This is a genomic window from bacterium (genome assembly GCA_016124905.1).
In the GTDB taxonomy this organism is placed as follows: Bacteria; Pseudomonadota; Alphaproteobacteria; order Rickettsiales; family RI-342; genus RI-342.
In genome coordinates this window covers 56,710-113,144 of the sequence record WGMV01000002.1, presented here as the reverse complement: position 1 = coordinate 113,144, position 56,435 = coordinate 56,710, and the positions used below count along the sequence as shown (strand labels likewise).

58 protein-coding genes, 2 tRNA genes and 1 pseudogene (2 of these 61 only partly in view) are annotated in these 56,435 nt (G+C 51.4%); 33 read left to right on the top strand and 28 right to left on the bottom strand.

Annotated elements, in window-relative coordinates; all coding sequences use genetic code 11:
- The 3 genes in view from GC177_00615 to GC177_00605 are tightly spaced (at most 31 nt apart) and all read left to right on the top strand, a layout consistent with a single transcriptional unit that may run on beyond the window.
- Window positions 1-744, top strand: the 3' portion of a protein-coding gene (locus GC177_00615) for a hypothetical protein (GenBank protein MBI1274459.1). 195 nt of this gene lie to the left of the window's left edge; the window shows 744 of its 939 coding nt (coding positions 196-939); its start codon lies beyond the left edge, outside the window; it ends in the stop codon at window positions 742-744.
- Between the two features lie 31 nt (window positions 745-775).
- On the top strand, window positions 776-2,542 hold the full coding sequence (locus GC177_00610) for a site-specific DNA-methyltransferase (GenBank protein ID MBI1274458.1): 1,767 nt from the start codon (window positions 776-778) through the stop codon (window positions 2,540-2,542).
- Between the two features lie 4 nt (window positions 2,543-2,546).
- On the top strand, window positions 2,547-5,168 hold the full coding sequence (locus GC177_00605; protein ID MBI1274457.1) for a restriction endonuclease subunit R: 2,622 nt from the start codon (window positions 2,547-2,549) through the stop codon (window positions 5,166-5,168).
- 11 nt (window positions 5,169-5,179) lie between these two features.
- Here the strand turns inward: GC177_00605 and GC177_00600 are convergent, their stop codons facing one another.
- The 5 genes from GC177_00600 to GC177_00580 all read right to left on the bottom strand — a co-directional run bounded on the left by GC177_00600 (window position 5,180) and on the right by GC177_00580 (window position 9,588).
- Window positions 5,180-5,803, bottom strand: a complete 624-nt coding sequence (locus GC177_00600; protein MBI1274456.1) for a DNA-binding protein — start codon at window positions 5,801-5,803, stop codon at window positions 5,180-5,182.
- Window positions 5,778-6,968 carry a helix-turn-helix domain-containing protein gene (locus GC177_00595; GenBank protein MBI1274455.1) on the bottom strand — a complete coding sequence of 397 codons (1,191 nt, stop codon included), beginning with the start codon at window positions 6,966-6,968 and terminating at the stop codon, window positions 5,778-5,780. The genes GC177_00600 and GC177_00595 overlap by 26 nt, the downstream gene beginning before the upstream one ends.
- The gene (locus GC177_00590) at window positions 6,952-8,328 is read right to left on the bottom strand and encodes a hypothetical protein (protein ID MBI1274454.1); all 1,377 of its coding nucleotides are present in this window, start codon (window positions 8,326-8,328) and stop codon (window positions 6,952-6,954) included. Before GC177_00590 ends, GC177_00595 begins: the two co-directional genes overlap by 17 nt.
- Entirely contained in the window at window positions 8,325-8,900 is a 576-nt protein-coding gene (locus GC177_00585) for a hypothetical protein (protein ID MBI1274453.1), read from the bottom strand. The genes GC177_00590 and GC177_00585 overlap by 4 nt, the downstream gene beginning before the upstream one ends.
- A 178-nt stretch (window positions 8,901-9,078) precedes the next feature.
- The gene (locus GC177_00580) at window positions 9,079-9,588 is read right to left on the bottom strand and encodes an antirestriction protein ArdA (protein MBI1274452.1); all 510 of its coding nucleotides are present in this window, start codon (window positions 9,586-9,588) and stop codon (window positions 9,079-9,081) included.
- A gap of 454 nt (window positions 9,589-10,042) precedes the next feature.
- Here GC177_00580 and GC177_00575 point away from each other — a divergent pair, with 454 nt between their 5' ends.
- Entirely contained in the window at window positions 10,043-10,621 is a 579-nt protein-coding gene (locus GC177_00575; protein MBI1274451.1) for a hypothetical protein, read from the top strand.
- On the opposite strand, the gene GC177_00570 is transcribed toward GC177_00575, so the two are convergent.
- Complete coding sequence (locus GC177_00570; protein ID MBI1274450.1) at window positions 10,618-11,286, bottom strand: hypothetical protein; 669 nt, start codon at window positions 11,284-11,286, stop codon at window positions 10,618-10,620. The genes GC177_00575 and GC177_00570 overlap by 4 nt on opposite strands.
- Window positions 11,287-11,470: 184 nt before the next feature.
- Between GC177_00570 and GC177_00565 the strand changes: the two genes are divergently transcribed.
- Window positions 11,471-11,797 (top strand): type II toxin-antitoxin system RelE/ParE family toxin, encoded by a 327-nt coding sequence (locus GC177_00565; GenBank protein ID MBI1274449.1) that lies wholly within the window; start codon window positions 11,471-11,473, stop codon window positions 11,795-11,797.
- Between the two features lie 3 nt (window positions 11,798-11,800).
- Window positions 11,801-12,127 carry a transcriptional regulator gene (locus tag GC177_00560; GenBank protein ID MBI1274448.1) on the top strand — a complete coding sequence of 109 codons (327 nt, stop codon included), beginning with the start codon at window positions 11,801-11,803 and terminating at the stop codon, window positions 12,125-12,127.
- A gap of 632 nt (window positions 12,128-12,759) precedes the next feature.
- Here the strand turns inward: GC177_00560 and GC177_00555 are convergent.
- A complete protein-coding gene (locus GC177_00555; protein ID MBI1274447.1) occupies window positions 12,760-12,957 on the bottom strand; it encodes a hypothetical protein in 198 nt (65 codons plus the stop codon).
- Window positions 12,958-13,180: 223 nt separating this feature from the next.
- On the opposite strand from GC177_00555, the gene GC177_00550 reads away from it, so the two are divergent.
- Both GC177_00550 and GC177_00545 read left to right on the top strand, forming a co-directional pair.
- Complete coding sequence (locus GC177_00550) at window positions 13,181-13,399, top strand: hypothetical protein (GenBank protein ID MBI1274446.1); 219 nt, start codon at window positions 13,181-13,183, stop codon at window positions 13,397-13,399.
- A complete protein-coding gene (locus GC177_00545) occupies window positions 13,396-13,827 on the top strand; it encodes a hypothetical protein (protein MBI1274445.1) in 432 nt (143 codons plus the stop codon). The genes GC177_00550 and GC177_00545 overlap by 4 nt, the downstream gene beginning before the upstream one ends.
- Here the strand turns inward: GC177_00545 and GC177_00540 are convergent, their stop codons facing one another.
- Window positions 13,828-18,486 carry a hypothetical protein gene (locus GC177_00540; protein MBI1274444.1) on the bottom strand — a complete coding sequence of 1,553 codons (4,659 nt, stop codon included), beginning with the start codon at window positions 18,484-18,486 and terminating at the stop codon, window positions 13,828-13,830. It abuts the gene before it with no gap.
- Window positions 18,483-18,911, bottom strand: coding sequence for a hypothetical protein (locus GC177_00535; protein ID MBI1274443.1), 429 nt, complete (start codon window positions 18,909-18,911; stop codon window positions 18,483-18,485). The genes GC177_00540 and GC177_00535 overlap by 4 nt, the downstream gene beginning before the upstream one ends.
- Before the next feature lie 661 nt (window positions 18,912-19,572).
- Between GC177_00535 and GC177_00530 the strand changes: the two genes are divergently transcribed.
- The gene (locus tag GC177_00530; GenBank protein MBI1274442.1) at window positions 19,573-19,944 is read left to right on the top strand and encodes a hypothetical protein; all 372 of its coding nucleotides are present in this window, start codon (window positions 19,573-19,575) and stop codon (window positions 19,942-19,944) included.
- Entirely contained in the window at window positions 19,944-20,264 is a 321-nt protein-coding gene (locus tag GC177_00525) for a hypothetical protein (protein ID MBI1274441.1), read from the top strand. The genes GC177_00530 and GC177_00525 overlap by 1 nt, the downstream gene beginning before the upstream one ends.
- On the opposite strand, the gene GC177_00520 is transcribed toward GC177_00525, so the two are convergent.
- Genes GC177_00520 through GC177_00510 form a run of 3 tightly spaced genes read right to left on the bottom strand, consistent with a single transcriptional unit; the run spans window position 20,240 to window position 23,157 of the window.
- Entirely contained in the window at window positions 20,240-21,844 is a 1,605-nt protein-coding gene (locus tag GC177_00520) for a TraM recognition domain-containing protein (GenBank protein MBI1274440.1), read from the bottom strand. The two genes, GC177_00525 and GC177_00520, sit on opposite strands and share 25 nt — an antisense overlap.
- A gap of 12 nt (window positions 21,845-21,856) precedes the next feature.
- A complete protein-coding gene (locus GC177_00515; GenBank protein MBI1274439.1) occupies window positions 21,857-22,657 on the bottom strand; it encodes a hypothetical protein in 801 nt (266 codons plus the stop codon).
- Complete coding sequence (locus GC177_00510; GenBank protein ID MBI1274438.1) at window positions 22,654-23,157, bottom strand: hypothetical protein; 504 nt, start codon at window positions 23,155-23,157, stop codon at window positions 22,654-22,656. The genes GC177_00515 and GC177_00510 overlap by 4 nt, the downstream gene beginning before the upstream one ends.
- A 122-nt stretch (window positions 23,158-23,279) precedes the next feature.
- Here GC177_00510 and GC177_00505 point away from each other — a divergent pair, with 122 nt between their 5' ends.
- The 5 genes and pseudogenes from GC177_00505 (at window position 23,280) to GC177_00485 (ending at window position 26,765) form a co-directional block, all read left to right on the top strand.
- Entirely contained in the window at window positions 23,280-24,272 is a 993-nt protein-coding gene (locus tag GC177_00505) for a hypothetical protein (protein MBI1274437.1), read from the top strand.
- Window positions 24,269-24,694, top strand: coding sequence for a hypothetical protein (locus GC177_00500; protein MBI1274436.1), 426 nt, complete (start codon window positions 24,269-24,271; stop codon window positions 24,692-24,694). The genes GC177_00505 and GC177_00500 overlap by 4 nt, the downstream gene beginning before the upstream one ends.
- Before the next feature lie 253 nt (window positions 24,695-24,947).
- A complete protein-coding gene (locus GC177_00495; protein ID MBI1274435.1) occupies window positions 24,948-25,385 on the top strand; it encodes a hypothetical protein in 438 nt (145 codons plus the stop codon).
- Window positions 25,386-25,504: 119 nt separating this feature from the next.
- Window positions 25,505-25,744, top strand: coding sequence for a hypothetical protein (locus GC177_00490; GenBank protein MBI1274434.1), 240 nt, complete (start codon window positions 25,505-25,507; stop codon window positions 25,742-25,744).
- Between the two features lie 433 nt (window positions 25,745-26,177).
- A pseudogene (locus tag GC177_00485) lies at window positions 26,178-26,765 on the top strand (recombinase).
- A 484-nt stretch (window positions 26,766-27,249) separates the two neighbouring features.
- On the opposite strand, the gene GC177_00480 reads toward GC177_00485, so the two are convergent.
- A tRNA-Leu gene (locus tag GC177_00480) sits at window positions 27,250-27,335 on the bottom strand.
- 134 nt (window positions 27,336-27,469) lie between these two features.
- Between GC177_00480 and GC177_00475 the strand changes: the two genes are divergently transcribed.
- The 8 genes from GC177_00475 to GC177_00440 all read left to right on the top strand — a co-directional run bounded on the left by GC177_00475 (window position 27,470) and on the right by GC177_00440 (window position 35,597).
- Entirely contained in the window at window positions 27,470-28,087 is a 618-nt protein-coding gene (locus GC177_00475) for an outer membrane beta-barrel protein (GenBank protein ID MBI1274433.1), read from the top strand.
- A 111-nt stretch (window positions 28,088-28,198) separates the two neighbouring features.
- Window positions 28,199-29,827, top strand: a complete 1,629-nt coding sequence (locus GC177_00470) for an AMP-binding protein (GenBank protein ID MBI1274432.1) — start codon at window positions 28,199-28,201, stop codon at window positions 29,825-29,827.
- A 2-nt stretch (window positions 29,828-29,829) separates the two neighbouring features.
- Window positions 29,830-30,870 carry an NADP(H)-dependent aldo-keto reductase gene (locus GC177_00465; protein MBI1274431.1) on the top strand — a complete coding sequence of 347 codons (1,041 nt, stop codon included), beginning with the start codon at window positions 29,830-29,832 and terminating at the stop codon, window positions 30,868-30,870.
- Between the two features lie 49 nt (window positions 30,871-30,919).
- Window positions 30,920-32,185 (top strand): Re/Si-specific NAD(P)(+) transhydrogenase subunit alpha, encoded by a 1,266-nt coding sequence (locus GC177_00460; GenBank protein MBI1274430.1) that lies wholly within the window; start codon window positions 30,920-30,922, stop codon window positions 32,183-32,185.
- A gap of 2 nt (window positions 32,186-32,187) precedes the next feature.
- Window positions 32,188-32,619 (top strand): NAD(P) transhydrogenase subunit alpha, encoded by a 432-nt coding sequence (locus GC177_00455; GenBank protein MBI1274429.1) that lies wholly within the window; start codon window positions 32,188-32,190, stop codon window positions 32,617-32,619.
- Window position 32,620: 1 nt separating this feature from the next.
- The gene (locus GC177_00450) at window positions 32,621-34,015 is read left to right on the top strand and encodes an NAD synthetase (protein ID MBI1274428.1); all 1,395 of its coding nucleotides are present in this window, start codon (window positions 32,621-32,623) and stop codon (window positions 34,013-34,015) included.
- Window positions 34,016-34,027: 12 nt separating this feature from the next.
- Window positions 34,028-34,990: a DNA (cytosine-5-)-methyltransferase gene (gene dcm / locus GC177_00445; GenBank protein MBI1274427.1), complete on the top strand. Its 963-nt coding sequence runs from the start codon at window positions 34,028-34,030 to the stop codon at window positions 34,988-34,990.
- A 76-nt stretch (window positions 34,991-35,066) separates the two neighbouring features.
- A complete protein-coding gene (locus tag GC177_00440; protein ID MBI1274426.1) occupies window positions 35,067-35,597 on the top strand; it encodes an HNH endonuclease in 531 nt (176 codons plus the stop codon).
- 59 nt (window positions 35,598-35,656) lie between these two features.
- Here GC177_00440 and rpsU read toward each other — a convergent pair whose 3' ends face one another.
- On the bottom strand, window positions 35,657-35,923 hold the full coding sequence (rpsU, locus tag GC177_00435; GenBank protein ID MBI1274425.1) for a 30S ribosomal protein S21: 267 nt from the start codon (window positions 35,921-35,923) through the stop codon (window positions 35,657-35,659).
- Here rpsU and GC177_00430 point away from each other — a divergent pair.
- Window positions 35,918-36,586: a COQ9 family protein gene (locus GC177_00430; protein MBI1274424.1), complete on the top strand. Its 669-nt coding sequence runs from the start codon at window positions 35,918-35,920 to the stop codon at window positions 36,584-36,586. The genes rpsU and GC177_00430 overlap by 6 nt on opposite strands.
- A 106-nt stretch (window positions 36,587-36,692) precedes the next feature.
- Here GC177_00430 and GC177_00425 read toward each other — a convergent pair whose 3' ends face one another.
- The 5 genes from GC177_00425 to GC177_00405 all read right to left on the bottom strand — a co-directional run bounded on the left by GC177_00425 (window position 36,693) and on the right by GC177_00405 (window position 41,414).
- The gene (locus GC177_00425) at window positions 36,693-37,748 is read right to left on the bottom strand and encodes a 5-(carboxyamino)imidazole ribonucleotide synthase (GenBank protein MBI1274423.1); all 1,056 of its coding nucleotides are present in this window, start codon (window positions 37,746-37,748) and stop codon (window positions 36,693-36,695) included.
- A gap of 1 nt (window position 37,749) precedes the next feature.
- Window positions 37,750-38,232, bottom strand: a complete 483-nt coding sequence (gene purE / locus GC177_00420) for a 5-(carboxyamino)imidazole ribonucleotide mutase (protein ID MBI1274422.1) — start codon at window positions 38,230-38,232, stop codon at window positions 37,750-37,752.
- A 50-nt stretch (window positions 38,233-38,282) separates the two neighbouring features.
- Window positions 38,283-38,486 (bottom strand): DUF465 domain-containing protein, encoded by a 204-nt coding sequence (locus GC177_00415; GenBank protein ID MBI1274421.1) that lies wholly within the window; start codon window positions 38,484-38,486, stop codon window positions 38,283-38,285.
- Window positions 38,487-38,649: 163 nt separating this feature from the next.
- Window positions 38,650-39,915, bottom strand: a complete 1,266-nt coding sequence (locus GC177_00410) for an MFS transporter (protein ID MBI1274420.1) — start codon at window positions 39,913-39,915, stop codon at window positions 38,650-38,652.
- The gene (locus tag GC177_00405; GenBank protein ID MBI1274419.1) at window positions 39,912-41,414 is read right to left on the bottom strand and encodes a DUF853 family protein; all 1,503 of its coding nucleotides are present in this window, start codon (window positions 41,412-41,414) and stop codon (window positions 39,912-39,914) included. Before GC177_00405 ends, GC177_00410 begins: the two co-directional genes overlap by 4 nt.
- A 230-nt stretch (window positions 41,415-41,644) precedes the next feature.
- Between GC177_00405 and GC177_00400 the strand changes: the two genes are divergently transcribed.
- Entirely contained in the window at window positions 41,645-42,046 is a 402-nt protein-coding gene (locus GC177_00400; GenBank protein ID MBI1274418.1) for a hypothetical protein, read from the top strand.
- Between the two features lie 204 nt (window positions 42,047-42,250).
- Here GC177_00400 and GC177_00395 read toward each other — a convergent pair whose 3' ends face one another.
- The 6 genes from GC177_00395 to GC177_00370 form a co-directional block, all read right to left on the bottom strand.
- Window positions 42,251-42,889, bottom strand: coding sequence for a helix-turn-helix domain-containing protein (locus GC177_00395; protein MBI1274417.1), 639 nt, complete (start codon window positions 42,887-42,889; stop codon window positions 42,251-42,253).
- Between the two features lie 3 nt (window positions 42,890-42,892).
- Window positions 42,893-43,072, bottom strand: a complete 180-nt coding sequence (locus tag GC177_00390) for a hypothetical protein (protein ID MBI1274416.1) — start codon at window positions 43,070-43,072, stop codon at window positions 42,893-42,895.
- A gap of 125 nt (window positions 43,073-43,197) precedes the next feature.
- The gene (locus GC177_00385; protein MBI1274415.1) at window positions 43,198-43,755 is read right to left on the bottom strand and encodes a periplasmic heavy metal sensor; all 558 of its coding nucleotides are present in this window, start codon (window positions 43,753-43,755) and stop codon (window positions 43,198-43,200) included.
- A complete protein-coding gene (locus GC177_00380) occupies window positions 43,752-44,081 on the bottom strand; it encodes a hypothetical protein (GenBank protein MBI1274414.1) in 330 nt (109 codons plus the stop codon). Before GC177_00380 ends, GC177_00385 begins: the two co-directional genes overlap by 4 nt.
- The gene (locus GC177_00375; GenBank protein MBI1274413.1) at window positions 44,068-44,745 is read right to left on the bottom strand and encodes a sigma-70 family RNA polymerase sigma factor; all 678 of its coding nucleotides are present in this window, start codon (window positions 44,743-44,745) and stop codon (window positions 44,068-44,070) included. Before GC177_00375 ends, GC177_00380 begins: the two co-directional genes overlap by 14 nt.
- A 64-nt stretch (window positions 44,746-44,809) precedes the next feature.
- Window positions 44,810-45,286, bottom strand: coding sequence for a periplasmic heavy metal sensor (locus GC177_00370; GenBank protein ID MBI1274412.1), 477 nt, complete (start codon window positions 45,284-45,286; stop codon window positions 44,810-44,812).
- A 1,357-nt stretch (window positions 45,287-46,643) separates the two neighbouring features.
- On the opposite strand from GC177_00370, the gene GC177_00365 reads away from it, so the two are divergent.
- From GC177_00365 to GC177_00355, 3 genes are read left to right on the top strand one after another with little or no spacing between them, the layout of a single operon-like run.
- The gene (locus GC177_00365) at window positions 46,644-47,831 is read left to right on the top strand and encodes a PAS domain-containing protein (protein MBI1274411.1); all 1,188 of its coding nucleotides are present in this window, start codon (window positions 46,644-46,646) and stop codon (window positions 47,829-47,831) included.
- Window positions 47,828-48,280, top strand: coding sequence for a response regulator (locus GC177_00360; GenBank protein ID MBI1274410.1), 453 nt, complete (start codon window positions 47,828-47,830; stop codon window positions 48,278-48,280). The genes GC177_00365 and GC177_00360 overlap by 4 nt, the downstream gene beginning before the upstream one ends.
- The gene (locus tag GC177_00355; GenBank protein MBI1274409.1) at window positions 48,273-49,877 is read left to right on the top strand and encodes a response regulator; all 1,605 of its coding nucleotides are present in this window, start codon (window positions 48,273-48,275) and stop codon (window positions 49,875-49,877) included. The genes GC177_00360 and GC177_00355 overlap by 8 nt, the downstream gene beginning before the upstream one ends.
- Window positions 49,878-50,439: 562 nt before the next feature.
- Here the strand turns inward: GC177_00355 and GC177_00350 are convergent.
- Window positions 50,440-50,994, bottom strand: coding sequence for a DUF924 family protein (locus GC177_00350; protein MBI1274408.1), 555 nt, complete (start codon window positions 50,992-50,994; stop codon window positions 50,440-50,442).
- A gap of 293 nt (window positions 50,995-51,287) precedes the next feature.
- Complete coding sequence (locus GC177_00345; GenBank protein ID MBI1274407.1) at window positions 51,288-51,470, bottom strand: hypothetical protein; 183 nt, start codon at window positions 51,468-51,470, stop codon at window positions 51,288-51,290.
- Between the two features lie 162 nt (window positions 51,471-51,632).
- On the opposite strand from GC177_00345, the gene GC177_00340 reads away from it, so the two are divergent.
- The 5 genes from GC177_00340 to GC177_00320 all read left to right on the top strand — a co-directional run bounded on the left by GC177_00340 (window position 51,633) and on the right by GC177_00320 (window position 55,941).
- Window positions 51,633-51,709: transfer RNA gene (locus GC177_00340), tRNA-Arg, on the top strand.
- A gap of 19 nt (window positions 51,710-51,728) precedes the next feature.
- Window positions 51,729-52,511: a multidrug ABC transporter permease gene (locus GC177_00335; protein ID MBI1274406.1), complete on the top strand. Its 783-nt coding sequence runs from the start codon at window positions 51,729-51,731 to the stop codon at window positions 52,509-52,511.
- Between the two features lie 122 nt (window positions 52,512-52,633).
- On the top strand, window positions 52,634-53,821 hold the full coding sequence (locus GC177_00330; protein ID MBI1274405.1) for an acetylornithine/succinylornithine family transaminase: 1,188 nt from the start codon (window positions 52,634-52,636) through the stop codon (window positions 53,819-53,821).
- Window positions 53,822-53,853: 32 nt separating this feature from the next.
- The gene (gene argF / locus GC177_00325; GenBank protein MBI1274404.1) at window positions 53,854-54,783 is read left to right on the top strand and encodes an ornithine carbamoyltransferase; all 930 of its coding nucleotides are present in this window, start codon (window positions 53,854-53,856) and stop codon (window positions 54,781-54,783) included.
- A 177-nt stretch (window positions 54,784-54,960) separates the two neighbouring features.
- Window positions 54,961-55,941, top strand: coding sequence for a molecular chaperone Hsp33 (locus GC177_00320; GenBank protein MBI1274403.1), 981 nt, complete (start codon window positions 54,961-54,963; stop codon window positions 55,939-55,941).
- A gap of 56 nt (window positions 55,942-55,997) precedes the next feature.
- Here the strand turns inward: GC177_00320 and GC177_00315 are convergent, their stop codons facing one another.
- Window positions 55,998-56,435: the 3' portion of a hypothetical protein gene (locus GC177_00315; protein MBI1274402.1), read on the bottom strand. It continues 456 nt past the right edge of the window; only the last 438 of its 894 coding nucleotides appear in the window; its start codon lies beyond the right edge, outside the window; it ends in the stop codon at window positions 55,998-56,000.

The following is a 56,435-nucleotide window of genomic DNA, read 5'->3' as shown; positions in this document are numbered from 1 at the left end:
TTTAAAACCATAGCTGCAAAATGGCTTAGCAATGGCCCCTTCTGGAATGACAATCGATGCTCTCACCAAGATGATTATTTTGAGTTTTTATCCTCTGATGTAACTGAACAAGGGCTGGGCGAAGCCGCTCGCCGGAAGATTATAGGAACTGATGTGTCTGCATTCAGTTTAATGGGTTCTGGTAAAAACTGCGAAGAAACGCCTCTGAAAATTCAACACGGCTTAACCGGCTCGGTGTACGGGCAGTATGATATTCATAACATTTGGGATATTCCTGCGCTTGAATCTTCTGTTAGGGGCAGCTCTCCAATACCGCAAAATTGGAATGAGCTTTTTTTCCATATAAGGGAACGGTTTGAAGATGATGTGTGTTTTTCTGATGATGCCATAAACGATCTTCTCTCCAGGCCATTTCAGGTGGCTACCATGAATAGGATTATTGAGCTGTTAAGTTTTTTGACAATGATCGTTAAAGAGCGTGACCAGAATGGCGCATGGACTCATCGTGGGCAACAGCTATATAAAACGTACTTTGTAGGAAGCAATCCGCAGTTTGTTAATGAAGCTGATCCTTATGGAAATTTATGGTTTGATGATCCTGAGGATGCCTCAAGAAGAATTCACTGCACTTGGCACGGTCGCATGTCATCCATGCTGGGAAGGGTACACTTTGAATGGCCACTTCCGGCTCACCAGAAAAAAGTGAAAGTTGTTTATATTGGGGAAAAGGTCAATAAGACCTAGCCAAAGCGGATAAGATTAATAAGGATAAAATATGCCTACACTAGATTTTAAAGGAAAACAGTTCGTATATGCGCACCATCTGACGGTTCCATTCCGGCAGTTGACGGTAGACGCAAAAAAATCTTTGCCCGCAAAAGGAGCAAAGCCCAATCTCGATGACAATCTAATTATTCATGGTGACAACCTCCATGCCTTGAAGGCTCTACTTCCAAAATACGCTGGGAAAATCAAATGTATTTATATTGATCCACCCTATAACACTGGAAATGAGGGATGGTGTTATAACGATAACGTAAATGCTCCCCTAATTAAAGAATGGTTGAAAGATTCGGCTAATCCAGTTGATAAAGAAGACCTCGAACGCCATGACAAGTGGCTGTGCATGATGTGGCCACGTCTACAGTTATTGCGGGAATTGTTAGCGGACGATGGAGTGATTTTCGTTAGCATTGACGATAATGAAATTACGAATCTAAATTTAATTATGGATGAAATTTTTAATGCCAAGCATGTTGCAACAGTTCCAGTAATTAATAATTTAAAAGGTCGTAATGACAAAGCAAATGTTGCTCAATGCCATGAGTACCTACTTATTTATGATAAGGGTGCCTTTCTTTCCAAAGGACTACCTCTATCCACAAAGCAAATTAAGGAGTTTAAGTACCAAGATGGTAATAGGCGATATGCTTTACGTGATGTAAGAAAGCGCGGTGGAGCAGACACAAGAGAACTACGCTCTAATTTGTATTTCCCAATTTACTACAACCAAGAAAAAAAATCTTTCTCCCTTAAAAGGATGAAAGATTCAGACATTGAAATATATCCATTGAAAAGCGATGGAATAGAAGGTTGCTGGAAATGGTCGCCGAAAAAAGTTGAAGAAAATCTTGCTATACTTGAAGCCTCTTACGTTAAGAAAAGTGACAAATGGAACGTTAGTTACCGAGTCTACCTAGACTCAAATGATACAGAAAACCTTACCGATGATGACGATGAAGAAGTATCTGAAGAATGGGATGATGAAGGCGAGATTCCATTTGATAGGACGACTAAAACCAAATCATTTTGGTGGGGGCCGGAAATATCTACAGATGTTGCTGGAAAATGGCTAAAAAAGATTCTTGGAAATGGCTTGGAAAATTTTGACCACCCCAAACCCGTTCATTTCATAAAAAGAATACTCCATATGGCAACGGATAAAGACAGCGTTGTGCTTGACTCCTTTGCTGGTTCAGGAACAACAGCAGAGGCTTTGTTGGCGCTAAACAAGGAGGATGGCGGCAATCGTAAATTTATTCTAGTTGAGTGTGAAAAGTACGCAAATGATATTACAGCGGAGCGTGTTCGTAGAGTAATTAAAGGTGTGGATGGGACAAAAGACGCAGCCTTGAAAGATGGTTTTGGTGGTTCTTTTACATTCTGCGCTCTTGGCAATGAAATTAATATTGAGAACCTATTGCAGGGAGAAAACCTTCCCAGCTTTGACGAACTGGCTAGATATGCCTTTTACACAGCAACAGGACAGGTTCTGAATACGGTCAAGCAAGGTGCCGATTATTTTGTCGGTGAAACTGATAATTATCGTGTTCACTTGATCTATAAACCGGATTTGGCTTTCCTACGGTCAGGCGAATCTGCCCTCAATATGCCTTTGGCTGAAAGCGTAGCGCAAGCACGAGGCAAGAAAACTGCTCTTGTCTTTGCTACCCATAAATTTATGGGGCAAAAAGAATTAACGGGCATGGGCATTACATTCTGCCAGCTCCCTTATCAGCTTCACCGCATAATGGGAGACTGACGCTATGGAATTAAAAGACTATCAGCGTCGGGTAATGGAGCGATTTAGTGAATATATAGAGCTGCTTTATGCGGAACGCTCTAAGGCTGACAAAGCAATTTTAGCCCTTAAGAATGCTGGTGTAGAGATACCTCTTGGCATTGATGATTACGCCAAAAACACATGGAATACTCTTAAAGCCAGCGGAATATTGCCTCGCTTCAAAAGCTCAATGGGCTTAATCGTACCAGAGTATGTAGCGCGATACGATGCGCGTAAGCGGTCAACGCCTCATATCTGCTTAAAGGTTCCCACGGGTGGAGGAAAAACCCTTTTAGCCGCTGAGTGTGTTGGAGCGGTTCATACGGAATTTTTTAGGCGGCAGACAGGATTGGTTCTTTGGATCGTCCCTACAGTACAAATTTATCGCCAGACATGGAAGGCATTGGCCAATAGAGAGCACCCTTACCGCCAATCCCTAGAGAGGGCTTCAGGTGGTCGAATCAAAGTGTTTGAAAAAGATGATCCCATCACGACCTTCGATATTCAGAATTATCTCTGCGTGATGATGGTGCGCTTAGCTGCTGCTAATCGGACAACTAATAAAGAATTTCTCAAAATTTTTCGTGACGCAGGAAAATACATCTCCTTCTTTCCTGAGGTAGATGATTACACGGCCAATAATGAGCTATTGAAACTGTATCCTGATCTGGAGGTCAATGACATAGGCGATACTGGTGCATTTGTAGGTGTTTCGGTTAAACACAGCCTCCTCAATCTTCTGAAAATGTTGCGTCCTATGATAATTATTGATGAAGGACACAAAGCCTATTCAGACAATACACGTCAGAGCCTAAACAATTTCAATCCGTCTTTCATTCTGGAATTAACGGCCACACCAAATCCACAAACCCATATCAGCAATGTTTTGGTCAATGTGTCTGGCTCCGATCTTAAAGACGAGCAGATGATTAAGCTTCCAATCAACATTATGAATACAAAAAGTGGTGACTGGGAAGGAACGCTGGCACAGGCACAGGTAAAACTGGAAAACCTGAGCACTGATGCAATAGCCCTTCAGGCGGCTGATGGGCGTTATATCCGCCCGATTATGGTCGTAAGAGTAGAAAGGACTGGCAAAGATCAACGAGATGGAAAGCGAATTCACGCGCTGGATGTCAGAGACTACCTAATCAATCGCCTGTCGGTGGATGAGAGAGAAGTTCGGATAAAATCATCAGAGAAGGACGAGCTTGGCAACGAAGACCTTCTCAGCCCATTAAGCACTGTCCGATACATTATTACCAAGGAAGCATTGCAAGAAGGATGGGATTGTCCATTCGCCTATATCCTAACCTTGCTGGATAAAACTACCGCACAAACTGCTATGACCCAAATGGTGGGGCGTGTTTTACGGCAGCCAGAGGCAACATCAACTTCTATTGAATCTCTCAATAATTGCTACGTCTATTGTTTTGATCAGGATGTGCGGGTTTCCGTACAGAATGTCCGCAAGGGCTTAGAAGAAGAAGGGATGTCCGATCTTGCAGATTATGTGCGTGCTGGTGATGATGTATCCCAGAACAATCCGCAAGAGGCGCAATCAATCAAAGTTAGGCGTAGGTCAAAATTCGATGATTTGAAAATCTTCTTGCCTAAGGTTCTCCACCGTCATGGGAAGAACTGGCGAGAAATAAATTATGATGCGGATATTCTAGCCACAATAAATTGGGCTGAACTAAAGTACAATGTATCTGAATTTCTTAGTGGGAAGGATGCTCCAGCCCTCACTATTACCACCGTTGATGTTGCCAGAAAAACGGACTTAGCCGGACAGACGGAATTGGAATTTATAGATAAAACAATTCAAGAAGCTTATACGGGCCAGAAGACGCTTGATATTGCTTTTCTATCTCGCCAGCTTATCGACATTATTCCGAACCCTTGGCAAGCATCTCGATTAGTCAGCGAGGCTATTGCTGATTTAAGGGCGAAAGGACATAGCGACGAAGACATCTATAATGGTCGGCTTTTCCTGATTGAAAGCATGAAGAAAAGCCTCAAGGCAATGGTTCATGAGCAATCAGAATCTATCTTTAAACAGAAGCTACTAAAATCAGAGCTTGTTTTCAGACTGACAACAAGCGGAGATGAAAGGCTGAACTTTATAATAGCAAAAGAGCTACAGGCTCTTGCGCGTAAGAATGAACCGAAACTAGTTAATGCAGATAATACAGCGATTGAGAATAGTTTGTTCGAGGTTGTTTTTGAAAAAGACCTCAATAATCTAGAGAAAAATTTGGCTCTCTACCTTTCAGAAAGCAGTGCGGTTCAGTGGTGGCATAGAATGGTCGCTCGACAAGAATATGCTCTTCAAGGGTGGCAACGTAACAAAGTTTACCCTGATTTTATTGCGTGCGTTAGAAGCGACCGCATAATGGTATTGGAAACAAAAGGCCTACAGCTAAAAGGCAACGATGATACTGAATATAAAAGAAAACTATTCGACCTCCTAACGGAACAGCAGAATAGCCCTGTTGCCGCAGGTGTTATTGATATTGTCTCTGATCAAAGCAAGAAAATCTCTTTCCACATGCTAATGGAAGATACATGGCAAGAAGAAATGCAGATGCAAATCCGCCTCTAACGCTCACACGATTAGAGGGCTTGCCATTGCTGACGTCGGATTTTATAGCCGGGTAAACTGTTGCAATCGAGCGCTCGCCGAGAACCGATAAGGCCGACGACATGATCGCAATGATCTTCATGAATACGCATTCGCCCTTCACGCAAAGCCATATAAAGTGCCTCAGTCGCAGCCATTTTCCCTAGACTTTCCAAGACCAAAGGATGTTGGAAAAGATCAAGTGACCAGCAGGCTACCTTACCGGCGCAATACGCTTGCACCTGTGATCTTCCTTTTCTTTCATCTATGACAGGCAAAAGATTGCGGCAAGCGGCAATCGCCAGAGTTGACGCTTCACCATCACCAAGCGAGGGACTTGCCGACATCAGCTTTGTATAGATTTCCAACTCTTGGTCATTCAGGATAACAATCTGAACCTTTTGTGAGGCGATTAATTCAGAAATGAACTTATGCTCGCCATTAGCCTTGCTTGTTTCGTGCTCTAGCTCGGCTGCCACAATTTCTGGCACTAGCGCATGATTTGGCAAAGCGGCAAGAATACGCGCTCCATAGGTGCTTGCATGCAAGTTTATCAATACACTGGTATCAAGAACCAGTGTACTCGCATCCTTAATGAGGGAGCTTAAGTAAGTCATCCGTGTCGCTTTCCTCAAGCTCAATTTGGTCAATTATCGCTCGCAGTTCAATGCGGGGTATATTCAGTAGATCTGCTAGCTGTCCTTCCGACATGAGATCGCGCTTCCAAGCGGCATGCATCATGAGGCTCATCCGATGAGATATGAGGCGGCTGGCGTCATCTTTTGCTGGATCGTGTATCTCCGCAGCCGATCCAAGAACTTCCTTTGCTTGGGCGTTCGTAATGCCACCATTAGCTTCAAACCAGGCCCAGATACCCTTTTTAATGAGTCCAAGCTCTTCGAGACGACGGACACAGGCTTCACGAGAAATATGGTTTTGGTGAGCAAGAAGAATCACATGCCTTCTCGTCAACGTATCTGAGCCAGCCGTTAACTGACGGAAACTTTCCTCAAAGCTTTTGCGCGGAGTGAGGAATGCACGACCAAAAGCATTGGCATAGCGTTCTTCGCGCGATAAGAATTGCTCATTATCTTCAAGCACTTCAGGTATTTGACGAGTGCCTGAGAAATGCCCCACCTCGTGCGCTGCTGATTGTATCCGCCGTTCTAACGGGTGGTTGGCATTCAAAAGGATGCATGCCCCAATTGAGGGTTCATAAGTGAATAGTCCTGCAACTTTGGAGCCAGAGGAAAGACGCCGTTGATAAAGGCGGATACCAAGGTCAAATTCGATTAAACTAAAAATATCAGTAATTGGGCCGGAGCCAATTCCAAGCCAATTTCTGAGTTCCTGAGCATGTTGTTCTGCTAGCTCTATAACATCGCCAGTATTAATACCGCGTTCCGGCGGATAGTTCTTTCGGCGCTCAATGCCCAGAACATTTTCAAGCTCAACCTCTGCCTTCACAAGATTATTAAGTAGTTGAACAGCCTCAGTCGTGTGAACATCTTCCGCTTCCTTTAGTTTCCGGTAACGAGGAACAAGGTCGGTATGCACAGCTTCACGGCGTAGTATGGCGTTGACTGAAACACCATAGTGATGTGCAAGGCTTTGGAGTTCCTGTATGCGGACTCGGCGAGCACCTTGCTCGATGGAAACAAGCGTTGGGCGCGACATTCCAATGACCTGCGCTGCTTCATCCTGACGGATACCAGCGTTTTCACGGGCAATACGAAGACGACGGCCTATCTCTTGTGCGCTGATTTCATTTAGATCGGTCATAGCGTCCTCCAAATATCCAATTCTTAATAAAACTGTGTTGTCCCTGAGCGTCCACGAAGCTGCACCATTCCTTAGCGTGCTGCGCTAAAAGCCCTCTCAGGTTTTCACAGGTGTTCTGTTCTGACGCACCAGTAGCTTGGGCGATCTCAAAAATGTGCGGTCGTAATAAGGCATCCGGTAATTGAGCCATATTTGCCAGTTGTTGGAGATGTCGCGCACCGACACTGCCGTACTCCACCATCGTATGACTCTGACGCGTATGATTACTGTGCGGAATTGCACTCTCGTAGCTGGTCGCAGTCAAGTTGCTGATTGCGTAAGTATCAACAGGCTCATCCAGACATGCCGCATGCATACTCATACGGCGCAGCAGACATGCGGCACACAACCCGCATTGCCTTAGCTTTCCGTTGAGACGTGCGTTCCAACGTTGCTGCCAACAAGATCGAGTGCTAAGCACAAATTCTTGAGACGTTCCTGGCATGGCAAGATAGGCTGCAATTGTCTGGCCTTTGGTATGCCAAAGACGAGGCTGCTCATAGACAACCGTAAACTCTAGCAGTGCCTTTATAAAGTCCTCCATCCTACGGAAAAACGTCGGGTGATTTCTATAGTCCGCATAAATTTGATGAAGTGGTAGCAGGACGGGGCCGAGGGCACCTTGCCCACTTTCAGGCACGATAATCTTGCTGACGCCAGAGAGTTGAGCCGCAATAGCGGTTATTGCCGCGAATTTAAAGCCCCTAGAACGCACTCCGCTTTCACGAGATGATGGAAGCTTAACGGTAAACGGAATTAGATCAAAAGGTCGTTCGCCCTGTTTGACTCGATCTTTGTGCTTTGTTACACGCACACGGACTGCCGTATCATCGGTATCAAAAAGCCCGGATACACAGCGAGAATCAAGTCCATCACTGTAAGCAAGGGCAAATTTTTTATTATTGCCGAAGGGTAGCGCACCTTGGCGCGTACCATTTAAAGCTGAATTCTGAGCCTGAACAAAAGTGAAATGCCAGCTATCGCCCGTCAAATGACGAAGCATGCCGCGAAGGGCCGTTTGTACTTCCGGACGCTGCCATATCTCCAATTCTTGAACAGGAACGGTAATACAAAACGTTCGCGACCACTGCGTAGCATTACGTCCACACCGCCTGTCTGCATACTCGACCGCCGCACACATCACCAATAAGTCGTGGTGTACTGGTTTCCAGCCTTCATAGGTATAGGTATCGAGTATGCTCGGATCGAATATGATTTCTTTCCCAATTTCAGCCATTTTTATGCTGGCACTAAGCTTCTTTGAAGACTGAAAGTCTTTTTCAATGATATGAACATACTGATTTCGGTTATTCTGGGTCATAAATTGGGGCCTTCATCTAGACCTTTCTTTTTAGAAACAGCGTTCTTGAAAGCGTTTTTGTCGCCTGCACGAATCGCATCACAGATAGCGTCTTTATTTAGCGTCTCAAAAGCGGCATCCACCTGCGTAATGGTTCGATCAAATTGGTCTTTCCGCATCTCACCGGATTCAAGGACTCGGATGCATTCTTCTTCAATGTGGTTACGCGCTTCGATAATCTGATCGTTAACTGACGCCTCAAGAGCTTGTTCAACAGCAACGTTCGGTGGCATCTTTTCGGCTAGACGAAACGCCAATTCCTTTTGCAAAGTGTCTGCAAATGGCGTTTTGCTGTGGTCATCGAAAATGGCTTCAAATGAAGAGGTCGGATCAAAATCCAACTGCTCTCGCTGCTCGTAAGCCTGAAGGTCGGCCATAAGAGCCTGAGCATCGTCAGTTAGAATCTCGCGCACAAATGCATCAGAGGCCAAGGCACATACCTCGGCTTTATCAACCGAATCGTTTTGTACCGCTTCTGAGAAGCGTTTCCAGCGTCTGCTTAACTTCAAGTTCCTGAATGGCCCATCAGTCATAATAACCTCCTTAGAGGCAAGACTACCACTCATTATCTGACAATGTCAAATATCATTATAATATTTCTGACATTCAAGGCTGCTCTGTGTCGTTTTAATTTGGGTATGCGTTGTTATGTATTATCCTAGAAGTCCGATAATGCCTCTTATTATGTTTATTATTTACCTGGCTCTGCCATTAATCACACCTATAAACATACCTTGTTCCAGCAACCGTGGTTTCGCAATAGTCTGTCCCTAGATAATCTCCGATAGCATCAAAATCTAAGAAACACTTGATGTTCTCGGCAATATCGCCAAATAAGCCATCTTCTACAAACTGGATAGCTAGATCACGCAAGCTGTCTATTTCGTAAAGGTCCATATCCTCAAATTTGCTTGGAAGGTCTTTTCCCAAAGCAAAATCATAGCCAACTTCGCTAAGAGCGATAATGACCCTTACTTTTTCATCATCGCTCCAACTATCTGTTGCTTCCATGTACGCTTGTATATCGCCTTGATGAACGCCCAAAGCCTCAAATAATTCTGCGTCTATGCTTTTCCCGTCAATGAATTGGATTTCAAATTCTTCTACAAGCTGGCCGTATGAATTACGCAAGGCAGCGGCTCTCTGATCGTATTCCTCAACTGTTTCAAAAAAGAAACCAGTGGCGCTGATATCGTAAGGTTGAGCGTATAGCTGTGTCATGGTCTTAACTCCTCTAATGGGTATGGGTTGCAAATATGCAACCCTGGCTCCCGCCGAGGGTGGGGAGGCAAATGCAAGGGCGGTATTGCAGAAATTTTGGAGCGTAAGCGTCCGCGAGGAATGCCAAAGGCAGGGGAAAATTTTTGTAATACCGGAAGCACCAGCGCCTTTACCCTTGTGTGCGCCAGGGGCGAAGCCCCTTAGAAATGAGTCTTTTCAAAGGTTTTGATTGCTTTTTGGGAATCAAATCATAATCTATGCGGCGTGACAGGGCGTAGAAACCCTTAAGTCGTATAAGCGCAAGTATTCACACAACGCGCGTCCTCTCTGCTGAGAGGGCGGCGGAATACAACAGCCGTTCGCGGCGAATACGTCGCGCGCCGGACTTAGGCGTTTCTAACCTCTCGGCACCAGGGGCCGTCTGTCACCTTAACTTTTTTAAGGAGACAGACCCATGAGAAAAACTATTCCAGCACTGATTGCGATTGGATTATTGAATGTTTCTGCTGCACAGGCAGAGGATCTAAAAATCGGCTGTGTTCCAAAGAGCGAATTAAAAAGCCAAATGCAGCTATTGGGGTTGGGTTTCTTAGACCAATATCAGCGCCAAACTCCTAAAGGAGAAGTCAGAACATCCGTCCTGGGAGCATATGATGGCAGGGTTTTTCTCGATCAGGGGCGCGGCTATATCGTGGAATCCCATGAGGACAAAGCCTGTGTCATCGCAAAAACAAAGCAAGAGTATAAAACTGACGGTAGTAAAATCACAGTTTCAACCGTCCATAATTTTGGTGACATGCAACTGACCTCAGAAGAATGGGAAAAAATTGGGCAGTACGCAAAATCGAACAGGCAGAAAATATATGCGGACAAGAAAAAACAAGGCTATTCCGATGAGGAGATACAGAAAGCAATGAAAGCTATCGACATCCTGCAACGCTCTGGTGGTGCGTTAGAGGGCATAAGCGCGAAGTTAATTTATGAAATTTTGCCAGATGGTAAGCTCAAAGCGGTAGAGCGTAGCGCCTTTTAAAAATCGTGCGCCATTTGCATTGTTGGAGGGAGTGCGCTAGCGGGTTTAGGCGCTTCTGACTGCTTAGCCTCATAGCCAGCTTCTTCACCAACATCTTTAATGATAGCTGAAACATTGTCATTTTTGGCTGCTTCAGCAACGTATTGCTTTTCTTCTTTGGTGGCATTTGGATTGGCCATGATCTCGGTAACTTTAAGACCCTGTTCAATGTCGGCATGTGTATAGCCTTTTTCGAGTAAGTCTTCGGTAATGCGGCTTCTGTTGGCTTTCGCGTATTCAGAAATGCGCTGCCATTGTTTCCCAGTGTATTCAATGTCGCCGAACGCATGAGATTCATTAAGATATTGTTCGCGTTTCTCACTATCGCTAAGTTCATCAATAGCCGCTTGATGTGACTGCTCGCGCTTTTCTTCGCGTTCTTCGCGCAGCTTGATACTGCTTGCTTCTTCGGATTCTTTTGTCGCTATTGTGAGTTTCTGCTCATTGATATAGCGCTGTAGATCGGCTGTAAGTGGAATGTTGCCTAAATTGCCGAATGTGTCTGGCTCATAGCCGGAATCAATAGCCAGCTTCACGTCCGTCTCGGCCTGAAGCGAATGAAACTTGTCTGGCCGCTCAAGTGGGCCTGTTTCGGTCAATGTGTTTGTCATTCGTACGGAAATCATAACAAAATCATTTTAACATCCTGTTAATTCAATAAAAAAAGAACACACCTTATGCTATACGGGCGTATGCAATGAGCAAATTTTTCGAATGTCCGGACGTTATTTCTCGAAGATTTTAGCTGTTTCAATGCTATAGGGTGAGCTAGATTCCCTTGAACATTGCTAACATATATGTTATCTTATGATAGAGATTAGAGAATATTTAGATACAGACGGCCACAGCGTCTATGCAGACTGGTTCAATGAACTGGATGCACGGGCAGCAGCCAAAGTGTCCACCTACGTCACCCGTATGAGCAACGGGAATATGTCGCAGGTGAAAGGCGTGGGGGCTGGTGTTTATGAGTGCAAAATAGATTTCGGGCCTGGCTACCGCGTCTATTTTGGGAAGGATGGCGATAGGCTGATTATCCTTCTAGGCGGCGGTACGAAGAAAAGACAGAATAACGATATTCAGGAAGCGCAAGCTTTGTGGAATGAATATAAGCATAGAAAACGGAAAGGAGCATAGATCATGGCACTGACACGCGATTTTAAAGATACCATTAAAGCACGGGCTGCTCGTGATCCGGAATTCCGTGAAGCGCTTTTGGTTGAAGGCATTGAATGCCTTCTCTCTGGCGATGTGGAAACAGGAAAAACCGTTTTGCGTGATTATATCAACGCGACTGTCGGCTTTCCTGCATTGGCGAAAGCCGTTGATAAACAGCCAGAGAGCCTTATGCGTATGCTCAGCCCCTCTGGCAATCCCAGTGCGGGCAATATTTTTGCAATCATACGCTCTTTGCAAATGCGCGAAGGCGTTGAATTGCATGTCCAGGCAGAACGCGTCGGCGCATAACACCTACCGTACAATTTTTTTCAGATATAAGCTGGTTCGGGCCGGGTGGAGCGGCATAGCTCCAAGCCCCGGTCGTGGTCCAGGGCGCGAAAGCCCTTGGTCGAGGGTTCCAACGGGGAGCGGAAGTCCCCTTGGTGCGTATCCAAACTGCATAAGGTTGGGCGATGGGATTGCATAAGGGAGAGTGACATCGCCCTTTGCTCGTGATGAACCGGCGATGCGGTTCAATGGTGCGAAGTGGAACGGGAGCGCCACAGCCGGGGGGATGCAACGGGGACGCGCTAGCGGGTCCCCTTGCCAAGATGGTGTGTATTACACACACATCTTGCAGTAAGTCCTAAGCTGCCTTCCCACGAAATCTTATGCGCTGGCGTGACCCGGAAACAGACTCAGTCTTGAACTGGTTTTTTCTTGGGGTCGCTTGCAAAATGCTCCGCCATGAGACGTGCTGCTATTTCATGCGCCTCATCCGTGCGTTTCTCAAAGCATACCTGGCCGGACTCGATAGAACCGTCCGGAACATTCTGCGGTATGTTTTTAAGTTTTTCCATGTCACATCTATAGATGAATTGCGATATAATGAACATGAAAAAAGCCCCTGCCGTTTTCGGCAAGGGCTTTTCGGCTAAAGCCTATTCCTCGCGGTTGGCCGGGTAGAGATAAAACGGTTCATTGATGATGTGCGTACCGTACAGCTTGATGTAAACACTGCCGTCATCCTTGGTCCATGCAGCGCCGATAGTGTAGAAACTCACGCTTTCGCCTTTCTGCTCTTTGATTTTGACGGCGAGATTTGGCTTGGTTTTGCCGTTGTTGGATTGCTTTTGCATTGTAGTCTCCTTTGTAAAGGCTGGATCATTCCAGCGTAAAGCCATTCGGTCAGAGGCGATTAAGGGACGTGTCAAAAAGTTTTCTGGGGCGTCCGTTAGAACTTCCCGGCGAGTAAGACGAGTCGTCGGAAGGGCTTACGGGGAAAAACTTGTTGATACGGCCCGCGCATCTGGCATGGCTAATTTAAGCTGGAATGAATGAAAGCCTAAAAGGAGCGCTGAAATGAGCAAACAAAACGATCAGACGCCTGAAATCTCCATCACCTTCAATATGGAAGGCGATGTGTATGCTTTATTCTGTCGCTATGCGAATGAATTTATGATGACGCCGGAAGACATGCTGGAAATCATGGTCAATCCGTGGCTGCGGAAAGAATTGCAGTATTTTAATCCGCCGCCCGCAACGCAACCGGCATTCACGCGAAAGGATTTAAAGCCATGAGTGCAGTAGATAGAAAGTATTTGCAACTGGTTGCTGAGTGGAATGCCAAAGGATCGGGCATTGTCAAAAAGCGCATTATCTACCAAGAAAATTGGTGGCAAATATCCTTAAAAGAAGCCAAAAAATTCGGCATAGACCCGCATTTGAATAACGCGCTTTGCTTAGCCTATACCCGCTATCAGAACATGCTGGGCATAACTGACAGCGGCATCTGGGAAGAAAGCGAAGGGCTGCAAGATATGAGAAAATACATAGCTTATACTGAGGATAACCCCGGCGCAGAAATATGGTGGCGGGCCAGCGCTGCTGCACGGTTTATGAGCGAGATTTGCAATCTGCCCTACAAGTCATGCACCGGCTATGTCGAGTTCGTTAAAACCATCATGGAGCAAGCGGGTCTTGTCGTCTCAGAGCATACCTATCATTAATTATTCAACGATTAAGTTGCCGTTTGTGACCAAACCAGCAAGCGTTTGACCTGTCACATCCTGCAATTGAACCAGATTTGTCCAAGTGTGGTCAGTGCCTGTGCCGTCGAGATCGACTCTGACAATGGTGTGTGTGCTATCAACATCCGTCAATTCAACGAAGTCGGCAAGATCGTCAAAGAGTGAATCATATTCAAGAATTCCGGAGATATCCAATACGTCTTCACTTGATCCTGTTGTGAAATCATAGATTGTGTCCATGACGCCGGATTCATATGACCCCTCATCATACAGAAATAAATCTGCGTCTGTGCCGCCATAAAGACTATCAGCGCCAAGGCCACCTAAGAGCGTATCGTTTCCGGCACCGCCGTACAGAGCATCATTGCCTGAACCGCCAAAGAGCGTGTCATTACCGCCATTGCCTTCAAGCTTATCGTTGCCGCCTTCACCCCAAATGAGGTTGTTGCCGCTGTCACCGATAACCCAATCATGGAGACTGGAACCTTTCACATACTCAAACTCATCGAATGCCGTGAAGCTAACTTCCGTGCCACCCGTCCAAGCTGTAGCCCATTTCGATGTGCCATTGCCCATATCAATAATGGTGTAATCGCGGTTTGATGTATTACCTAAGAATATAATGTCGCCGCGCCCGCTGAAATCAATGGTGTCGATGCCGTTGCCGCCATGCGCCGTTGATCCAGCCACAACGAAGGACGTTTGAACTGTGTCGTTGTCATCGCCGCCATACACAGTCTCAGCACCAAAACCAGAACCGATGAAATCGTTACCAGCATCGCCGTAGACCGTATTTGCGCCAGCGCCGCCATAAAGATAGTCGTTGCCGTTGCCGCCATTGATCGTGTCATCGCCATCATTTCCGGCAATGGTGTCGTTACCATCACCGCCACTAACCGTATCATTGCCTGATCGTGCAACAATGGTATCAGCACCAGATGTGCCTGTGATTGTGTTGGCTCCGCTTGTGCCCCAAGTCCAGCTTGCATAGGTGGATAAATCAAGCATCATGCCGTCGTTATGGGCCGTTAGATATTCAAAATCGGCTGTGGTGAAGAAATCAGCCAAATATGTATAGTTTGTGCCGTCATTTAATCTGAGGTGATCGTAAAACACATCAATCGTGACATTATCAATCGTGATGCCCCCTGCAAAACCAATCTCAACGATATCAATGCCACCACCATCATAAACAGCGTCAACACCAACACCCACTTTGAAAATATCGTCGCCGTCGCCACCATCAATAGTGTCACCGCCGCCCGCGTTAGCGGATGCATCAATAATATCATCGCCATTGCCAGCAATGACATTGTTTTGACCGCCCCCCGTTAGCTTGAAATGCTCATTTGCGTTGCCGCCAATGATGCGCGTGCCATCAAAATTTGATTCAACATATTCGATGGACGAAAAGTCACCATATGATGTTTGATAGAGATAAGAGCCTGAGAAATACCAAGTGCGGTAAAAGCCATTGTTAGGATCACTGATATCAATCTGAACACCGTAGGTAGCATTCCAAGATGAGCCTTCTTTTGACAAAATCAATTTATCAAACCCTGCGCCACCATCAATCGTGGTGTCGCGCAGCGTGTTGTCATAGATTTTAAGAATGATTGTGTCGTTATCAGCATCGCCGTAGGCTGTATCATTGCCGCCAGCCAGATAAATTGTGTCTCGGCCATCACCACCGTAAATAACATCGGCTCCTGTATAGACAGAGGTTGAAATCACAACGTCATCATAGATGATATCATCGCCGCCATATGCATAGATGGTGTCATCCCAATCAACCAGCCCATTCACGGCTGTAATTGTATCAGCAGCCTCTGAGCCATAGGTTGTTAGTGTAAGATTGAGCAGATCAACCGATGAAGCGCCCTCATGAACATAGAGAAGCTCCATCTTATCGTTGTTGTTTAATCCAACAAACTGAGAGTCGAGCCTGATCTTGTTTTCACTATCAAAGAAAACAGTCAGATCATTACTGCCATCGACGCCGGAAACCAATCTTATTAATTGATAGGACGCATCTTCATAATCACCCGTGAGAATAATTTTGTCTGCGGTGCCAGTTCCATGTTCGCTGAAGAATTTTAAGCCCCCGGAATAATAATAGGTATCATCGCCGTCATTACCATCAAGCCTGTCAATACCCACTCCGCCATCAAGAATATCATCGCCATCACCGCCATACAGCTCATCATTGCCTGTGCCGCCCAGCAGAGTATCATTGCCGCCTAAACCATACATGATGTCATTAACCGAAGCGCCAGCCGTTACGCCGATCAAGGTGTCATTGAGCGAGCCGCCATAGGTGGTGATATCACCAACAAATGCGGTCATATCATAAATGAGCGTGCCTCCCGCGTTTTCAATCCGCTCAATACGGTTTGCATTGCCTTCCGCGTTGTTCAATTGGTTTTGCAGCGTAATTCTATTGTTGCCATTGACATTGACTATGAGATCATCATTCCAGAGACGCTCAAAGGTAATGGCTCCGCCTACCGCAATGCGTAGCGTATCTGTTGTGCCAGCTTCATCGTATATGAAATCATCAGCGCCACCTGACCAGATATAAAGATCATCGCCCGTGCCGCCCTCCATAAGATCAGAGCCAGCGCCATCGCTTAATGTGTCCGCACCAGCACCACCTGACAACTCATCATGTCCATTGCCGCCCGTGATGTAATCATCGCCATCACCGCCCTCAATCATATCATTTCCGTCACCACCACTCAGGGTATCATTACCGTCGCCACCTGTAATTGTGTCGTTACCTGAGGCTCCTGTAAGTACGTCGTTGCCTGTGGTTCCTGTTAAAATCTGATCCGAGGCACTAATATAATTTGTTGTGATATCCGACCAATCAAGAGTTGAATCTGAAAGATACACAGCATCATCAAGCCAATCCTGCTCATCAACTGTAAAGCCTGAGAGGTCCCCGCGCACAGCTTCGATAAACCAAGCAATATGTGACCAAAATTCAAGCTTATCACCAGCAGAGTTTCCTTCGGTGCCAAGCGCTAACAAAGCATCTTCGGAAAGCTCAGGCGTTGAATCAAAATTAAACTCACCGCTGGCAACATCATAATGCCCAGGGGTAGAAAACAATTGATTGCCAAAAAGCTGAAATACCACTTCTGCAAACAAGGCATTACGCAAATTATTATAGATATTCATGAGTAGTTGTGCAGAAATCGAGAGAGGATCGGGATTAGGAAACCGTGCTTGTGCAAAATCTTCACCTAGATAGGCTTCAAGAAATTCCAACTTTCGCGCATCATCCAGATAAGGGCCGCGGCCAGTCGAGCTTAAACCATCGACTCCCGCCCATTGCCAAAGAAATCCATCAAAGGAAGTCTTGTTGCTAGAAAAATCAGCAAAAAATTCTTCAATGGTCTGATCCGCATAGTTCTGCATTTTGCTCTGCAAATTGCCCAAGCCGGTATTATCAATGCTCATCTCAATATGTAAGTCTTTTACCATTCCATAGCCACGAAGCGTAGGAAGAAGCCACACTTCTGTGCTTAACTCATAGGCACCGATATATTTGGTGTTTATATCATCCATGAGAAAATCACGTTGACCGATAACAACGTCGTCACCCAAGGTTGTGATAATTGAATTTGCGCCGCTGATCGGAATGACAATGGAGGTATAGTCAAGATCGTCCATTGTATAGAGTTCACCATCTTGAACGTGGCCGTCTCCGTTGGCATCATTCCATACACGCAAATCTTCCCATGCGTCATCATTGCTATCAATCACATCATCATTGTTGCTATCAATGGCTTTAAGAGCCGTAAATCCCGCAACTGTGCTAGAGCCAAATAATTCATTGGCATTGTCGATATCGCCGTTTTCATTTAAATCACGCACAAGCAATGCATCTTCGCTTCTGGCCCAAGATACTGCTTCGGCAAATCCATCATTGTCTAAATCGAAATAAACAGAAGTTTCTGTATAACTTGTAGTGAAGGCATAACCATCACCATCAAAGTCTATGATTAAGGGGTCGCGTTGTGCCCGAGATAGCCCGAACAGAGATTGTGCATTAATGACGCTCGCTGAATTAGCAATATCTATATTATCCCCTGATAAACCCGGATGATTTTCTTCATAAATGGTTTCATGTCTTAATCTGAATGTTGTGGCACCCCATAATGCTCCGCTTAAAAGTATATTGAGATTTGCGGCGGAGCCGTTTCCAACACCAATCGTTGCTACATAAAGAGAGCCATCTTCTTCGTACACCTGGCGAATAACGGCACCTGGATATAACAAGTGACCTTCTTCTGTAATATTGACAACGATCTTGCCACTTTCATTAAAATAATGAGTTACTGATCCAAGTCCGGGAACAAAGGAAGTGGAGCCATTGGATTTCTGAATATTGCTAGGCGTGGGGGTAGGCTCTTCTTTTAAGTTACCCCAAAGCGCAGCGCCGGACATTTCGGCGGTAGTACCTATTTTATCTATTTGGATATATCCATGATAAGTCTCAGAATCCTCTGGGTCCATTCCCAGTTCTTCAAAATCAGGAATTGTAATGGTTATGGGTGTATCTTCACCACGTGTTATCGTGAAGCCTGTTGATGTATGTTCAATCGTATAGCCATTTGCTAAGTAACTCATTTACTTTCACCTATTCTACAAGCCTTCAAAATATGGGGGCAAAGCCAATAGCAGACCGATAAAACAGTCATAATGCCTACTGGATCAATTAGGATATAAAGGCTTCCAAAGGGAGTGACATTGCCGTCAATAAAAATTGCTTTACCAAAAACTCTTTCGTGCAATGAAATTTTTTCGGCGCCAATTAAATTGAAATAAAACAAAACAGCCATTGCTGCGAAAGATAGAAATACAAACAGTTGTTTAGATTGAAATCGCCTTATTGATATTATAAATACTGCTGAACATATGGATGAAAAATAAAGAGCATAAAAAATATCGAGTAAAATTTTATCATATGGAGCACGATGAACTATGTGGTTGCTTAAGTATGAATAAACAAAACAGCTTAGAAAGATTATTCCGATATCTTTTAAAACTTTCACGAAATTACTCCCAACTGAAATTTTGTATTTTCACTTTGACGTGCGTATAGGTTGGAATGCGAATCTAATTCCCGTCCAGAATGGAGTTATCCACAGGATAGCGACTCTCGATTTTCAGAATCAAATGCTTGAGCGGCTATGAAAATAACCGCATAAAATAAGGGTTTTTAGAGCGTCATACGCTGGTATGTCAGCTTTGCATTTGTCCAAGAAATGTCGGCATCAACTGCCGACATGCATATCATGTGTGATGAAAAAAATGGCTCTACATGAGCCAATTGGAAAGTCAGTTAGTACATACCGCCGTAATAGATGACAGTACGCTGCCCTGTACCGTTGCATGTTGTGCAATCAGTGTGTGCGGCTGATTGTGTGCTGCCGTGATTGCAGCCTGCACGGCAGGGTGTGCCGCTCCAATCATATCCTGAACCGCCGCAACTATAACAAGCGGTTTTCACATGCTCAAGCTTTTGGCCTGTGCCTTTGCATTCCGTGCATTCTTGCGTGGACATAAGAGTTCTCTCTTTGCTGATTAAGATGATGTGCTGAACGATTTACCGCGCATATGTCCGGAACATTTTTGGGTGTGTCCGGACATATGTTTGGTTCCCTTATTCTCTGAAATACGGAAAATAGAGTCAAACCATCATTTGAGCATTTTGTGAAAATTCCTGAGTCAAAGCAGAATCTTAGGCCGGTCTTTATGCAAGCAATGGCGAACGCTTTGATAAATAACGGTCCGCCGATGCAAAGTGCTGGAATAAGTTTTGCGCCCATCCCTGATCCGAAATTTACATTCGAGATGGGTGGTTCTATGGGGCAATCTGTTAGGCGTGAACAATTAAACGCCCGGTTTTTGCAAATACAGCTCCAAAAGATTCCACTTAAAAACCTAGAAGAACCGTTATCAGCAAAATTTAACAAGGCAGCAGGTGTTCTTTTGGAAAAGCAGGGCAAAGAATTATCTCGCAAACCGACAAAGTCATTTGATAAACTTAAAGAAAACTTCAAAGCAGCCAGTATGGAGCGGTGATGATGGAAAAAGTATATCAAGGCGTTGGTAAAGACAGAGTTCAAGAACCAGGCAAAAACTATCCCTCCCGGACATTTATAATGCCCACAGGATTGGTTTTGCGGATTACACTTGATGAGTGGTATTTTCAGATGTTTGATTGGCTGATTGCGCCCGCACAAGGTTATGATGCAGAGAGCATCATTGCATCCACTTATGAAGCATCTAAGGCCGAACCTTCTTTGTCTGCACAAGATGCATTTGAAAAGGCTTTTGGAATTACGATGCAGTATTTCTACCTGGATCATAAAGACCCTCATGCACCCTTTGCTGGATGGTAAGGGTTCGGACTCATTTTATTCTTGAATGCTTCATCTTCGTGGGCGCGAATGCGTTGAACGCGAAAGGGATTGGTCCCTGCTACCTGAACCAGCATCACGCCTGTTTCACGCGCAAAATGCTTTGAGATTTCATCGAGTGTAATCAGGGATGTGGAATAAAGCTGGGTCGTATAATTGATAGTCTGGCTGTGAGACTTTGATTTGCTTTGCGGAGTAAAGCCTTTCTGATCGCCCATAGAGTGCATCATCTGCATGACAGTGCTTTGGTTTTGGCTCGTGCCTTCCTGGGTACTGTATTGCGGCACAATGCGGCTGATTTCGCATTTGCCCAAGCGTTCTGAGAGATATTTCGTGGTGGTCACGTCGTTATTGCCAAACGCCGTAATCACGCCGGAGTTGCTGATAAAACTCTCCCAGGTATCTCTGTAGTGCTTCTTCAATTGATTAAAGTCTTGCAAGATGGTCCACAAACGAACGCCAAACCCGGCGATATAGCCAATTGCACGTTCAATGCTTTGCATGTAGCCAAGTGTAGAAAATTCTTCCAAGATCATCACGGTAGGCGGCAATGCATTGCCCTGCTCATCAAGTGCTTTGGGCGTTTTCTCCATTGTTTGCAAAACTGATGACACCATCAAACGCAAAAATCTGGAATGCGTTGCCATGTAACGCTCTGGTAAGACGATATAGATCGTAACGCCCTTGGGATTGGTTTTAAGCTCCGCCAGATCAATCGTGCATTCACTCATACAATCTTGAATGCCAGCATCTTCCAAGAATTCCAGATTACGACATGCGGTGGAAAGAACAGAGCCGCGTTCATTTTCTCCCATATTCAACAGTCTTGCAGCCGCTGCCGCAACAGTGCCGCCGAACAGGTGAGTTGCGGCCTTCATATTCAGCAAGAGATTTTCTGTAGAATAATTGCCTTCTTCATCAGCCATCCCAAGAGTTGCCAGTTCATAAAGCAGCTTGAAGCTGCGGAGTTCTTTATTTTCACCGGCAACGGCAAGCATCCAGAGAATAATGCCCTTAATGAAACTACGGGCAGATTCATGCCAATGCAGATCATTACCGCCATCAGAAATCAGCATAGCGTCTACAATTGCGCCAACATCGGTTCCTAGTTGCGGGTTATTGATATCAAGATGTTCCAGAGGATTAAATTTACCGCGCAAGGCGGCGCTCACGAGTGCTATGCGGCATGGATCGAACACAATGGTTTTCTGCCCCATAAATTCAGCACGGTAAAGAGCGGTAGTGGCCGCTAATTCTCCTTTGGGATCAAGACACACAACAGAGTTTGTAAGGGTAAGAAGATTTGGAATAAGCAGGCTGACACCTTTACCTGAGCGGCTGGACGCAACAGTAAAGATATGACGATCATCTTCAACCCCGATAAAATGACGGCCTTGCTCATCTTCAAGCGTTCCCAGCAGCAAAAAATTCTTAGGTGTGTTGCTGCTAATATCACGCTTCAAAGCCCTAATAATAATCTCAGAAGGCGTCCATTCGCTTGAAGATAATGGAGCGCTAGTTTCCTGATCGGGGTCTTTGCGGGGAAGTGGTGGGAGGTTCATGGTTATTCTCCCTTATTTGCTGTGCATGATGTTTTGGTATTCACGCTCATTAAGCGTTGCCTCCATTTCCATCTGAGGAATGCGCTGCTTCGCATTTTCTATGGTTTCAAGGCTGGATTGGCATTGCTGTAGAAGCGTTTCTGGTTCACGCTTTATAGTTGCGACATCACGCTCCCAATTGATAATCGAGGCACGGCAATTATTACTGGCTTGCTGAATACAGGCTTCAACCATATCCTGAACGCAAGCCCATACCCCCATTTTACCAACAACGCCGCAAAGGTTGGTTGCAACCCAATCATCGGTTAGCGAGCGGCTAATACGGGCACAGGATGCTTTCTCGAATTTCTGCCAGTGTTGATAGATTACCCAGTATTCATCCATATTCGCGCTATACAGGGCTTCGTAAAGCTGGCGCGAAGACATACGGCGAGCGCTTAAATCCAGACAATGACCGATAGATTGCTTGCGGATTTCTTCATCAGAAATAGTTTGTTTAGGCTTTGGCGGTACATCACGCAGAGCGGGCTTTACGCATGTGCCATCTTGCCATGCGCGATTGCTGGCCAGAGCGTTTTGTGAAGATTGCAGTTGTGCTTTCAAGCTGAGTGCTTCCCGCCTTGCATTTTCAGCGGCGCGGCGGGGCGCTTGTGCTGGATCAACCTGGGCAAAGCGAGTTTGAGGCTGTTGCGGGGTATTCAAAAAACTGAATAGCCCGGTATTTTGGCCGCGATAGGCAAGGCTGCCGTAATTCGTATGCACGTTACAAGCAGCAAGGCATAGGCATGACGTGATGATAAGAGCGCGTTTCATAGCGAACCTCCTGTTTGTTTCATTATGTTTTGAAGCTGGGGAGAGAGATCGGCAGGCAGAAAGTGATGGCAGGGCAAGGCCATCAGCTCATCGCGCTGAAAATTACAGCCGGTGATAACGCCATCCTTTTGAATACAAGACGCATAAAGCTGTTGCGCTGCCTGTAATCTGTTCTGCTGGCAAGCTTGGCGCAATTGGACAAGACCTTGTGCAGCGGTGATGGTTTCTGCCTTTTGGGTTTCTGCTGGCAGACTCGCTTCTATTTTCTTTGCATCGGTATGCCCAAGGCGCGTTCCTATAAATGTCGAGAAGCGGTATTGCTCAGGTAAAAGCACCTCTCCAAGCGTTCCCCACACAAACATGCCAGCGGAAATCGTGACCGGCACGGCTCCAGCGATGAGCATGATTGTTTTAAGGCTGGGTAATTGCCGGGATTTTTTGGAGTTCTTTTTAGGTGGCGGGGATTTAGGCTGATTGAAAATTAAATCTTGTTGCGACATGGAATCCTCCTTTGTAGAGAGGCTTATGTTGATTTACATAAACCTTTGTGATTCCATGATGAATGAGTGTGGGCAGTTAGTCCCGCGTGCTTCCGGACACGAAATGGACAAACAGTTTAGGTATGAGCGACCAAAAAACAGATAAAAGTAACGGCGTTATAGAAGAATTTTCGCCATTAAGGCTCCGGCAGATTAAATGGGGCTTGTTGGAGTATTTCTTAGAGAACGAACGAATAGGAAAGAGAGGTTACAGTTATTGGATCAATCGCACTCTTAACGAAAACAAGCATCTTCTTTCTAAAGACGAGCAGAGGCTTTTAAAAGTATCTGCTGAATTAAATGAGCATGATCCTTGGAACTGGGTCAGTAAAAATCATGTGCCGCCAGACACAGATAAAATTCGAGTGTATGAGAAATATGTCTCACTTGTAATGCCACATTATAAAACTGAAGCAACTGTAGAAGATTTATATATCTCCACCTGCACTACGCTTACGAGATTTACCAATATTGCTTCCTGCCTTACAGATCGGGCTTTACTGAACAAAGCAAAAGCATTGGAGCAGGTAGGATATTATCACCAGCGCCGCCCTTTTGGTTATAACAGGTCGTCTGGTAATTTGGTATTCTTCAGAGCAATTGATAAGACACCGTTTTTGAGAGTTCACAAGTTTGACTTTTTTATAAACATTCAGCACTACGCTGAGACCAGAGGTAAAATAGTCACGCCAACCACACTAAGCGAACTTGAAATCCTTTTCTACTTGCAGGAATTACCAGCGGACAAAATCGGCGATTTTTTGGTACTCGAAAATGTGGAGACAGGTCTGATTGTGCCCAGCTCTCAAGGTGATGACTATCATGGTATTTTACAAACAAAAGGGTATGAGACGAATTCGGTAAAACTTTATTTTCAGGAAAAGACCGATTCTGAACAAGGCGTCGAAGAAAAGAGTAAGAAAAAAAGAATAAGGGAGCGTCCTGAGGATAATGCTGATTTGATTGTTGCACAAGCTGGCTTTCAAAAGAGAAAGGCGCATACGGATTTCTTTAAAATTAGGGGTTTAAGTAACTTCAAGAAATTTGTGGCGAATATGGAAGGGCCTGTGTTATGAAACCGCCAAAATCTGGTTTGGATAAAAAGAAAGGAACTAACGTGACTCGGCCTTCTCACAAAATTGTGGAAGGGGCGAAAACGAATAACTTAGAAGAAGTGAAGCTGGCTCTTTGGGAGAATCCCGACTGTATCAACGCCTCTGATAAATCAGGTCTTACCGCCCTACATTGGGCTGCAAGCAATAATAACTTTACCCTGTGCGAATATTTATTTGAGCAGTCAAAAGTACGTGTCAATCCTATGTTAAAGGATGTTCGCGGTCGATCCGCTATGGACCATGCAATCGGTATTGGCTCCGATGCAATCATCAATCTGTTCTATAGCCATATCCTGCGTCCGGATATGGAGAATGATGACCCCCCACATTCCGGTGAAGGTAAAGTCATTACGCCAGATTTTAAACGGAAAGAGCCTAAATAACGCTAGGCGGATTTGTCCATTTCATGTCCGGCGTTAGCCTCGCCCTAATATGGGCGATTCAGTAATATCCATGCATACCCAAGCATGGAGGTGTGTATGAATGGCTGGAATGACTCAACCGCATGGAATGTAATACGATTTAGGCTAGGAATAAATTCTTATTTCCTATATGATAGCATCGCATTTGACCATCCGCGCCCATACTCAGGTATTATAGAAAACAAGGCTGTCTCCACAATCATGGAGGCTGCTAATGCGTAATAACTCCTGGACCATTACCGAGATAGCAGATCACCTGGAAGATGCCGCCCGCACCTTGCACCGGCTTCCCAGCGTTAAAGTGCCAGGGCATTTTAGCAAATGGCCTCCCATTGTCCGCACGGCCTTTGAACAACTGCAAAGCGATAAACTGCCGACGCGCCTGGGGCCTCCCACACCGGAGGCCATCAGTCGCATGGAAAAGGCGCTGCAATGGCTGTGGTGGATTGATGATGAGCTAACGCGCAAGATTGTCTGGATGCGGGCAGAAAAAGTGCGCTGGAAAGTTATTTGCTGGCGCTTAGGCATGGGCAAAACGAAAGTCCGTGATATCTGGACCGGCGGTTTGCTCAAAATCTGCTTCAACCTGAATATGGAATCCGGACAGAAAAAGCCGGACCATTCAGTAGCGGACGAAACGGCCATTATTTAGTATTGTACTACATAGAATAGCGGACTCGTGCCTTGCGCGGTCCGCTTTTTTATTTCCAAACAAATTCAACGCCTAAAGAACGCGCTGGCCTTGCCGCGCGAAGGGATTGTATTGCCATCATGCAACCAGATATCGAAGAATATCGCCAATATGTTGATCGGTTTGATCTAAGCGAGGAGCAGAAGATCGAATTGATCCGCACTATATGGCTTATGATGCAAAGTTTCGTGGATACAGCCTTCGGCTACCATCCTGTGCAACTCTGCCTAAAGCAAGATTTACAGGCGATTCCAAGCGAGATAGAGTCTCATAACAACCAACTTTCCAAGAGCTTCAGCGCCAGCGCAGAAGGAGAATAATATGCAACAAAAAGCAGTAATTTATTGCCGTGTATCAGACCCAAAGCAAGTGACGGACGGACACGGACTTGAATCTCAGGAAACGCGCTGCCGCGAATTTGCCGAACGCAAAGGATATGATGTCGAGCAAGTCTTTCACGAAAGAGGTGTAACCGGCGCATTGCTAGAGCGTCGCAGTATGCAGGAAATGCTTCGTTTCTTGAAACAGAACAAGAAAGATATCTACGTTGTCATCATTGACGATATCAGCCGTCTTGCCCGCGATATTGAAACGCATATCAAGCTGCGTACTGCTATTGCCAACACGAAAGCAAAGCTGGAATCCCCATCCATTGAATTTGGAGAGGATTCAGACAGCCGCCTTGTAGAGCATCTTTTAGCATCCGTTGCCGCGCATCAGCGCGAAAAGAACGCTGAACAAGTCAAAAGCCGTATGCGGTCGCGTTTGCAGAATGGCTACTGGGTATTTCATGCGCCTGTGGGCTACAAATACGCAACCAAACCTGGTCACGGGAAAATGCTGGTCAGGAATGAACCGCTGGCTTCCATCTTGCAAGAAGCGATGGAAGGATTTGCTTCCGGTCGATTTGAAACATTGAGCGAATTAAAGCTATTTCTGGAATCCCATCCTGAATATCCAAAAAACGATAAAGGCGAAGTGCATTGTCAACGCATCCATGAGGTACTGGTTCGTGCTACCTACGCTGGATATATTGATTTGCCTGATTGGTCGGTCAGCTTTCGGGCCGCTCAGCATGAAGCGATTATCAGCTTTGAAACATGGCAACAGATTCAGGAGCGCCTGAAAGCTAACGCCAAGGCACCGGCGCGAAAAGACATTAACCTGGATTTTCCGCTGCGCGGCTTTGTTACATGCGCTTGCTGCGGCGATCCTATGACCTCCTGCTGGTCTAAGGGCAGGAATGGCAAATATCCTTATTATTACTGCCAGCATAAAACCTGTGACCTGTACGGCAAAACCATCCGCCGTGAGAAGCTTGAGGCTGAGTTTGAAGCATTGCTGATAAGCTTACAGCCCTCCCAGGACCTATTTGAGATGGCAACCGCTATGTTTAAGAAGCTGTGGGATGCCACTGCCAGCCGTCAGAAGGAAGAAAGCCAGGTATTAAAAATCCAGCTTCAAAAACTGGATCACAAAATCGGGCAATTTCTGGAACGGATTGTTGATACCAACAGTTCAACACTGATCGAAACCTATGAAGGCCAGATCAGAAAACTGGATAAAGAAAAAATCAGCATGAAGGAAAAAATCAAAAATTGTGGGCGTCCGATCAAGACCTTCGACGAAACTTATAGAACCGCTATAAATTTTCTCGGAAACCCGCATAAAATATGGGCTAATGGATGTTTAGAGGATAAGAGAAACGTCCTAAAACTCGTTTTCGCTGAGAAACTTCCATACCATCGAAATGAGGGATATAGAACCGCCGCAACCGCGCTGCCCTTCAGGGTTTTGATGGCGTTGCAGACAGATCATAAAGAGATGGTGCCCGCGGCCGGACTTGAACCGGCACTCCCTTACGGGAAACGGATTTTAAGTCCGCAGCGTCTACCATTCCGCCACGCGGGCAATCCACGACTTGTGGTGTAAGGGGCGGGAAGCGGTGCCTCAAGAGAAAATTTTCAAGCCTTTACCTTTCTTTAGTCTTTGCAGGCTATTGATGATTGTGCTATAGACCTACAAAACCTAGGGGGTAGTTGGCTATGAAACCTATATATATGGTATGTGCGGCCTTGCTGGCAGGCACCACGTTGGCAGGCGCAGCTCAGGCGAGCGAAGGCGCATTTCCCAAGTGGTATGTTGGCCTTGCCACCGGTTATACCAGCCAGATGGATGCCGATTACGGCACCAATTCCGAAGTCAGCTTCGACGGCGGTTACAATTTCTCGGCATCGCTCGGCTATCGCCCGGTGTCTGCTCCGTTCCTGCGATTGGAAGCGGAAGTGTTCCACAATAAAAACGACAATGATAAATTCACGGTGGGCGGTGTTGGCACGAACCTGAATGGTGATTTCGCCACTTCGGCCATCATGGCGAACCTGATGTTCGACTTCCATAACAGCAGCCGCTTCACGCCGTATCTCGGCTTCGGGGGCGGTGCCGCAACGGTGAAGCTGGACAGTGGCACGGGTAATGACGACGACAATGTGTGGGCCTACCAGTTCAAAGCCGGTGTTGCCTACTCGCCCGTTACGATGCCGAACCTGGACCTGACGCTGGGCTATCGCCTGCTGGGGACGACGGATGCCACCATCAATGGCGTGGATCTGGAAGGCATCATGTCGCACAGCGCAGAAGTGGGCGCACGCTTCAACTTCTAAAATTTAGTAGCATCTTGACGCACCCTGTGGTGTAGAAGTGATGAGCCGGATGGGCACGCTTCGTTACCACAGGGTGTTTTCATTTCGGCCGTTTGCATATCGGAGTGATGCATGCCCCAGGAAGCAGTGCAGGCCCATGGCGTGGGCGAAACGGACAGCGCTTTTTACCCCAACCAGGTGAATTACCGGCCGTTGACGCCGATATCCTTCCTTGAATGGGCCGCCACCGTGCACCCGGACCATGTGGCCCTGGTGGATGGCCAGGCCCAGTATGATTATGCCGAGCTTTATGAGCGCAGTTGCCGCCTGGCGGGTGCCCTGCATGCGCTGGGCGTGGAAGAAGGGCAGGTGGTGGGGGTGATGTCTCCCAACACAGCGATGATGGTGGAGGCGCATTATGCCATCCCCATGCTTGGGGCGGTGATTGCCACGATCAACCCCCGGCGCGATGTGGAGACGCTGGCCTATCTGCTGGGGCATAGCGAGGCGAACGTGGTGCTGGTGGATTACAGCTGCCTTGGCAGGCTGAATGAGGCGATCGCCTTGCTGGCGCGTCCGCCCGCGGTGATTGTGGCGGGGATGCCGAAGGCCAAGAAGGGCAAGAACACTAAAATTCGCGATTATGAGACATTTGTGATGAGCGGCTCGGCGAATTTTCGCGCGGTGGGCCCGCATGACGAGTGGCAGTCCATCGGGCTGAATTATACGCAGGGCACGGAAAGCGCGCCGAAGGGCGTTTTGTATCATCATCGCGGCGCGTATCTGGATACGCTGGCCAATGTCGTCAGCGGTGGCATGGGGCGTGACACGGTGTATCTGTGGACGCTGCCGATGTTCCGCGCCCACGGCTGGTGCCATGTATGGTCGGTGGCGGCGGTGGCAGGCACGCAGATCTGCCTGCCTTCGCTGGATGTGGTGGATGATATCATCGCGCTTATCAAGCACCATAAGGTGACGCATATGGGCGGCAAGCGTGGGCTGCTGGCCTGGCTGGCCGAGCGGGTGAAAGGCAAAAAACTATCCCAGCCGGTGGTGCTGGAGGTGGTGGATGACGGGTATAACCCTGCCGATATCGAGATTCTCAAGAAAGCCGGTTTCAAGATTACGCTGCTTTACGGCATGACGGAGACCTACGGCCCGGCGGCAATCTGCCAGTTCAGTGAGAATAAGCAGGAAGGGCTGCGTGCGCATACCTCGGCGCATTATCCCACGCTTGACCGGCTTGAGCTGATGCACCCGGACACGATGAAGCCCGTACCGCTGGACGGCAAAAGCGTGGGTGAGATCATGATCCGCGGTAATACGGTGTTCAAGGGCTATTACAAGGACCCGGCGGCGACGAAGCGCGCCTTCCGCGGGGGGATGTTCCATACGGGCGATATGGGGGTGATCCATCCGGACGGGCATGTGGAAATCACCACACGGCGCGGACAGGACAGCAAGCACGGTTTCAGCCTGCCCGCCTGGCTGGAGAAGCTGGAGGCGGAGGCATCCGAGCGGGCCATCCGTGCCGTGGTGCTGGAGATACCGGGTAATTTACGTCAAGATGATGTGCGCTATGCGTTGTTTGTGGATGCGGGCGACAGCGATATCAAAACCAAGAAATCCTTCCAGAAATGGCTCGATGAGCGATTGAAGGAAAGTGAGCGCGACATGCTGGCGCTGCATATGGTGAATGAAATTCCCCTGACGGAAGACGGGGATGTGATGCGCTATCGCTTGCTGGATCACTTGAGGTAGATATGGAATATCGTGAATTAGGACGGACTGGCCTGAAGGTCAGCGCCATTTGCCTGGGCACCATGACCTGGGGCGAGCAGAACACGGAAGCCGAAGCACACCAGCAGATGGATTACGCGCTGGAGCGCGGGGTGAATTTCTGGGATGCCGCCGAGATGTATCCCGTGCCGCCGAAGGCGGAGACGCAGGGGCGCACCGAGCAATATATCGGCAGCTGGCTAGCGAAAAGCGGTAAGCGCGATAAGGTGATCATCGCTACTAAAGTTACCGGACGCAGCCAGGGGTTTGAGTATCTTGGCCGGGGTGAGACGCGGTTGAGCCGCGCGCATATCAAATTAGCGGTGGAGAATAACCTGAAGCGGCTGCGGACGGATTATATCGACCTGTACCAAATGCACTGGCCGGACCGGACGACCAATTATTTCGGCCAGCTTGGCTACCGGCATGTGGAAGATAAGGATGTCATCGATCTGGAGGAGAGCCTTGGGGCGATGGCAGAGCTGATGGCGGAAGGGAAAATCCGCCATGTGGGGCTTTCCAACGAAACGCCGTGGGGCGTGATGCATGCGTTGAAGCTGGCGGAGACAAAAGGGCTGCCGCGCGTGGCTTCGGTGCAGAACCCGTATAACCTGCTCAACCGCAGTTACGAGGTGGGGCTGGCGGAAGTGTCCATCCGCGAGCAGTGCGGGCTGCTGGCTTATTCGCCGCTGGCATTCGGCGTGCTTTCGGGGAAATACCTGAACGGGCAACGGCCGCCGAAGGGGCGCATCACGCTGTTTGCGAGGTTTCAGCGCTACAATAACCCGCTGGCGGAAAAAGCGACGGCGGCTTACGCGGCGATTGCCAAAAAGCACGGGCTGGACATGGCGCAAATGGCGCTGGCCTATGTGACGCAGCAGCCGTTTGTGACGAGCAACATCATTGGCGCGACGACGATGGAGCAGCTGAAGAGTAATGTCGACAGCATGGACCTGCGCTTGAGCCCCGAAGTGCTACAAGATATTGAGGTTGTACAGGTTCAAATACCTAACCCTTGTCCTTAAGTGATTGAAATGCTAGTTTGCACTCCATCAAGAAACAGGTGAGGGGCGTATGAAACTAGCTGTTCTTCGTGAGCGAAAAGCCGGAGAAAAACGCGTCGCCGCCACGCCGGAGACCATCAAGAAATACATCGCGCTGGGTTGCAGCGTGACGGTGGAGGCCGGGGCCGGAGAGGGTTCCAGCATCAGCGATGAGGCGTTCAAGGCGACAGGCGCCAGCATCGGCAGCGCCAAGGGTGCGGATATTATACTGGCGGTGCAGAAGCCGGATGCGTCGCAGGTTTCAGCCGGGGCATTGTTGATTGCGCTGCTATCGCCGCTGGAAAATCCCGGTATTGCGGCAGAATATGCGAAGCTGGGGGTGAATGCCTATGCGATGGAGATGATTCCGCGCATTTCACGCGCGCAGGCGATGGATGCGCTTTCCTCGCAGAGCAACCTTGCGGGTTATAAGGCGGTGGTGGATGCGGCCAGCATGCAGGGGCGCGCATTGCCTATGATGATGACGGCGGCAGGAACGGTGGCGCCGTGCAAGCTGCTGGTGCTGGGCGCCGGTGTGGCGGGGCTGCAGGCGATTGCAACCGGGCGCAGGCTTGGGGCGGTGGTGTCTGCCTTTGATGTGCGGCCTGCGGTGAAGGAGCAGGTGCAAAGCCTGGGGGCCAGTTTTGTGGATGTGCCGGCCGACCCGAATGAATCGGCCGAGACGAGCGGCGGTTATGCGAAAGAGATGAGCGCGGGCTATCAGAAGCGCCAGAAGGATGCGCTGCTGCAGGCGGTGCAGGGCGTGGATATTATTGTGACTACGGCGCTGATTCCCGGCAAGCCTGCGCCGAAGCTGATCAGCAAGGAGATGGTGGCGGCGATGGCGCCGGGCGGCATCATCATGGACCTGGCCGCGCCGGCTGGGGGTAACTGCGAAGTGACGCAGCCGGGCAAGGTGATTACCCACGGAACTGTCACGGTTGTGGGGGAGTTGAACATGGCCTCGCGCGTGGCGGTGGATGCATCACGGCTTTATGCGAAGAACATTCAGAACCTTTTGCAACTTATTTTAAAGAAAGAAGAAAAAGGCACTGTGCTTAACCTGAATCTGGAAGACCAGATCATCAAGGATGCGTTGCTGACGCTGGATGGCAAGGTGCTGCAGGAGCGGTTTGCCCATGCCAAGATGGAGGCGCCGAAGGCTGTGGATAAGTCTGTGACTGCTGCCAAAAAGGCGGCTCCTGCCAAAAAGGCACCAGCGGTAAAGGCCAAACCCGTGAAAGCTAAGGCGGCGGTGAAGGTTGCGGCGAAATCTACCAAGAAAAAAGGGAGATAGGCATGAATATGGATGAGGTGAGTCAACAGGCGGGGGCCTTGGCGGATCAGGCCAGGAACCTGGCCGAGCAGGCATCGATGATCTCCTCTCAGCAGGCGTTCATGGCGGGGCCGAGCATGTTTGTGATCAGCCTCACGATTTTTGTGCTGGCCTGTTTCGTTGGCTATTACGTGGTGTGGAAGGTGACGCCCGCGCTGCATACGCCGCTGATGGCGGTGACCAATGCGATTTCGGGCATCATCATTGTGGGGGCGATGATTGCGGCGGGCATGAAACATGTGGACGTGGGCGGTGAGTCGCTTTCCGGCACGCTGGGCTTCTGGGCGGTGCTTCTGGCATCCATCAATATCTTCGGCGGTTTCTTAGTTACGCAGCGTATGTTGCAGATGTTCAAGAAAAAAGCGGTGGCGGACACCAAAGGCAAAGGGGCGTAGCATGGTCAATTTCATTGCACTGGCCTATCTGCTTTCAGGGGTGTTGTTCATCTTATCGCTGAAGGGGTTGAGCTCACCCGCGGCGGCGCGTCGTGGAAACCTGTACGGCATGGCGGGGATGGGCATTGCTATCCTTACCACGCTGCTGATCCCGAGCGTGCAGAGCTATGGAATGATGTTTTTTGCCATCATCATCGGCGGGACGATTGGGGCCATTACGGCGGCGAGGATTGCCATGACGGCGATGCCGCAGCTGGTGGCTGCATTCCATTCGCTGGTGGGGCTGGCGGCAGTGCTGGTGGCGAGCGCGGCTTATTTCGCACCGGCATCCTACGGCATTGCGGAGGCTGGCAGTATTTTCATCAGCAGCCGTATTGAGATGGCGCTTGGGGTGTTTATCGGGGCGATTACCTTCACCGGGTCGGTGATTGCGTTTGGTAAGCTGCAGGGGTTGATTTCGGGCAAGCCGCTGCGTTTTATTGGGCAGCATAAGCTGAATGCCATGCTGGGGCTTGGCTCGCTTGGCGTGCTGATTCTGTTTGTGATGACGCAGCAGCCCTTGTTCTTTCTGGTGCTGATTGCGCTGGGGCTGGCGCTGGGCGTGCTGCTGATCATGCCGATCGGCGGGGCGGACATGCCGGTGGTGGTGTCAATGCTCAATTCCTATTCCGGCTGGGCGGCGGCGGGCATCGGGTTTACGCTGCATAATCATTTGCTGATTATCACTGGTGCGCTGGTGGGGGCGAGCGGGGCGATCCTCAGTTACATCATGTGCAAGGCGATGAACCGTTCCATTGTTAATGTGCTGTTGGGCGGGTTTGGTGCCACGGCGGCGGCTGGCGCGGCAGCCGCGCATGAAGACCGCAACGTGAAAAGCGGCAGCGCGGATGACGCGGCCTTTATCATGAAGAATGCGCGTTCGGTCATCGTGGTGCCGGGCTATGGCATGGCGGTGGCGCAGGCGCAGCATGCCGTGCGCGAGATGGCGCAGGAACTGGAGAAGGCGGGCGTGCAGGTGCGTTATGCCATCCACCCGGTGGCGGGGCGCATGCCGGGGCATATGAACGTGCTGCTGGCCGAGGCGAACGTGCCCTATGACCAGGTGTTTGAGCTGGAGGAGATCAACCGTGATTTCGCCAATACGGATGTGGTGTATGTGATCGGGGCGAATGACATCACCAACCCGGCGGCGAAGAGCGATCCGGCCAGCCCGATTTACGGGATGCCAATTTTGGAAGTGGAGAAGGCGGCGACGGTGCTGTTCATCAAGCGCGGGATGTCTGCTGGTTATGCGGGGGTGGAGAATGAGCTGTTCTTCCGCGATAACACGATGATGCTGTTTGGCGATGCGAAGAAGATGACCGAGGAAGTGGTGAAAGCGCTTCAACATTTGTAATTAATTAGGATTATGATGATTGATTCACTTGAAATTTGTGCAGGTGCTGGAGGTCAGGCTTTAGGGCTTGAAAGAGCAGGATTTAGCCATGTTGGTTTGGTGGAAATTGAACATCAGGCATGCCAGACATTAACTTTAAATCGTCCGAACTGGAATGTGGTTCAGGGGGATCTAAAGGCGTTTGATGGAAGAGGGTATAAAGGAATTGCTCTTTTGTCTGGTGGTGTTCCTTGCCCGCCTTTTTCTATGGCTGGTAAACAATTGGGTCGGGAAGATGAGAGGGATTTGTTTCCTGAGGCTTTAAGGTTGGTAGATGAGTGTCGTCCTAAAGTAGTGATGCTTGAGAATGTTAGAGGATTGCTGGATTCGTGCTTTGATGATTATCGGGCAAAGCTTCTGTATTCGTTGAGTAAGCTGGGTTATGTTGCTGAATGGCGGTTGATGAATGCATCGGACTTTGGTGTGCCTCAATTAAGACCCAGGGTGGTTATTGTTGCTATACAAAAAAATTTATCAGATTGTTTTGTATGGCCAGAGTATCTTTTGGATCGCCCACCTACTGTTGGCGAAGCGCTTTTTGACTTAATGATTGAAAATGGCTGGAAAGGTGCGAAGCGCTGGCGTGAGATTGCGTGTGATATTGCGCCAACATTAGTTGGTGGGAGTAAAAAGCATGGCGGCCCTGATCTGGGGCCAACCAGAGCAAAAAAAGCTTGGGCCTCTATAGGAGTGGATGGGCATGGTATTGCAGATTCAGCTCCTGCTGCAGATTTTGTAGGCACACCGCGGCTTACAGTAAAAATGGCAGCTAGAATACAAGGCTTCTCAGATGATTGGTGTATTTCTGGTAAAAAAACAGCTGCTTATAGGCAGGTTGGAAATGCTTTTCCTCCTCCCGTTGCCGAAGCGGTTGGCCGACAGATTCGGCGTGCCTTGGAAATAGCTGCATCTCGATATAACCGTAAAAGTGCGTAGTATGGAAAGTGTGAGCCGTCAAAAAGGAGCGAGGGCTAAGTTAAGAGCACATTTTCTTGCTAATTTAGGCCGGGTTATGAAGGCCGATGAATTGAGAGAAGTCGCTGGAAATATTAGCGAATGGGCTAGGCGAGTACGTGAGTTGCGTACAGAAGAAGGATATTTAATTCTTACCCATAATGACAGGAGTGAGCTTAAACCTGGAGAGTATTTGCTTGAAACACCGAAACCTCAGCCTGCATTTGAGCGTGCTATTTCAAAAGAAACAAGAGCATACGTCTTAGATAGAAATGGTTTTACATGTCAAATGTGCGGTGCGGTGGCTGGTGAGCCACATCCATATGATCCTACTAGAAAAACGCGACTTCATATTGGTCATATTATCGATAAAAGCAAAGGCGGTGCCGATGATTCTGGCAATTTGCGTGCAATATGTTCAGTTTGTAATGAAGGTGCGCAAAATGCAACCTTAGTTAGGCCAGATTTAAAACAGCTGCTTATTCAATTGAGGCGAGCATCTACAGCTGACCAGCTGGAAGCCTTAAAATGGCTTATTTCTAAATTTCCGCTTCAAGCAGAAGAGAAATTAAAAACTAGAGATTTGTAGTAAATAATAAAAAAGCCGGGCGATTGCCCGGCTTTTCTTTTGGATAAAGTCCTAACGATTTAGGATTCTTTTTCCTTGCGCTTGCGCTCAATTTTGCGCCAGCGGCGGAGAGCTTCGGCCTGTTCACGAACGCGCTTTTCAGACGGCTTTTCGTGGTGGCGACGCATTTTCATCTCGCGGAAGACGCCTTCGCGTTGCATTTTCTTCTTCAATGCACGCAGCGCCTGGTCGACGTTGTTATCGTGTACGCTAACTTCAACCAAGGTAAATACCCCCTTCCGGCGAATTTCTAGAATGACAAGGACTCGCTTGATAGCAACATGCATGGTAATATGCAAATGTTAAATATCCGGGACACGAGCCGTAAGGATAGAAAAATGAAGGAATTAGCGGAAGAAAAGGCCAGATTTCTTGATGCTTTGTGCGCAGAGGTGCCTTTTAGCGGCTGGAGCCGGGAGAGCATGAAACGCGCCGGGGAGGCCTCCGGGGTTGATGAATTCACCCAATATCGGCTGTTTCCCGGTGGTGAAAGCGAGGCGCTGGAGGCGTTTCAGGAGATGCTGGATGAGGCGATGGTGGCGGCTATTCATGCGGATAAGGAGTGGGCGAAGCGAAAAATCCGCGACAAGATCGCCCAGGCGGTGCTGTACCGGCTGGGGGCGATATCGGCCTATAAGGAAGTGATCCGCCGCGCGGTGGCCTATTACAGCCTGCCGACCCACTGGGCGGAGGCGACCAAGCGGCTGTATAAAACCGTGGATGCCATGTGGTATGAGGCGGGCGATACGGCGACGGATTATAATTTTTACACCAAGCGGCTGCTGCTGGCGGGGGTTTATAGCAGCACGCTGATGGTGTGGCTGGAAGACCAGAGCGAGGATGCGGAGGAAACGAGGGAGTTTCTGATGCGGCGCATCGATAATGTGATGAGCATCAATAAGCTGAAGGCGAAGCTGCCGGGGTTTATGCAGATGGGGCGGAATAAGTAAGGCCATGAGGGATGGCACCTGGATTCCCGGGTCGCTTCGCGCCCGAGAATGACGGCTTTATCTAGCCTCAAGCCTTGCTAGGAAAGCTAAGAAGCGGTGATGGCGGCTAGAGCAGTTCCGTCACGTGGCCCATTTTGCGGCTGGGTTTGGCTTCATGTTTGCCGTAGAGGTGCCATTTGGCGCTGGGGTTTTTCAGCCAGGTTTCCCATTCGTTGATGTTATCGCCCAGCAGATTGGTCATGCGGGCGGGGCGGAGAATGGAGACATCGCCCAGCGGGAGGTTGCAGACGGCGCGGATATGCTGCTCGAACTGGCTGGTGACGCAGGCATCCAGTGTCCAATGGCCGGAATTATGCGGGCGGGGCGCCATTTCATTGACCAGGATGTCGCCCGTTTCGGTGACGAACATTTCCACGGCCAGGATGCCTTCGAGTTCCACGGCATCGGCAATGGTGAGGGCGATTTCCTGCGCGCGTTTCTCCACATGGTCGGGAATGCCCGCGGGTACGATGCTCTGATGCAGGATGTGGTGGCGGTGGATGTTGTGGGCGATGGGGAAGCACTTGGTCTCGTGCCGGTTGCGGGCCACGATGGCAGAGATCTCGCGCTCGAACTTCACCATGCCTTCAAGGATGGCATGGCGCTGGCCGATGGTGTTCCAGGCTTCCTCGGCTTCCGTGATATGTTTGATGGTGGCCTGGCCCTTGCCGTCATAGCCTGATTCGGAGCTTTTCAAAATGGCGGGGGTGCCGATGGTTTTCAGGGCTTCCAGCAGGATCGGCAGGTTGTTGACCTCCGCGAAGGGGGCGGTGGCGATGTTGAGGGACTGGAAGAATTGCTTCTCGCGCAGACGATGCTGACTGATGTGGAGCAGTCGCCAGCCGGGGCGCATGGGGCGCAGGTTGGCAAGGAAGCCGACCGTGTCGGCGGGGATATTCTCAAATTCCAGGGTGATGAGGTCCACGCTTTCGGCAAAGCGCTGCAGGGCTTCGTGGTCGTCATAGGCGGCGGCGGTGCCGAAACGGGCGACCTCGAAAGCGGGTTCATCCGCCTGAGGGGAATAGATGTGACAGTGATAGCCCATACGGGCGGCGGCCATGGCGGACATGCGGCCCAACTGGCCGCCACCGAGAATGCCGATGGTGCCGCCGGGTTTCAGCATATTATTTGGACGAGGGATGGAGGGCGACGCTTTCCGTCTGCTTCGCACGCCAGGATTTGAGTTTGGTGGAGAGCGCTTTGTCGTTCAGCGCCAGGATGGAGGCAGCAAGAAGGGCTGCGTTTTTGGCGCCCGCCTCACCGATGGCCAGCGTGCCGACGGGGACGCCGCCGGGCATCTGCACGATGGAAAGGAGACTGTCCATGCCGCTGAGGGCCTTGCTTTGCACGGGCACGCCGAGCACGGGCAAATGGGTGAGGGAGGCGACCATGCCCGGCAGATGGGCAGCGCCGCCGGCACCGGCGATGATGGTTTTCACGCCGTTTTCTTCGGCTTTCTGGGCAAATTCCACCATGCGCAGGGGGGTGCGGTGGGCGGAGACGATGCTGCTTTCAAAGCTCACGCCGAGCTCTTCCAGTATTTTGGCGGCGTGGGAGAGGGTTTCCCAGTCGCTTTGACTGCCCATGATAATGGCGACGTCGCTCATGTGGAAGGACTCCGAAATGTGAGGGAGGTCTTATACCGAGTTTATACGGCCTAGGCAATGATATCGGGCGTAAGCTGCGAGCGCAGGCGGGCGATTTCGTCCTTCAGGGCCAGTTTTTCCTTTTTCAGGCGCTGGATGGTCAGCATGTCCGGCACGGCCTGGGACATGAGATCATCGATTTTCAGATCCACGCGACGGTGCTGAGCTACGGCGTGGTCGAGTTCTTTTTGTATTTCCTTATCTACCTGACCCACGTGAGTACCCTTAAATATGCTGAAGCTGGCATTATTACGGCTGAATTCTTTCCAGCCGATTAATGGAGACGTGTGTTTTATGCAATAGCCCTTTGCTCCGATGGAACGTGTTGAGAGGAAGAAACGGGCTGTTGCTTCTTAAGTGGCTCGCTTTGCTCATATACTAAATCGGCAGATGCGACCGGTCGCGGTAGGTGAGCATGGCCAGCCCGCCACACAGGGCGGCCAGCATGATGTAGGCCGCCAGCGCGCCGATGCCGTAATGGTTCATGAGCCAGAGACTGACGATGGGCGCAGTGCCGCCGAAACTGGCTGCGGCGATGTTATAGGCCAGCGACATGCCCGTGCAACGCACACGGGTGCTGAAGAGCTCCACCAGCAGAGCGGGCACGGGGCCGAGTTGAAGGCCGACCATGGCACAAAAAATAAGCTGGGCGATGGTGACCTGCATGACATCGCCCTGCTGCATCCACTGCATGAGCGGGTAACTGAACAGCAAAAACAGGACAGGTGGAATCAGCAGGGTTTTGCGGCGGGTGAAGCGGTCCGACAGCCAGCCGGAAAGGGGGACCATCAGCAGCATGGAGAACATGCAGAGGCTGTTGATGGTGATGGCCTGTTTCATGTCCAGGCCGAGATGGTCCTTATTGAACCCGATGAAATAAACGCAGCCCATGTAAAAGGGCATGGTGACGAGGAAATAGACGCCCACACCCTGGAGCAGGGGTTTGATATGCCGGGTGAGGACCTCGGTCAGCGGGCGTTCGGAAAGGAGGCCTTCGGCAAGGGCTTGTTCGTAGACGGGGCTTTCGTCGCACTGGTGGCGGATGTAGAAACCAGCCAGGCCGATGAAGATGCCGAGGATGAAAGGAATGCGCCAGCCCCAGCTTTCAAAGCTTTCGGTGGGCATGAGTTCGATAAAGAACCAGGCGACGAGGGAACCGGCAAGAAAGCCAAGCACGAGGCTGGCCATGGCGGCGCTGCCGACGAGGCCGCGTTTTTCCGTGGGGCCGTGTTCCACCATGTAGGTGATGGCGCCGCTGAATTCCCCGCCGAGGGAAAGGCCCTGGATGATGCGGATGAGCGTGAGTAGGACAGGCGCGAGTAGGCCGATCTGCGCATAGGTGGGCATGAGGCCGATGGCGCCGCTGCAGGCGGCCATCAGTAGGATGGAAAGGGTCAGCGCCTTTCGGCGGCCATAGCGGTCCCCCAGCCAGCCGAAAAGGATGCCACCGAAGGGGCGGGCAATGAAACCGGCGGCAAAGGCGCCGTAGGTGGCCATCAATTGCAAGGTGGCGTCTTCACCCGGGAAGAAGAGCCTGCCGAGGATGACGGCCATTTGGCCGTAAAGAGCGTAGTCATACCATTCCAGCCCGTTGCCGATCATGCCTGAGAGCAGGGTTTTGCGAAGGGAGGAGGGCTGGCTCATCGGCGACGGTTGCTGCTGCTGCCGGAGAGCGAGCCGAGCAGGCCGCGCATCAGTTCGCGCCCGACGCTGCGGGCGACCTGGGTGGCCAGGCTGCGGGCGGCGGAGGTGGCGATCTGCTCCAGCGGTTTCTGCCAGGGGCTGGCCGGTGCGGATGTGCCGCGTGCGGTGACGGCCGGGGCGGCCTGCTGGGCACGGGCGGCAAGTCGCTCGTAGGCGGATTCGCGGTCGTTGGCGATTTCGTAGATGGAGAAATAGGGGCTTTGCTGGCGCATGGCCTGTTTGACGCCCGGGGCTGCGGGGCCGACGGTGGAAAGCGGCGGCAGCACGGTGCAGGTTTCCACCGGCTGCGGCGCGCCATCGGGGCCAAGGGTGGAAACCAGCGCCACGCCGACGGGCAGGGAGGTCAGGGCTTCCATCAGGTTGATTTCCGGATTGGGACGGAAGGTGGCAGCGGTTTTTTTGACCGATTCGGCATCCTTGGGCGTGAAGGCGCGCATGGCGTGCTGTACGCGGTTGCCGAGCTGGGCGAGGATGGCATCGGGCACATCGTCGGGGATTTGCGTGACGAAATACACGCCGACGCCCTTGGAGCGGATGATGCGCACGACCTGCTCGATCTTCTGAATGAGGGCGGGAGGCGTGTCGCGAAAGAGGAGATGGGCCTCATCGAAGAAGAGGGCCATTTTGGGTTTGGCGAGATCGCCGGCTTCGGGCAGGTTTTCGAACAGTTCGGCCAGGAGCCAGAGCAGGCTGGTGGCATACATGGCCGGTTTATTGACCAGGCTGCTGGCATCCAGCACGTGGATGTAGCCTTCGCCGGTGGGGGCGGCGCGGAGCAGGTCCATCACGTTGAGCGCGGGTTCGCCGAAGAAGGCGTCGCCGCCTTCGGACTTGAGCGGCATAAGCTGGCGCTGGATGGCGGCGACCGTTGCTTTGGCGGGGATGCTTGCCTGGGAGCCGACTTCCTTGAAATTCTCGATGATGTAGGCGGTCATCGCCTCCATGTCCTTAAGGTCGATGAGGGCGAGGCCTTCTTTGTCGGACAGATTGAAAATGGAATAGAGGGAGTTGAACTGCGCCTCCGACAGGTTGAGCAGCTTGGCGAGCAGAAGCGGGCCCAGCTCCGTCATGGTGGTGCGTAGCGGATGGCCCTCTTTGCCAAACACATCCCAGAACACGGTGGGGTAACCACGGAAAGGGTAGTTGGTGATGCTGAGGGATTCCAGGCGTTTGGCCACGGGAGGCGTCATGCCGCCGGGCTGGCTGATGCCGGAGAATTCGCCCTTGATATCGGTGATGAAGACGGGCACGCCGGCGGCGGAGAATTGCTTCGCCATGCGCTGAAGCGTCACCGTTTTGCCGGTGCCGGTGGCGCCTGCAATGAGGCCGTGACGGTTGGCGAAGCGCAGCGGCAGGGTGATGGGGTTTTTATCATTGTCGTAGCCGAAGAGGATTTCTTCCGCCGTGGCGGGGGAGGTGGCAAGCGCGGCCTGTGTCATTCGGTCTGTTCCTGTGTATGATCTCCATCGTGTTTACATGGTCTTACATGCTTCGGCAAACATCGTTTTTTCCAACATAAACGGAGGTGGGGCCGTTATATTGGAGCAAAGTTTCAGGCTGGTTGTTCATATGCTTGTGTTGAGAGGGATGGGCTGTATCTAGTGGTGGAAATGAACGGGCGAGCCAACGCAGGCAGCCGGATGTAAACCATGATTTTCAGGAGTTGATTATGATGAACGCGATGCCACAGATGATGAACAACATGATGAACGGTATGTCCAACATGATGAATGGCATGATGAACGGCATGATGCCGAACATGATGGGTGGCATGATGCCGATGAACTACATGAACATGATGCCGCAGATGATGAACGGCATGATGGGCCAGAACATGATGATGCCGATGATGATGCCGATGATGATGTGCGGCATGACCTGCGAAATGGCGCCGAACGGCATGATCTGCAAGATCAGCCCGATGGGCGGCATGACCATGGAAATGCTGAAAGAATGCTGCGACCGCATGAACAGCATGATGAAAATGGGCATGCCGGTGATGATGATGGCCAATGGCATGAACATGTGCTGCAACATGCCGGAAGGCAAGGCCGCAGCTAAGTCTGCCTAACTGGTGATTTATAGTTGTAAAAGGGCGCTGGATTTCCGGCGCCCTTTTTGTTTATCTGGCGATATGAGCAAACAGTCGCAGCGGAACCCGAATTTTCTGATCCTCGCCATCGCGCTGGCAGTGGGGTGGACGGCGCTGACTGTGTGGTGGGACAATTATCAGGCGGAGCAACAGGCGGTGGCGGAGCGGCAGGCGAAGTAGGCCCTAGCCGACCGGCTCGGCATAGACCATCACCAGGTACATGATGGCGGTGCCTTCGCCTATGTTGCGGTAGACGTGGTAGGCATCGGCCTGGAAGTGGATGGCGTCCTTCTCGCGCAGGCGGTAGGTCTCGCTGCCGACGTCGATTTCCACCTCGCCACGGGTGACGACGAGGTTCTCAATGGTGCCGGGGGCGTGGGCGTCGGCTTCCTCGCTCGCGCCTTCTTTCAGCTCCAACTCGTAGAACTCCACCTTGCGGCTTTCATCGTGCGGGAAGAGCGCGCGGGAGGAGAAGCTGCCATCCATGGAGGTGAGGATTTTGGCCTTGTCGGCACGAAGTACGCGGTTGCCCTGGGAGATATAGTCCGTATTCAGGGCGGAAAAGGGCACATCCAGCGCCTTGGAGACTTTCCAGAGCAGGCTGATGGTGGGGACGGATTTGCCGAGCTCGATCTGGCTCAGCATGGCGCGGCTGACGCCGGAGAGGGCGGCCAGACGTTCCAGCGAAAGACCCTGGCGCGTGCGCAGGCGGCGCAGGTTGGCGCCGATGGACAGGGCCAGTGCTTCCGTTTCATTCAATGGGGACGCGTTTTCCGTGGTAACGTGCGTATCTGAGGAGTGTGCCGCCGGTTTACGCGCCATGGGCTATCCGCCGTAGGGAAGCTGGCCCCAGATGGCGGGCAGCAGGGCTGCGGGCATGGCCATGGGGAGCACGACCCATACCGGCACCCAGCTGATGGGGGAGGCGGCGGCAGCCTGAGACGGCTGCGCGGGCGTGCGTTTCTGTTGATAACGGGAAAAATCAATCACTTGAGCTTGGGACATGTTCGTCTTCCGTGTTGTTCGGTATGCGTTGGTGCATATCCGTTATATTGGATATCTATACATTATCTTGGAACGCGCTGCAACAAAAAACCCTGCGGAGAGGGATTCCGCAGGGTTGGTTGCGGCTATTCAGCCGGTGGAGGTGGGGCGGTTTCCCCTTCCGGGCCGCCATGTGGCGGTGGAGCTTCGCCATCGGGGCCTTCACCTGGAGGGGGAGGCGGCGGGCCATCGTGCCCATGCGGGCCCGGGCCGTGCGGCGGAACAGGCGGGCGGCGCAACAGATCGGCCAGAACGGCGCGGTCGCTGGCGGGCCAGGTTTTGGCCAGTTCGGCAATACGGTTGGCCAGTTTATCCTTGCGGGCGCGGTAGATGGAACCGACCTTGTCGAGCTGGGCACGGTAAGCAGCTTCGTCGAATGTTTCAGCCTTGAGGATGTCGGTCACTTTTTCGCGTTCCTTGCGCACGGTTTCGCGCATGGCACGTCCATCCTCCTTCATTTCCTCCATGATTTTTTCCACCTCCTGCCGCTTTTCGGGGGAGAGGCGGGCCAGTGCGGCTTCCTCAAGCGGAGGCGGGGGCGGTGGCGGGCCGAACTTATGCAGGGACTGGCCCAGAATAAAGCCAACCAGCAGCACGTTCAGCAGAACGGAACCGAGGATGATGAATTTGATTTTGGTGTTCATAGCGTTTCCCCCTCATCGTAAAGCGTATCGTAAAAAGCGGTTTTCTGCACGGCATCCGTGCCGCCGGTGATGCTGACCGACGTGTTGACGGTGCCCAGACCCAGCATCAGGCCGATGGCCATGGCACTGGCGAGCGCATAGGCGGGCCTTGGCGTGAAGCATTCCGCCAGCAGCTGCCACAGCGTGGCGGGCGTGGGCATGCGGCGCTGCTGCGGCAGGGAAACGGCCGCGTGGATGATGCGGTCTTCCAGCTCATGACGGTAAGGAAACAGCGCGCGCTTGTTGAGAAACGCATCCAGATCATCGTGGCGTTCATGCGGCTTCATAGGTGCCTCCCGGTTCGGTGGTGGGCAGGGAAGCGGATGCGCTTCCCGCATGGGTGAGTTTGCTTTTCAGGGTCGCTTTTGCGCGCATCAGAAGCGATTCCAGCGCCTTGGGGTTGATTCCCATGATGCTGGCGGCTTCCTTGTTGCTGAGCTTTTCATAAAAGCACAGGTTTAGCGCTGTTTGCTGGCGTTCGGGCAGGGCGCGGATCTCGGTTTCCAGCATGCGTTGCTGCTGCTTGATGGAAAGAGCCTCGTCCTGAAGGGTGATGCTGTCGTCGGCCATGTCGAAATTCTCAAGTAATGGCAGGGGTTTTTTGCGTTTCAATTCATCCAGGCACTGGTTGAGAACCAGCCGGTAGAACCAGGTGGTGAACTGCGCATTGCGGTCAGGCTGCCAAATGTCGGGCTTCTGCCAGAGCTTGATGAAGGCTTCCTGAACAATGTCTTCCGCTTCGTCGCGGTTGCCCAAGGTGCGGTAGGCAAGCGCGTAGAAACGTTTGGTGTGGCGGCGCACCAGGACGCCGAAGGCGTGCTGGCTTCCCTCCCGGATATGCTCCAGAAGTTCCGCGTCGGGTTTATCGGTCCAGGCTGTGTGCATGTGTGGCCTATGTATGGGAGTGGCATAGTCTACAGCCTCGTGTGGCAATTGGTATATGAAATCCATAGGAATATGTCTTCATATCGGGGTAGCACGCCCCCTTCCGGAGAAAGAGGCGGCCGTCGAGCACTTAGTTGGCGGGAGGTGCGTCAGGGGCGTCGCCCTTGTCCGCATGCTTGCCGAATTTTCCACCGGGACGGTGCATGCCGGGGTGGGGCATGGCATCGGCCAGGGTCTTGCGTTCATCCTGCGTGAGCTTGCTGGCGAGATCGGCCATGGCCTGCTCGCGTTTTTCCATTTCCTGATTGCGCAGGGCGGCCAGCTGTTTGTGCTTGGCGAGGTAGGCGGCTTTGTCGAATGTCGGCGCGACCATGATGGCTTTGAGCTCATCATGCAGCTTTTTCATCTGCTCGTGGGAGGCCTTGCCTTGCTCGTGCATGGATTTAAAGGTGTTTTCCACCAGTTCGCGCTTGGATTCTGGCAATTTAGCCAGGGCCTCCTTCATATGCGACGGCGGGCCGTCATGCTTTGCATCATCGGCGGCAAGGGCCATGCCGCTGGTGGCGAGGGCGACAAGCATGGCGGATGTGGTGAGTAATTTACGCATGGTCTACTCCTAATAGCGTTAGAGACAATCTGTGCTCTTCACCCATTATTACGACCCGTGGGGTGGAACCCTTCGTTCGGATGAGGGAAAATGGGTTCAACGTAAGGTTGATGTTGAATAGCGACGAAAAATCAGCATAATAGCCGCTTCTTCTTTTTAAGGCTTCGCAGAAAGCCGCGCTTATTGTCAGGGAGTTTTATGCGCGGATGGATGCATTTATACCGTTTTGAAACAGGCTGGCCTGCGTTTTCACACGGATTTTTGATATCAAATTTACTATCATTCTGTTTAGTATCGATAAATCCATGCCGCTTATTCAAGTGCGGTGGTGGTGTGCAAGGATATGCGGATGGCTGAACGGCAACCAGCGGCATCGGCGGATGCGGAGAGCATGCTTTACAGGCATGGCGGGAAAATTGCCGTTCTCATGATCAGTTTTTTTGCCGTTATTCTGGTGATGGCGTTTAACGAACAGGCACGCCTGCTGGAAAACGCGCGTCATCTGGTGGAGCATGGGTATGAGGTTTCCTCGCAGATCGATAAGCTTCACGGGCAGTTGATGGATGTGCATGCCGGGGTGCATGCCAAGGCGGTGGATATGGCCACCGCAAGGCCGCCAGCCAGCCAGCTGAATGTTGATGTGCCGGAGGAGGATATCAAGGCCTCCATCGGGCGTTTGCAGGGCATGGTGTCAGACAATGCCATGCAGCAGGAAAACCTGGAAGCATGGGAAGCGGCGATACTCGATTATCTGGACCATGTAAAAGCGCATGAGCAGGAAGAGGAGCTTTTGCTTTCGCAGCCCTATCATCAGAAGGCGCGCAAGCTGATTGCCCATTCCAGCCAGCAGATGCAGCGCATGAAACAGGAGGAAAATGCCCTGCTTCAGCGGCGCATCCGGCTGGATAACGAACATGAGCGACGCAACAGGCTGCTGATGTTCGGCACGGTGGTGCTTTTTTATGTGAGCATGATTGCCGCGATCTGCACGGTGATGCATCACTGGCGCAAGGCGCGGCGCATGGAACGGCAGGCATATGAGCATTCTGTCGAGACGGCCCGCTCGCGCGCGTTTCTGAAAAACATCCTTGATCACGTGCCAGACCCTATTTTTGTGAAGGACAGCCAGCATCGCTTCATCGACGGAAACAAGGCGCTGTGGCAGCTGATGGGAAGGGCGGAAGAAGAGGTACTGGGCAGGACGGATTATGATTTCTTTCCGGAAAACCAGGCGGATATTTTCTGGCAGAAAGACGAACTGGTGCTGAATACGGGCCAATCCAACATCAATATCGAAACCCTGACGGACGCAGCGGGTGAACATCATACGCTGTCCACCAAGAAGGCCAGTTTTACCATGCCGGACGGAACGCCAGTGCTGGTGGGCGTGATTCGGGACATCACGGAATTGCGGCGCATGCAGGAGCAATTGAAGGAAAGCGACGAACAACGCCTCAAGGCTATTATGGACCATTGCGGCATGCCGGTTTACATCAAGGACCTGGATGGCCGTTACCTGCAGCTGAACCGGAGCTTTCTGGAGCTCGGCGATTTTGATGAGAGCGCGTTGCTCGGGAAAACGGATTACGACATTTTTGCCCCACGATATGCCGATGCTTTCCGGGAAAACGACCTGCAGGTGCAGCGACAGCGATCGGCCATGGAGTTTGAGGAAGTCGCCCCGCAAGCGGATGGCGACCATACCTATGTGACGGTGAAGTTTCCGCTGTATGACGCCGTGGGGCAGCTTTACGCCATCTGCGGTATTTCCACCGATGTTACGGAGCGCAAGCGCATGGAAGCGAAGCTGTTGCGCTATACTCACGAACTGGAGCGCAGCAATCAGGAGCTGGATGATTTCGCCTATATCGCCTCGCATGATCTCAAGGAGCCGCTGCGTGGGCTGTTCAACCATGCCTCCTTTCTGATGGAGGATTACACCGACAAGCTGGACGAGGACGGGGTTCACCGTTTGCAGCGGCTTTCGCAATTGTGTCAGCGCATGGAAAACCTGGTGAACGACCTGCTTTATTTCTCCCGCCTTGGGCGCACTCAGCTTGCCATACAGGAAGTAAACCTGAACGCGGTGGTGGATGAGATAACCCAGATGATGGAAAGCACGTTGAAGGAACGCAAAGCCAAAATAGTAGTTCCGCGTGAACTGCCCCGGATGACATGCGACCGGCCGCGCATGACGGAGGTGTTTCGCAATCTCATTACCAATGCGGTGAAATATAACGACAAGAAGGCGCCCAAGGTGGAGATCGGGTTTCTCGACGAGCCGGATATGGCAGGCGGTAGGGCAGCCACAGTGTTTTACGTAAAGGATAACGGGCTGGGCATTGATCCCGGGTTTCATCAGGAAATATTTCGCATCTTCAAACGGCTTCAGCCCGCTGGTTCGGGCGAGGTTTCCGGTACGGGCGTGGGGCTGACCTTTGTTAAAAAAATCGTGGAGCGTCATGGCGGGCGCATCTGGCTTGAATCACAGCCCGGCAAGGGCAGCAGCTTTTTCTTCACCATCCTTCAGGGAGACGCGGCATGACCGAGCGGAACAAAAACGTGCAAAGCATCCTGCTGGTGGAGGATAACCCCGACGATTACGAGGCCACGATGCGCGCCTTTAAAAAAGCCAGCCTCTATAACCCGGTGGACTGGGCGCAATCCGGCCAGCAGGCGCTGGATTTTCTGAAACACAGCGCCGGAAAGGGGCAGGCACTGCCCGGGCTTGTGCTGCTTGATCTCAACATGCCCGGTATGGACGGGCGCCAGACCTTGCATCACATCAAGCAGGACAAGTCGCTGAAGCGCGTGCCGGTAATCATTCTCACCACATCGGACGACGAACGTGATGTGGAGGCCTGTTATCAGATGGGCGCGAATACGTATGTGCAGAAGCCGGTGAGTTTTGAAGGGCTGATTGAGGCCATCAAGCGGCTGAAGGAATACTGGTTTGAAATCGCCTTATTACCCAAGGAGGCACGCCATGACTGAAACACTCAGCATCCTGGTAATTGACGATAATGAGGATGACCGCCTGCTTTATCGCCGTACACTGCAGAAAAGCGCGTATGCGCGTTATCAGCTCACGGAAGCCGAGCGCGGCGAGGAAGGGTTTGATATGCTGAAGGAGCAGGCGTTCTCCTGCGTGCTGCTGGATTATTCACTGCCCGGGCGCAACGGGGTGGAGGTGCTTAAGCGCATCCGCAGCAAATATCCGTATTTACCCGTGGTGATGCTGACCGGGCAGGGAAACGAGACGCTTGCGGTGAGCGCCATCCGCGAAGGGGCGCAGAATTACATCACCAAAGGTTCGATCACCACGGAGACCCTGGAGCATGCCATTTTGGTGGCGATGAAATATTGCGCCATGCAGCAACGGGTGGACGAGCAGCATAATTCGCTGGAGATATTCGCCCGCGCCATGGCGCATGACCTGAAAGGGCAGCTTCGGATTGTGCATTCTTTTTTGAGCCTGCTCGGCAAACGGGAAAAGCTGACGGACAAGGGCAACGAATATCTTGGCAATATCCGCCGCGCGACGGATTACATGAGCATGCTGATTGAGACGGTCTATTTTTATACAAGGCTGGATACGACAGAGGCCGTGACCAAGGAAAGCTGCGACCTGAGCGACCTGTTACAGGAAGTGAAAGAGCGGCTCTCAACGCAGATAGCCGAGCGTGGCGCCACCATCAGCAGCAGCCCGCTGCCCCGGCTGGATGCCAACCGCGAACAGCTGACCCAGGTGCTGCAGAACCTGCTTTCCAACGCCATCAGCTATTGCGATGTGCGGCCGGAGGTGCATATTTCCGCCGTGGATATGACGGACCACTGGCTGTTTCGTATTCGCGATAACGGCAGGGGTATCGATTCGCTGCATGCGGACACCGTGTTTCAGCCATTCAAACGTATCGCCAAGGAAAACGAGCGCGGCGTGGGCCTGGGGCTGGCGACCTGCAAAAAAATCATCGAATCGCACGGCGGAAAGATATGGTATGAGCCGGCGGCATCGGGCGGGGTGATGTTCCAGTTCATTCTGCCCAAAGAGCTGCAGGCGGTGGAAGACCAGAGCGAGCCGTTGGAAGTGTCGGCGCTGGAAATCATCCGCCCCGCTAAACCGCGCAGAAAACCGACACCCACGGCGGCCATGGCCAATGTGCTGCTGGTGGATGACAGCGAGACGGATCTGGAACTGAGCAAGATCATGCTGTTTGAATATCCGCGCATGCATTGCAACCTGCATGCGGCGCGGGACGGGCAGGAGGCGTTCGACATGCTGATTCGCGCATCGCGCAAGGGGCGCATGTATGACCTGATGCTGCTGGATATCAACATGCCCAAGATGGACGGGTTTGAACTGATGGAGCGGATGCGGCAGCTCAACCTTATGGAACGGGTGAAGGTTGTGGTGTGCTCGACCTCCTGCGTGGATGGGGATATCGAGTATGCCAAGTCACTCGGGGCGGTGGGGTATCTGGTGAAGCCGGTTCGGTTTGAGGATTTGAAACAGGTGATCGACAGCCAGACGGACCTTCAGCTGCAGCAGGAGCAGGAGGATAAGATATTGTTTCGCGCGGTTGCCGCTTAGGCCGCGAGGTTTTTGTTGAAACGATCTTAAAACGACAAAAGCCCCCTTTTGTATAACAAAAGGGGGCGCACGTCGACCTGAGGGAGGGCAAGCAACGTGCAAAACTGTCAACAACGTTCAAACAAGACCAAAGGTTCCGTCCATGCCGGAAGGCGCCCATGCTCGCGACAAGGCGCCCCCGGACGGGGAGGAATTTCCCATGTCGTCATCCCCGGATAAACCGGGGATTACCGCGCCGGCGAGATAACCAATGTTCGAGGGAAATTGGCATGACCGGCGATGATAACTTCCCACCACCGAAGTGGAAGGAAATGACGAACAGGATGCCTCTTGCCCAAACCCTCGTCCGAGACAAGGTTGGGGGAAGGGGCGATATCGCTAATTCCAGCAAGAGCCGGAACACAGGGTGCGTAGTCCGAAAACCGACGCAAGCAATACGATTCCAACTTACCGGCAGGGGTATAAGGGAACAATGATGACGAAGGCGGAGTTTTATAAGCACTGGATAAACAAGCGGCGGATTGCCTGATGACGTAGCGGTCGTTTTGATGCCGGATGTTAATCAGAAGCTGGAACCGGGCTGGGTGAGGAATTCTTCCTCTTCCGGCGTGGATGCGCGCCCCAGGATGTGGTTGCGATGTGGAAAGCGCCCGAAATGTTTGATGATGTAATGGTGCTGACGGGCGAATTCCAAATTGGCCGGGAAGCCGAGGCGCTCATACATGGCCACCGACAGTTCCTGCTCAGTCAGCATTTCGCTGTGCATCAGGGGCATGTAGAAAAAAATGCGCCAGATCGGGGGCAGGTGCAGTTCCTGTTCATGTTCCAGCCCATGTCGAGACAGATCGATGGCCATCCTGTCCGTGGCGAAGGCCTGGGGGTTGTCTCGGAACATGTTGCGGGGGAATTGATCCAGTACAAGGATGAGGGCCAATAGTCCTTCGGGTGTTTTTTTCCATGCCTGCAATTTGCCGGAGCGAGCCGATTCATAGACTTGAGCAAAGCGCGCGCGGATTTCCTCATCCAGCGCCGGTGAGGGGGCAAACCATTGTTCCTCACGGCCGGGGGCAAACCAGAAATCCAGCACCTGCTGGGGAGTGACGGTTTGTGGGCTCATGAAAGCGGGTGCATGGTGGTTGTCTGCTGGCGGGCGGGTATCTCCAGGCTGTCGCCGATATCCACGGTATAGCTTTTATCGGGAACCGGGTCTTTCTTTTCAGGTTGCCTGGGCTGTGGTGGCGAGCCGTGGGGTTTGGCAGGGATGGTAGGCATGGCCGCCTCCTTTATATGGATAAGCACACAAGCTTAGAAGAATGGGGTATCTTTTTGCCATGCGAACATGCAAAAAGCCCCCTGCTTAGGTTAAGGCAGGGGGCTTTTCAGAATAAACAACGCTATTCGCGTCAGCCATTAAGAGGCTTTTTTCTGCTCATTCTTCTGTTCGTTCTCTTTGCCGGCTTCGTTGCGTTTTGCAGCTTCGGCTTTTTCGGCTTCGGTGAGGTTTTTAGAAGAACCCTGATCGTTTGAAGGGGTTTTCATATCGTTGCCGGGTTTCTGGCTCTGATTATTGTTGTTTTGGTTGTTATTAGACATGTTCATGCCCTTTCCTGACACCCAAATGATTTTGAATGAGAAGCGATCCTAGGCGCGGCCATATCTTTTTCCCATGTGAAAGGCTTCGGCGCAGTGCGAACGTGTGGCGTCACGGAATCTAGCCAGAGGCATCGCGGCATGCTACACCCTGCGCACAGGCCTGTGCCCGTAGCTCAGCTGGATAGAGCATCTGCCTTCTAAGCAGACGGTCGGGGGTTCGAGTCCCTCCGGGCACGCCATATTATAGACGGAGATTGTATGAAGGACAGCAACTGGCTCGGCACATGGACCATGTATAAGCGCGAGGTGTGGCGTTTCGGCAAGGTATGGAACCAGACATTGATCGCGCCGCTGGTATCCACGCTTCTGTTCCTGGCCATTTTCATGCTGGCGCTTGGAGGGGACCATCGCGTGATCACCGATACCAACGGCGACGTGCCGTTCGGCGTTTTCATCGCGCCCGGTCTCATCATGATGGCGGTGGTGCAGAATGCGTTTGCCAACAGCTCCTCCTCTCTCATTCTTTCCAAGATCCAGGGCACGATTATCGATGTGCTGATGCCGCCGCTTTCGCCGCACGAGATCACGCTGGCCTACATGATGGGGGCCATCACGCGCGGGTTGGCGGTGGGGCTGGTGGTGTGGCTGGGCGTTTCCTTTTTCATCCCCACCGAGGTGCAGCACCCGTGGGTGGCGGTTTACATGGTGCTGATGGCTTCCATGATGATGGCGCTGGTCGGCGTGCTTTCGGGGCTGTGGTCACAAGGGTTCGACCAGATGTCGGCGATTACCAATTACATCATCTCGCCGCTGGCGTTCCTTTCGGGGACATTCTATTCCATCACGGCGCTGCCGAAATTCTTTCAGCATATCAGCTATGCCAATCCTTTTTTCTATATGATTGACGGATTCCGCTACGGGATGATCGGCCATTCGGACGGGGCGGTGGAAATCGGCATGCCGCTGCTGGCGGTGATGAACCTGATTCTGTGGGCGTCGACCTATTGGCTATTTAAAACAGGTTATCGCCTTAAAAGCTAAAAGCCGGCCCTTTCAGGTGGGATCATTATCTTATTGACCCCCCGGCCCCCTTGTCCTAATGCGGAATTCCAGCGTTTTGACTGGCCATTTACCTGCCTATCAGGCTGCCTCGGGAGGTTGCGATGATTCCTGCTGTGCTACCGGTCTATAACCGCACCGAATTCGGCGCGTTGCGCGGTGAGGGCGTGTATCTGCATACGGATGACGGGCGTACCATGCTGGATTTCGCCAGCGGGATTGCGGTGAATTCGCTTGGCCATTGCCACCCGCATCTGGTGGCGGAGCTGAAAAAGCAGGCCGAGACGCTGTGGCATGTCTCTAACCTGTATCAGATTCCCGGCCAGCAAAAGCTGGCGGAGCGGCTGGTGGCGGTGAGCTGCTGCGATACGGCGTTCTTTTGCAATTCCGGCGCGGAGGCGATGGAAGCGGCCTTCAAGATGACGCGCAAATATTTCGATTTCATCGGCCAGCCGGACCGTTACCGCATCATCACCATGAAAGGCGGCTTCCACGGGCGGACGATCGCGACCATCTCGGCGGCCAGCAAACCGGCGCTGACGGACGGTTTCGCGCCGCTGCTGGATGGGTTTGACCATGTGGAGCTGAATGATCTGGCCGCAGTGAAGGCGGCCATCGGCCCGCAAACGGCGGCGATTGCGCTGGAGCCGATCCAGGGCGAAGGCGGTATTCGCCCGGCAACCAAGGAATTTTTGCAGGGGCTGGCCGCTTTGTGCAAGGAGCACGGACTGCTGCTGATTGCCGATGAGGTGCAGTGCGGCACGGGCCGCACGGGCAAGATGTTCGCTTATGAATGGGCGGGCGTGGAGCCGGACCTGATTGCGGTGGCCAAGGGCATCGGCGGCGGGTTTCCACTGGGGGCGTGCCTGGCGAAAGAGCATGTGGCCAAGGCTATGAACCCCGGCTCGCACGGGGGGACTTATGGCGGCAACCCGCTGGCGATGGCGGTGGGCAATGCCGTGATGGACATCATCACCGCGCCGGGTTTTCTGGCAAAAGTGACAGAGATGGGTGATTATCTGGGGCAGAAGCTGGAAGCGCTGAAGGCCGCCTATCCCAAACAGATCGATGAAATTCGCGGTAAAGGGCTGATGCGCGGGCTGCGTTTGCACAGCGACCCTGCGCCTTTCGTAAAACTGCTGCGGGAAGAGGGGCTTTTGACGGTAGGGGCGGCCGATCAGGCCATTCGCATCGTGCCGCCGCTGATCGTGGAAAAGGCGCATATTGACGAAGCAGTGGATAAAATCGACCGATGCTGTAAAAAGCTTGCCGCTGCAAGCATCGCCGCGTAACGAAACGAATCAATTAAAGAAGGAGCGCCATCATGCCGCATTTTGTGGATATTGCCGATTTTACCGGCGATGAGTTGCGGAATATCCTCAAGACGGCCGTCTCGCTGAAGGCTGATTTCAAGGCGGGCGGTAACGAGCAGCTGCTTAAAGGCAAGACGCTCGCCATGATTTTTGAAAAGAACTCCACCCGCACACGTGTGTCGTTCGACCTGGCCATGCGCCAGCTCGGCGGGTATGCGATGGAGCTGGACTGCCAGAATTCCCAGCTTGGGCGTGGGGAGTCGATCGCCGATACGGCGCGGGTTTTGTCACGTTATGTGGATATCATCATGTTCCGCGCGCGCGAACATTTTACCTTGCTGGAAATGGCGTCTTCCGCTTCCGTTCCCGTTATCAACGGGTTGACCTCCTACAGCCATCCCTGCCAGATTCTGGCGGATATACTGACATTTGAAGAGCATAAGGGGCCGATTGCCGGCAAGACGCTGACCTGGGTCGGGGATGGCAATAATGTGCTGATTTCCTACATCCACGCGGCCATTCTGTTTGGCTTTAACCTGAATATCGCCTGCCCGACGGCATACCGGCCGCTGGATAAGGTGGTGGACTGGGCCGAGAGCCAGAAAGCCAGCTCCAGCGGGCGCATTCAGTTTTTTACCGACGCGGTGGCGGCGGTGAAGGGCACCCAGGCTATTGTGACCGACACCTGGATGTCGATGGGAGATGAGGAAAAGGGCGACGCGCAGGCCAAAAAGGCGGCGCTAAAGCCTTACCAGGTGAATGAATTCCTCATGAACACGGCGGAAGACGCTATTTTCATGCATTGCCTGCCAGCACATCGGGGTGAGGAAGTGACGCCGGGGGTGATTGATGGAAATCGCTCTGTGGTGTTCGATGAAGCGGAGAACCGACTCCACGTCCAAAAAGCCGTGCTGCTGCACTGCCTGGGCATTCAGGGATAGATAGGGCTCTCATGCGACGTATAATGGCCTGCAAACAGCGATTTTGCTGCGCTACGATGCTCACGTACGAAAGTGTACGCTCCGCTTCGGTGCTCGCATATTCACTGTTTTCGGCTCATTCTCCATCGCATGACAACCCTATCTAATTTATTAATATTGGCCTGTTAGACTTTTCTCATGGTTTCCAACGATAATCAACCGCCGCCATCGGTCATCGGGCAGGACATGATTCTGCCATTTCTGATCGACAAAACCCATCTTCATGGGAGATTTGTGCGCCTTTCGGAGGCGGTGAACGATATTCTGCACCGGCATAATTACCCATTACCGGTATCGCACCTGCTGGCCGAGCAACTGCTTATCACCGGGCTGCTTAGCCGGTCGTTGAAGCATGACGGCATCATCACCATTCAGGTGCAGGGCGACGGCCCGGTGAGGCTGATGGTGACCGATATCACGGCGGATGGCACCTTGCGCGGCTATGCCGAGCTTTCCGAAGAGGGGCAGAAGTATTTTGAGGAGAATGTCTCCATCAAGCGCGCGATGAAGGATGTGTTCGGCAAGGGTTATCTTTGCATCACGCTGGACCATTTGCAAGGCAAGCAGCCATATCAGGGCATTGTGGAGCTTTCCGGCGATGATCTGACGGATTGCTGTTTGCGTTACATGCACCAGTCCGACCAGTTTAATGTTCATATCAAGACCATGATCGGCCATAGCACGCGCTATGATGACAAGGCGCGCTGGCGGGCGGCGGGCATCATGGTGCAGCGTCTGCCAGATGAGGAGCATTTCAAGCCGGAAATTCTTCCCGACCCGATGGAGGATGGAGATTCCGCCATCAGTGCGGAGGATGACGACTGGAACCGCACGATCATGTTCGTGGATTCCCTGACCGAGCAGGAGATGCTCGACCCCGACATGATGCCTAACACCATGCTGTATAGGCTGTTTCATGAGGATGGTATCTGGGTATACGAGGAGACGGCCATCAGCGCGGGCTGCCGCTGCAACCGCGAGCGCATTGAAAATGTGCTGAAAACGATGGATGGCAGCGAGCTGGAGGAGCTGGCCGAGGAAGGATCGCTCAAAGTGACCTGCCAGTTCTGCAACACGAACCATGTGTTTTTGCTGAACGAGCTGCTGGGCAAGGCCTAGGAGCCTGCTCACAGCACGGCCATGTTCGGCTCAATGCAGTGACATACTGAACAGGCTTAAGCTTCGAAGAAGTCTTCCGAACCGATATTGCCGGGATTGGGCAATGACATGAGCAGGTAGATGCCGTTGCGGCCATTGAGCGCGGCGGTGGAGGGCGGGGTGTAGGTTCCGCGCCGGTCGCCGCTGGTGGCCGTGGGAGCGCCGATATCGCCGGGAATCAGCAGACCGGGGGACTGGGGAACCGCGCTGCCGATCATTTCCTGCACCACGTAGCCTTCCGCCGGAAGGAATACCGGCAGGCCGATGCGGTTGCCGACACCGACGGCGATGTCGCCATTGCAAGGTTGGCTGGCCTGGATGCTGAGGATTTTGTTGAAGGCTTTTTTGCCGCTGCGGATGCCGGCATTGGGGCCGGTGATCACTTCGGTCATGTTGCGGTTGTAGACATCCTGCCCCACAATTTTGAACTGCACCTGTGTGGCATTGACCGTGGC

Excerpts from the sequence above, each read along its gene's own strand:
- GC177_00610 (MBI1274458.1), top strand. The coding sequence starts at position 776 with ATGCCTACACTAGATTTTAAAGGAAAACAGTTCGTATATGCGCACCAT.
- GC177_00605 (MBI1274457.1), top strand. The coding sequence starts at position 2,547 with ATGGAATTAAAAGACTATCAGCGTCGGGTAATGGAGCGATTTAGTGAA.
- GC177_00600 (MBI1274456.1), bottom strand. The coding sequence starts at position 5,803 with ATGACTTACTTAAGCTCCCTCATTAAGGATGCGAGTACACTGGTTCTT.
- GC177_00595 (MBI1274455.1), bottom strand. The coding sequence starts at position 6,968 with ATGACCGATCTAAATGAAATCAGCGCACAAGAGATAGGCCGTCGTCTT.
- GC177_00590 (MBI1274454.1), bottom strand. The coding sequence starts at position 8,328 with ATGACCCAGAATAACCGAAATCAGTATGTTCATATCATTGAAAAAGAC.
- GC177_00585 (MBI1274453.1), bottom strand. The coding sequence starts at position 8,900 with ATGACTGATGGGCCATTCAGGAACTTGAAGTTAAGCAGACGCTGGAAA.
- GC177_00580 (MBI1274452.1), bottom strand. The coding sequence starts at position 9,588 with ATGACACAGCTATACGCTCAACCTTACGATATCAGCGCCACTGGTTTC.
- GC177_00575 (MBI1274451.1), top strand. The coding sequence starts at position 10,043 with ATGAGAAAAACTATTCCAGCACTGATTGCGATTGGATTATTGAATGTT.
- GC177_00570 (MBI1274450.1), bottom strand. The coding sequence starts at position 11,286 with ATGATTTCCGTACGAATGACAAACACATTGACCGAAACAGGCCCACTT.
- GC177_00560 (MBI1274448.1), top strand. The coding sequence starts at position 11,801 with ATGGCACTGACACGCGATTTTAAAGATACCATTAAAGCACGGGCTGCT.
- GC177_00555 (MBI1274447.1), bottom strand. The coding sequence starts at position 12,957 with ATGCAAAAGCAATCCAACAACGGCAAAACCAAGCCAAATCTCGCCGTC.
- GC177_00550 (MBI1274446.1), top strand. The coding sequence starts at position 13,181 with ATGAGCAAACAAAACGATCAGACGCCTGAAATCTCCATCACCTTCAAT.
- GC177_00545 (MBI1274445.1), top strand. The coding sequence starts at position 13,396 with ATGAGTGCAGTAGATAGAAAGTATTTGCAACTGGTTGCTGAGTGGAAT.
- GC177_00540 (MBI1274444.1), bottom strand. The coding sequence starts at position 18,486 with ATGAGTTACTTAGCAAATGGCTATACGATTGAACATACATCAACAGGC.
- GC177_00525 (MBI1274441.1), top strand. The coding sequence starts at position 19,944 with ATGATGGAAAAAGTATATCAAGGCGTTGGTAAAGACAGAGTTCAAGAA.
- GC177_00520 (MBI1274440.1), bottom strand. The coding sequence starts at position 21,844 with ATGAACCTCCCACCACTTCCCCGCAAAGACCCCGATCAGGAAACTAGC.
- GC177_00515 (MBI1274439.1), bottom strand. The coding sequence starts at position 22,657 with ATGAAACGCGCTCTTATCATCACGTCATGCCTATGCCTTGCTGCTTGT.
- GC177_00510 (MBI1274438.1), bottom strand. The coding sequence starts at position 23,157 with ATGTCGCAACAAGATTTAATTTTCAATCAGCCTAAATCCCCGCCACCT.
- GC177_00505 (MBI1274437.1), top strand. The coding sequence starts at position 23,280 with ATGAGCGACCAAAAAACAGATAAAAGTAACGGCGTTATAGAAGAATTT.
- GC177_00500 (MBI1274436.1), top strand. The coding sequence starts at position 24,269 with ATGAAACCGCCAAAATCTGGTTTGGATAAAAAGAAAGGAACTAACGTG.
- GC177_00495 (MBI1274435.1), top strand. The coding sequence starts at position 24,948 with ATGCGTAATAACTCCTGGACCATTACCGAGATAGCAGATCACCTGGAA.
- GC177_00490 (MBI1274434.1), top strand. The coding sequence starts at position 25,505 with ATGCAACCAGATATCGAAGAATATCGCCAATATGTTGATCGGTTTGAT.
- GC177_00475 (MBI1274433.1), top strand. The coding sequence starts at position 27,470 with ATGAAACCTATATATATGGTATGTGCGGCCTTGCTGGCAGGCACCACG.
- GC177_00470 (MBI1274432.1), top strand. The coding sequence starts at position 28,199 with ATGCCCCAGGAAGCAGTGCAGGCCCATGGCGTGGGCGAAACGGACAGC.
- GC177_00465 (MBI1274431.1), top strand. The coding sequence starts at position 29,830 with ATGGAATATCGTGAATTAGGACGGACTGGCCTGAAGGTCAGCGCCATT.
- GC177_00460 (MBI1274430.1), top strand. The coding sequence starts at position 30,920 with ATGAAACTAGCTGTTCTTCGTGAGCGAAAAGCCGGAGAAAAACGCGTC.
- GC177_00455 (MBI1274429.1), top strand. The coding sequence starts at position 32,188 with ATGAATATGGATGAGGTGAGTCAACAGGCGGGGGCCTTGGCGGATCAG.
- GC177_00450 (MBI1274428.1), top strand. The coding sequence starts at position 32,621 with ATGGTCAATTTCATTGCACTGGCCTATCTGCTTTCAGGGGTGTTGTTC.
- dcm (MBI1274427.1), top strand. The coding sequence starts at position 34,028 with ATGATGATTGATTCACTTGAAATTTGTGCAGGTGCTGGAGGTCAGGCT.
- GC177_00440 (MBI1274426.1), top strand. The coding sequence starts at position 35,067 with ATGAAGGCCGATGAATTGAGAGAAGTCGCTGGAAATATTAGCGAATGG.
- GC177_00430 (MBI1274424.1), top strand. The coding sequence starts at position 35,918 with ATGCATGGTAATATGCAAATGTTAAATATCCGGGACACGAGCCGTAAG.
- rpsU (MBI1274425.1), bottom strand. The coding sequence starts at position 35,923 with ATGCATGTTGCTATCAAGCGAGTCCTTGTCATTCTAGAAATTCGCCGG.
- GC177_00425 (MBI1274423.1), bottom strand. The coding sequence starts at position 37,748 with ATGCTGAAACCCGGCGGCACCATCGGCATTCTCGGTGGCGGCCAGTTG.
- purE (MBI1274422.1), bottom strand. The coding sequence starts at position 38,232 with ATGAGCGACGTCGCCATTATCATGGGCAGTCAAAGCGACTGGGAAACC.
- GC177_00410 (MBI1274420.1), bottom strand. The coding sequence starts at position 39,915 with ATGAGCCAGCCCTCCTCCCTTCGCAAAACCCTGCTCTCAGGCATGATC.
- GC177_00405 (MBI1274419.1), bottom strand. The coding sequence starts at position 41,414 with ATGACACAGGCCGCGCTTGCCACCTCCCCCGCCACGGCGGAAGAAATC.
- GC177_00400 (MBI1274418.1), top strand. The coding sequence starts at position 41,645 with ATGATGAACGCGATGCCACAGATGATGAACAACATGATGAACGGTATG.
- GC177_00395 (MBI1274417.1), bottom strand. The coding sequence starts at position 42,889 with ATGGCGCGTAAACCGGCGGCACACTCCTCAGATACGCACGTTACCACG.
- GC177_00390 (MBI1274416.1), bottom strand. The coding sequence starts at position 43,072 with ATGTCCCAAGCTCAAGTGATTGATTTTTCCCGTTATCAACAGAAACGC.
- GC177_00385 (MBI1274415.1), bottom strand. The coding sequence starts at position 43,755 with ATGAACACCAAAATCAAATTCATCATCCTCGGTTCCGTTCTGCTGAAC.
- GC177_00380 (MBI1274414.1), bottom strand. The coding sequence starts at position 44,081 with ATGAAGCCGCATGAACGCCACGATGATCTGGATGCGTTTCTCAACAAG.
- GC177_00375 (MBI1274413.1), bottom strand. The coding sequence starts at position 44,745 with ATGGATTTCATATACCAATTGCCACACGAGGCTGTAGACTATGCCACT.
- GC177_00370 (MBI1274412.1), bottom strand. The coding sequence starts at position 45,286 with ATGCGTAAATTACTCACCACATCCGCCATGCTTGTCGCCCTCGCCACC.
- GC177_00365 (MBI1274411.1), top strand. The coding sequence starts at position 46,644 with ATGCCGGACGGAACGCCAGTGCTGGTGGGCGTGATTCGGGACATCACG.
- GC177_00360 (MBI1274410.1), top strand. The coding sequence starts at position 47,828 with ATGACCGAGCGGAACAAAAACGTGCAAAGCATCCTGCTGGTGGAGGAT.
- GC177_00355 (MBI1274409.1), top strand. The coding sequence starts at position 48,273 with ATGACTGAAACACTCAGCATCCTGGTAATTGACGATAATGAGGATGAC.
- GC177_00350 (MBI1274408.1), bottom strand. The coding sequence starts at position 50,994 with ATGAGCCCACAAACCGTCACTCCCCAGCAGGTGCTGGATTTCTGGTTT.
- GC177_00345 (MBI1274407.1), bottom strand. The coding sequence starts at position 51,470 with ATGTCTAATAACAACCAAAACAACAATAATCAGAGCCAGAAACCCGGC.
- GC177_00335 (MBI1274406.1), top strand. The coding sequence starts at position 51,729 with ATGAAGGACAGCAACTGGCTCGGCACATGGACCATGTATAAGCGCGAG.
- GC177_00330 (MBI1274405.1), top strand. The coding sequence starts at position 52,634 with ATGATTCCTGCTGTGCTACCGGTCTATAACCGCACCGAATTCGGCGCG.
- argF (MBI1274404.1), top strand. The coding sequence starts at position 53,854 with ATGCCGCATTTTGTGGATATTGCCGATTTTACCGGCGATGAGTTGCGG.
- GC177_00320 (MBI1274403.1), top strand. The coding sequence starts at position 54,961 with ATGGTTTCCAACGATAATCAACCGCCGCCATCGGTCATCGGGCAGGAC.